This is a genomic window from Pedococcus sp. P2_F6 (genome assembly GCF_056403675.1).
In genome coordinates, this window is the sequence record NZ_JBFUEZ010000004.1 from 285,343 (window position 1) to 342,691 (window position 57,349).

Genomic DNA, 57,349 nt, shown 5'->3' on the forward strand with positions numbered 1-57,349 from the left:
GCACCTGCTCCGTGTGCCCGTCCCTGCAGTCGAGCAACAGGGCGTGACCGGCCCGGGCGAGCAGCGCGGCGGACTGGTCCATGCCGCCGGTCGGTGCCAGTGCGATGGTGTTCTCGGCCTCGACGCAGGCCGCTGCCAGCGCAGTCCGGCCGCCGTCCCCGGAGAGCAGACCCAGCTCGAACAGGTCGGAGGCCGCAGCCCCCACCGCGCACTCCAGGGCCGCCGAGCTGGACAGCCCCGCCCCCAGCGGCACGCGGCCGTCCACGGCCACGTCGAGGCCGGACACGGCATACCCCGCCTTGCGCAGGGCCCACGGCACCCCGGCGACGTATGCCGCCCACCCGCCCGGCACGCCGGGTGCCACGTCGGCCAGGGTCACCTCCACCAGGTCGTCGGCCTGCGCCGACACGATGCGCACCAGGTCGTCGTCGCGTCGGCGGACAGCCGCGAACGTGCGGTGCGGCAGTGCGATCGGCAGGCAGAGCCCGCCGTTGTAGTCGGTGTGCTCGCCGATCAGGTTGACCCGGCCGGGGGCGGACCACACGCCCGACGGGGGGGAGCCGAAGGTGGAGCGGAACAGCTCTGCTGCGGTATCGGCCCTCACAGGCCGACCTCGCGTGGCGCCACGTCGCGGAGCCGCGCCGCGATCTGCTCGGGAGGCACGTCGTTCACCCAGCCGCCGACGCCTGACTCCGAGCCGGCGAGGTACTTGAGCTTCTTGGGGGAGCGAAGCACCGACATCACCTGGAGGTGAAGGCGGGAGACGTCGCGCCCCTTACGGGTGGGGGCCTGGTGCCAACCAGCGATGTAGGGCAACCGGATCGGGCTGCCGTCCTTGGCGACGTAGTAGCGGTCCAGGCGCTGCAGGAGGTCGAGGTAGACCTGGGCGAGGTCGTCGCGTTCGACATCGGTGAGGGAGGGCAGGTCGGGCACGTCCCGGCGGGGGGCGAGGTGCACCTCCACCGGCCACCGCGCGGCGAAGGGCACGTAGGCCGTCCAGTGCTCGGTGTCGATCACCACTCGCTCCTTGGCGTCCAGCTCGGCCGCCAGGATGTCGGCTCCGAGGAGGCGGCCAGTGCGTGCGTGGTGCGCGGTCGCCTGTGTCAGGATGGCGGCCGATCTTTGTGGCACATAGGGATACGCGTAGATCTGGCCGTGGGGGTGGTTCAGCGTGACGCCGATCTGCTGGCCGCGGTTCTCGAAGCAGAAGACCTGCTCGATCTCGGCGACCGCACCCAGCTCCGCCGTGCGGTCCGCCCACGCGTCGATGACCGTGCGGGCGCGCTCAGGGGTGAGGTCGGCGAACGTCGACTCGTGGTCGCTGGTGAAGCAGACCACCTCGCAGCGGCCGAGCGCGGGCCGGCTCCGGAGGAGCTCGCCATCGCCATCGCCATCGCCGTGGCCAGCTGGCCCCCGCCCGTCACCGGACAGCACCGAGATGGGTGAGTACGAGGGAAACCGGTTCTCGAAGACCACCACGTCGTAGGCCGACTCGGGCACCTCGGAGGGGACGCTGCCCGCCCCGCTGGGGCACAGGGGGCACTCGTCCTTGGGCGGCAGGAAGGTGCGGTTGCTGCGGTGCCCGGCCACGGCGACCCAGTCGCCGACGAGGGCGTCGTGACGGATCTCGCCCGACGCGGCCCGCTCCCCGAGCGGCCGGCTGTCCTCGGCGGTGCGCTCGGGAGCCTCGGGGGAGTCGTCGAAGTAGATGATCTCGCGTCCGTCGGCGAGCTGACGGCTGGTGCGCCGCGCTCTCATGCGTGCCTCCTCTGCGAACGCGGCGTCCTCGTCGTGGCAGGGGTGGCCAGGACCATCTCCACCCCGGCGTCGCCGACGGCCTTGCGGGCCCGCGGGGTGAGTCCCGGGTCGGTGACCAACAGGTCCACCGCGGAGAGCGGGATGATGGTGCTGAGACCGACGGTGCCCCACTTCGTGTGGTCGGCGAGGACGCAGATCCGGCGAGCCGCGTCGACGAGAGCCTGGTTGGTCTCGGCCTCTACGAGGTTGGGGGTGGTGAGGCCCGCAGAGGCGTCCATGCCGTGCACGCCGAGGAACAGCCGGTCGACGTGCAGCATGCGCAGCGCGGCGACCGCGACGGGGCCGACGAGCGCGTCCGACGGCGTGCGCACCCCGCCGGTGAGCACCACCGTCTGGCCGGGCGCGCCCGACTCGTGCAGGAGCTGCGCCACGGGGATGGAGTTCGTCACGACCGTGAGGTCGGGGATGTTGCGGACGGCGCGCGCGAATTCATAGGTCGTCGTCCCGGCGGAGATGCCGATCGCGGCGCCGGGTTCGACGAGCTGGGCCGCGGTCTGGGCGATGGCGTGCTTCTGCGCCTGCATGAGCGCGGACTTCGCGGTGAACCCGGGCTCCTCGCTGCTGCGCCGGCCCATGGCCAGGGCCCCACCGTGGACACGTTCGACCAGGCCTTCGGCCGCCAGCTGCTCGATGTCGCGGCGCACGGTCATGTCCGAGACGCCGAGCTGGTCGACGAGCTCGGACACCCGCACGGCGCCGCTGTCCTCGACGAGGCCCAGGATCGTGGCGCGGCGCTGGCTGGCGAGCACTAGTCCTCCCTGATGACGGCGACCGCACCAGCGGCCAGAGCGGTGTCCGGTCCGAACGGACGGTCGGCGACCAGGTCGTGACCGGTCACGGCGACGCGCTGTGCCCTGTCGGTGTCGTTGACGAGGAACAGCCACGAGCCATCATCGCTGGTGCGTCGGACCGCCTCGACACCGACCGGCACGTCAGCAGCAGGGACTACGCCGGCCGCGCCGACCACCGAGTCCAGCAGTGACCCGAGCCCGGAGTCGTCGAGCAGGGTGCTGAGGTACCACGCCGCTCCCGACCCGACGGCTCGGCGCGTGACCGCGGGACGACCCTCGAGCGGTCCGTCCGTGTATCTGTCGAGCACCTCGGCGTCGACGGCAGCCACGTCCTCGCTCCACCGGCGGCCGGTGCCCCCGCCGACGGACACCTCGTCGCCGTCCATGAGGGGGAAGAACTCCTCGACACGCACCCCGAGCAGGTCGCGGAACGCACCGGGGTAGCCACCGAGCCGCACGTGGTCGTTGTCGTCGCTGATGCCGGAGAAGAAGGTCACCAGCACCTGGGCGCCCGCAGCCGCCGCGGCCGCGACGGCGGCCGCGTGCTCGTCACTGACGAGGTAGAGCGTGGGGACGACGACGACCTGGTAGGCCGTGAGGTCGGCGCTGGGGTGCACGACGTCGGTGGTGACGCCGCGCTCCCGCAGCAGCCGGTGGATCGCGTGCGCGGTCGTCCCGTAGCCGAGCTCGCTCGACGGCATCGCTGGACCCGAGGCGGCCCACTGGGCCTGGTAGTCCCAGAGGATGGCGACGTCGGACTCGACCCGGGACCCGAGCACCTCGCCGAGCCGCTGGGCGACCTGGCCGAGCTCGACGACCTCGCGGAACCGGGCGCTGTCACGACCTGCGTGCGGCACGAGTGCCGAGTGGAACTTCTCGGAACCCGAGCGCGACTGACGCCACTGGAAGAAGCCGAGGGTGTCGGCACCACGGGCCACGTGGGCCAGGCTGTCGCGCAGGGTCTGCCCGGGCGCCTTCGCGGGGTTGACCGGCTGCCAGTTGACCGCGCTGGTCGAGTGCTCCATGAGCATCCACGGCGCTCCGCCTGCGAGGCCGCGGGTGAGGTCGCCGCTGAAGGCCAGCTCCGCGCGGGGGTGCTCCAGCGTGTTCACGATGTAGTGGTCCGTGCTGACGACGTCCTGCTCAGCTGCCCACTGGTGGTAGTCGAGGTGGTCGAAGTGGGCGAGCGTCATGAAGTTGGTCGTGACGGGGACGCCCGGGGACAGGTCCGCGAGGATCGCCTTCTCACTGCGGTGGAAGTCGAGCAGGGTGTCGGACTGGAACCGCTTGTAGTCCAGCACGTGCGTGGGGTTGCCGAACGTCGTGGTCAGCCGAGGCGGCAGGACCTGCTGCCAGTCCGTGTAGCGCTGGCTCCAGAACGCCGTTCCCCAGGCGTCGTTCAGCTTCTCGAGGGTCTCGTGGCGGCGCTGCAGCCACAGCCGGAAGCCGGCCGCGCAGGTGTCGCAGTAGCAGGGGATGTTGTGGCAGGCGTACTCGTTCGAGACGTGCCACATCGCCAGGGCTGGGTGGTCGTGGTAGCGCTGAGCCAGCTGCGTGGTCAGGGCCAGGGCGTACTCGCGGTACACGCGCGAGCTCGGGCACCACGCCTGGCGGCTGCCCGGCCACAGCGTGTGGCCCTCGTGGTCGACGGGGAGGATCTCCGGGTGCGCGGCCGACAGCCACGGCGGAGGGGTGGCCGTCGCGGTGGCCAGGTCGACGGCGATGTCGTTGGAGTGGAGCAGGCCCATGATGTCGTCGAGCCAGGCGAAGTCGTACTCGCCCTTGGCAGGCTCGAGCCACGACCAGGAGAAGACTCCAAGGGTGACGAAGGAGACCCCCGACTCGCGCATGAGCTCCATGTCCTCGGACCAGACCTCACGCGGCCACTGCTCGGGGTTGTAGTCGCCACCCAGGGCGATCCGACGGCTCGGCCATGAACGCATGGGCGCCAGTCTGGCGCTGCGCACGAAGCCATGTCAACAAAAATCAACATGTTGGTCCCATGGGTGTCGTGGCTTCCAGTTTCCCGCTCCAAGGGAGCGTATGCCGCGTGGTTGAGCCGATCTCGCGCCGTGTCCGTCAGATGAACCGAGTGGGCCGAAAGTCTTGACACGGGTGGACGTGGCCACCATCCTCGGGTGTTGTTGGTGGTTTTTGATCGAAACTGTGAGTTGACCGATTCGGTCACCCGCCGATGCAACCCGTGTCAAGCCCGTGTCAAAGGAGACCCGAAATGACCCGCCCGACATCAGAGGCCGAGTACCTCGCCAGCCTCGTTCCCGCCTCTGTCCGCGGCGTCAGCCGTCGGACTCTCCTGCGCGGCGCGCTCGGCGCCGGCACCCTCCTGGCGGCACCGTCGCTGCTCGCGGCCTGCGGTGGCGACGGAGGCGCCAAGAGTGGCGGCGCCGCGACCGGCACCGTGACCGTGGGCTCCAACCAGTCCGACGCCGTGCCGAAGGCAGCGATCCAGGCCGTGATGGACGCCTTCCAGAAGGCGAACGCAGGCCTGACCGCCAAGGTCAACACGATCGACCACAACTCCTTCCAGGAGAACATCAACAACTACCTCCAGGGCTCGCCCGACGACGTCTGGATGTGGTTCGCGGGCTACCGCATGCGGTTCTTCGCCTCGAAGGGGCTGGCCGGTGACGTCACCGACGTCTGGAAGGACCTGTCCGGGGCCGGGATGTCCGACGCGCTCAAGAAGTCCTCGACGGGTGACGACGGCAAGCAGTACTTCGTCCCCTCGACGTACTACCCGTGGGCGATGTTCTACCGCAAGAGCGTGTTCCAGCAGCACGGCTACCAGGAGCCCAAGACGCTCGACGAGTTCAAGGCCCTCGGTGCACAGATGAAGAAGGACGGCCTCGTCCCGATCGCCTTCGGCGACAAGGACGGCTGGCCGGCCATGGGCACCTTCGACCAGCTGAACCTGCGGGTAAACGGCTACCAGTTCCACGTCGACCTGATGGCCGGCAAGGAGGCCTGGAACAGCCCCAAGGTCAAGGCCGTCTTCGACACCTGGGCAGGCCTGCTCGACCTGCACCAGCCCGACTCGCTCGGCCGCACCTGGCAGGAGGCCGCCCAGGCCCTCCAGCAGAAGAAGGCCGGCACCTACCTGCTCGGCTCCTTCGTCGCGCAACAGTTCGGCAAGGGGGCGGAGCAGGAGGACCTCACCTTCTTCAACTTCCCCGAGATCGACTCCACCATCGGCGCGGACGCCATCGAGGCGCCCATCGACGGCTACATGATGGCCAAGCGTCCGAAGAACGAGGCCGGCGCCAAGAAGCTCCTCGGCTACGTGGGCTCCGCCGCGGCGCAGAACATCGTCGTCAAGGCCGACCCGAGCGTGATCGCGACGAACGACCAGGCGGACAAGACGGCATACACCTCGCTGCAGAAGAAGTCGGTCGAGTTCGTCTCGCAGGCCAAGTCGATCGCCCAGTTCATGGACCGCGACACCCGCCCCGACTTCGCCTCCACGGTGATGATCCCCGCCATCCAGTCCTTCCTCAAGAACCCCAAGGACATCGACGGCCTGGTCAACAACATCGAGAAGCAGAAGCAGAGCATCTTCGCGAGCTGACGCGAAGACGCCGACGCAACCGAGGAGCACCCGTGGCCAGACGTTCGAAATACAAGGGAATCGACCACCTCAGCCCGGTCGACCGGGTCGTCGTGTCCCTGATGATCGGGGTGCCGACGCTGTTGGTGCTCTGGCTCGTCGTGGTGCCGGCGATCGGGTCGGTCCTGCTCTCCTTCACCAACTGGGACGGGATCGGCCCGATCACCTCGGCCAAGTCCGTGGGGCTGAGGAACTACAAGGACGTGCTCACCATCTACCCGCCGTTCGTCCCGGCGTTGCAGCACAACCTGATCTGGCTCGCCGTGATGTTCCTCATCGCCACGCCCATCGGGATGTTCCTGGCCGTGCTGCTGGATCGTGAGGTGCGGGGGTCGCGGGTCTACCAGACCGCGATCTACCTGCCGGTGGTGCTGTCCCTCGCGCTGGTCGGCTTCATCTGGCAGCTGATCTACAGCCGGGACCAGGGCTTCATCAACCAGATCACCGGTGGCAGCATCGACTGGTACGGCGACCAGCGGTACAACCTCTGGGCGGCCCTGATCGCCTCCAGCTGGCGACATGTCGGCTACATCATGCTGCTCTACCTGGCGGGACTGAAGGGCGTCGACCCGACGCTGCGCGAGGCGGCCAAGGTGGACGGCGCGACCGAGCGCACCACGTTCTTCAAGGTGGTCTTCCCGGTGATGTTCCCGATCAACATCATCGTGCTCGTCGTCACCGTGATCGAGTCCCTGCGCGCGTTCGACCTCGTGTGGGTCATCAACAAGGGGCGCAACGGCCTCGAGCTGATCTCGACGCTCGTCACGTCCAACATCGTCGGTGAGGCCAGCCGCATCGGCTTCGGCTCGGCGCTGGCAACCTTCATGCTCATCATCTCCTCGATCTTCATCGTCCTGTACCTACGCATCGTCATGAGGGAGCAGCGATGAGCGACGTCGTCGATGTCACCGTGCCGAGAAGCGCCAACCCGCTCTCCAGCAAGCGTCCGCAGGGTGTCGGCACGAAGAAGGGCAACCGGGTCATCCAGGTGTTCCTGGCCGTCGTGGCGCTGGTCTGGATCTTCCCCGTCGGCTACGCGGTGCTGAACAGCTTCCGGGACTACGCCTACACCGCGAAGCACGGCTACCTGTCCTTCGGCGGATTCACGCTCGCCAACTACAAGAACGCCTGGGAGCAGGCGAACTTCTCCCACACGATGCTCAACTCCGCCTACATCACCGTGCCGGCCGTGCTGCTGACCTTGTTCCTCTCCTGCTGTGTGGCCTTCGTCGTCGCGAGGTTCTCGTTCAAGTTCAACCTCGCACTGCTCGGACTGTTCACCGCGGCGAACCTGCTGCCGCCGCAGGCCCTGCTCATCCCCGTCTACCGGATGTTCCGCGCCATCGAGGTGCCGTTCTGGTTCAGCGAGTCGGGCACCCTGCTCAACTCCTACTGGGGGCTGATCCTCGTCAACGTGGCCTTCCAGACCGGCTTCTGCACGTTCGTCCTGTCCAACTACATGAAGACCCTTCCCCGCGAGCTCTACGAGTCCGCGGTGGTCGACGGTGCCGGCGTGCTGCGCCAGTTCTTCCAGCTCACGCTGCCGCTGTGCCGGCCCCCTCTCGCCGCCCTCGCGACCCTCGAGGTCACCTGGATCTACAACGAGTTCTTCTGGGCGACCGTGCTCCTGCAGTCCGGTGACAAGTTCCCGGTGACGAGCTCGATCAACAACCTCCGCGGTCAGTTCTTCACCGACAACAACCTCGTCGCCGCCGGCTCGGTCGTCATAGCCTTGCCGACCCTGATCATCTTCTTCCTGCTCCAGAAGCAGTTCGTCGCAGGCCTGACGCTGGGAGCCACCAAGGGATGACCTCGCAGACCGCAGTCCTCCGGTCCGCCGGCACGTGCCTGGTCTACGAGATCCCCGACGAGGGTCTGCCCAGCGTGATCCACTGGGGCGCCGACCTGCCCGACGGTGTCGCCGCCGAGCTCGCCGGGATCGTGCGCGGGCCCGTGCCACACAACGCCCTCGACGAGCCGTGGCCACTGACCGTCCTACCCACCTCAGGCGACGGCTGGCTGGGCACCCCCGGGTATGCCGCGCACCGCGCCGGCGGGGCTGCCGCTCCCCGCTGGGTGGTGACCACGGAGCAGGACGACGACCTTTCCCTCGTCATGACGGCTCGCGACGGCGCCACCGAGGTGCGGCTGCGGCACACCCTCGACGCCCACGGCGTCCTGCGCGTCTCGCAGTCGGTCACCAACCGTCCTGATGGGGACGCCGCCGAGCTGTCCCTGGACGTGGGTGCCCTCCGTGCCCTGCTGCCTCTGCCTTCGAGGGCCACAGAGGTCCTCGACCTCACCGGCCGCTGGTGCCGCGAGCGGGCTCCGCAGCGGTCCAGGCTGCAGGACGGCACCCACCTGAGGGCCTCGCGGCGTGGGCGCACCCGCCCCCCCCCCACCCGAGCGGCAACCACGAGCACCTCACCGAGCGCCTGCCCGAGGGCGCCGGAGTGCACGCCTCCGTCCTCGGCGGCGGCGAGCTGCTCGAGCCCGGTGAGGTGCGGCTCGCGCCGGGGGAGACGTACACGGCTCCGGAGGTCGTGTTCGTCCACGCCCTCGACGGTCTCGACGGCTTGTCGCGGCGGCTGCACCGCAGCCAGCGGGAGACGGCGACCCACAGCAACGAGCCACGCCCCCTCGTCCTGAACACCTGGGAGGCCGTCTACTTCGACCACGACCTCGAGCGCCTCACGGGACTGGCGGACACCGCGGCGCAGATCGGGGTGGAGCGGTTCGTCCTGGACGACGGGTGGTTCGGTAGCAGGCGGGACGACCACAGCGGGCTGGGGGACTGGGTGGTCTCCGAGCAGATGTGGCCACAGGGGCTGCAGCCCCTCGTCGAGCACGTCAAGGGACTCGGCATGGAGTTCGGGCTGTGGTTCGAGCCCGAGATGGTCAACCTCGACTCCGACCTGGTGCGCGGCCACCCCGACTGGGTGCTCGGCCCCCGGGCGGGCCATCCACGGCCGTCACGCGACCAGTACGTGCTCGACCTCGCGAACCCGCAGGCTGCCGCCCACGTCGAGGGCCAGATCAGCGCGTTGGTGACCGAGCTCGGCATCGACTTCATCAAGTGGGACCACAACCGCGACCTGCACGAGGCCGTGCGGAGCGACGCCAGCGGCGTCGACCGCCCCGCCGTCCACGCGCAGACGCGGGCGTTCTACGACCTGCTCGACCGGCTGCGCGCCGCCCACCCGGACCTCGAGATCGAGTCCTGCTCCAGCGGTGGTGCCCGCGTCGACCTCGGGGTCCTGGCCCGCACCGACCGGGTGTGGACCAGTGACTGCAACGACGCGCTGGAGCGCACGGCGATCCAGCGATGGACGTCGCTGCTCGTCCCCGCCGAGCTCATGGGGACGCACGTGGGGCCGGCGACCGCACACACGACCCACCGCACGCTGGACCTGTCCTTCCGGATGCTGGTCGCACTCCAGGGCCATGCCGGACTCGAGTGGGACATCACCACGTGCACTCCCGAGGAGCTCGACGCCCTGTCCGCCTGGTCCGGGCTCTACCGCGAGCTGCGACCCCTGTTGCACACGGGGGACCTCGTTCGGGCAGACCTGCCCGAGGAGTCGGGACTGCTCGTGACCGGCACCGTCGCCGCAGGAGGTGAGGCGGCGGCATACATGGTCCTGCGGACCCACAGCGGGCCGTCGGTGGCACCCGGGCTGGTCGCCCTGCCCGGGCTCGACCCGACCCGCACCTACACCGTGCGGGTGCGGCAGGAGGCGGGCCTGCCCGCCGTGACGCAGGCCGGGGGCCCCCAGTGGTGGGAGGCAGGGCTTTCCGACGGCGTCCGCGTCAGCGGCGCGGCGCTGGGCGACGTCGGCCTCGCCCTGCCGGTGCTGTCCCCCGCCCAAGGTTTCCTCCTGCACCTGACCTGACAGAATGGCGCGCATGCCTGAAACGTCCGCGCCCGCCGTGCTGCCCCGGATCCTGTCCGGGATGCAGCCGACCAGCGACTCCCTGCACCTCGGCAACTACCTCGGGGCACTGGTCAACTGGGTCACGCTGCAGGACGACTTCGACGCCTTCTACTTCGTGGCCGACCTGCACGCGCTGACCGTGCCCACCGACCCCGAGGTGCTGCGCCAGCGCACGCGGGCGACGGCTGCGCAGTTCATCGCCGGTGGCGTCGACCCCAAGCGGTCGGCCGTGTTCTGCCAGAGCCACATCACCGAGCACGCCGAGCTCGGCTGGGTGATGAACTGCCTCACCGCGGACGGCGAGGCGCGCCGGATGACCCAGTTCAAGGACAAGGTCGCCAAGGGCCAGAACGCCAACGTCGGGCTGCTCACGTACCCGATGCTGATGGCCGCCGACATCCTCATGTACGACGCGGCCTACGTGCCTGTCGGGGAGGACCAGCGCCAGCACCTCGAGATCACCCGCGACCTCGCGGAGCGCTTCAACACCCGCTTCGGCGAGACCCTCGTGGTGCCTGACCCCTACATCGTCAAGGGCGCCGCCAAGATCATGGACCTGCAGGAGCCCACGGCCAAGATGAGCAAGACGGGGTCCTCGCCCAAGGGCCTCATCGACCTCATGCAGGACCCGGGCAAGATCGCCAAGAACATCCGTTCGGCCGTCACCGACACCGATGGCGAGGTGCGCTACGACCCGGACGCCAAACCCGGTGTGTCCAACCTGCTCGTCATCCACTCAGTGCTCTCGGGCACCTCGATCGAGGACCTCACGGCCTCGTTCGCGGGGCGCGGCTACGGCGACCTCAAGAAGGAGGTCGCCGACGTGGTGGTCGACCGCCTGACGCCCTTCCAGACGCGGATGGCCGAGCTGCTGGCCGACCCGGCCGAGCTGGACCGCATCCTGGCCGACGGAGCCGATCGGGCCCGCGAGGTGGCCCAGGCCACGATGGCTCGGGTGCGCGCGGCCGTGGGGCTGCTGCCCAGTGCTCGCTGAGAGCGTTCGGTAGGGTCGCCGTCGTGCCCACCATCGGTGTGTCCATCGCCATCCCCTCCCCGCATGCGGAGATGCTCCAGGGCAAGCGGGCCTCCTTCGGGGACCCCCTCGCCGAGTCCATCCCCACGCACGTGACGCTCCTGCCACCCACCGAGGTGGAGGGCGAGGACCTGTCGACGGTGGTGGAGCACCTGGAAGCCGTTGCCACCCAGGGGCGTTCGTTCCACATGGTGTTGCGTGGCACCGGCACCTTCCGGCCGATCTCACCGGTCGTCTTCGTCCAGGTCTCCGGAGGGCTCGCCGACTGCGAGCTGCTGGAGAAGGAAGTGCGGCGCGGCCCGCTCAAGCGCAAGCTCGACTTCTACTACCACCCCCACGTGACGGTCGCCCACCACGTCTCCGAGGACAACCTCGACCGGGCGTTCGCCGAGCTGGCGGACTTCGAGTGCACCTTCGACGTCGACGAGTTCCACCTCTACGAGCACGGCGCCGACGGCGTCTGGCGACCTGTGCGGTCGTTCGCCCTGAACGGACGCTGACGTGCGCACGCTCAAGGCCTGGTGGGCCCGGTTCCAGACAACCCACGTCTGGCGTGCCTGGAAGCGGTACGGCGACCACCGCGGCAACCTGCTCGCGGGTGGCGTGGGGTACTTCGCCTTCTTCTCGATCTTCCCCGCGGTGCTGCTGGCCTTCACCGTCTTCGGCATCGTGCTGCGGAGCCAGCCGCAGCTGCTCGACGACACCAAGAACGCCATCAACGACCTGCTCCCCGGCTTCGTCAAGACCGACGCGCAGCCCGACGGCATCATCGACGTCAATGTGCCCACCGGCGCGACCCTGTCCATCCAGGGCATCGTCTCGGTGGTCGGCCTCGTCCTGGCAGGGACCGGATGGCTCAGCGCGCTGCGCGACGGGATCCGGGCGATCTTCGGGGTGGAGGGAGGCTCAGGCAACCCCGTCCTCGCCAAGCTGCGCGACATCGGGGTCCTGGTCCTGCTCGGCGTCGGCATCCTGCTCTCCGCCGGGGTCGGGGCGATCGCCGGTGCTGCCGCGACCTGGGTTGCAGACCTCGTCGGGCTGGGGGGTCAGGGCTGGGTGCTCACCGTGGTCGCGTTCGTCGTGGGGATCGCGCTCGACGGGGGCCTCGTGGCGATCATGCTGCGCCTCCTGTCGGGCATCCGACTCCCGTGGCGGGCCCTGCGCGACGGCGCCGTCTTCGGCGGGATCGGCCTGACCGTGCTCAAGAAGTTCGGGACCGTGCTGCTCGCGAGCACGACCAGCAACAAGCTCTATCTCGGGTTCGCCCTCGTGGCGGGCCTGCTCGTGTGGCTGAACCTCATGTCGCGGGTCATCCTCATCTCCGCGGCCTGGGCAGCCAACGACCTCGACACCGTCGGGGGCGACGGCCTCAGCCGGGGTCAGGCGGCCAAGCTCGCCGAAGGGCCCGCTCCGGAGCCGGTGGACAGCATCCGCGAGCGCACCGACGCCGGGCTGCCGACCTTCGGCCAGCGTGCCGCGGACCGGACCAGTGTGGCGGCGGGTGCCGTGCTGGGTGCGGTCGGTGCGGTGGCGCTGGGGACTCTGGGGCGCGGCATACGGAGCCTGGTTCGCCGGAGGTGAACCCTCAGCGGTAACGCCCGCGGCGTGCCCTCACCGAGCGCCGCCGGGCGCGCAGGCGGAGCAGCACGACGAGCATCGCCAGGAGCAGGAGCGTCGCCGTGGACGGTCCCACCCATCCGCCCGGGAACGCGGAGGCCCGCTCCGTGCCGGGCAGCGCGGCCGCCGGTGTCACAGCCTGCGTGTGCGGGCCCGCCGGGCCGGGGCCGGTCAGGGCGGGCGAGGTCGTGCTCGGCACCAGGGTGGGCGACGCCGTGACCGTGCCGGGCGCGACGAGCTCGCCCACCGCCTTGGCCTTGTCGCCGTAGGCGAACGCCCAGTCGTACATCGCCGCCTGGGGACGCCACGACGAGTCGAGCCCGTACATCTCGGTGAGCAGGTAGGTCTTGCCACCTCGGGTGACAGCCGAGATGAAGGTGCGGTTGGCAGCCTCGGTGTAGCCGTTCTTCACGCCGATGGTGCCGTCGTAGTTGTAGAGCAGCTTGTTGTGGTTGTTGACCTTGTAGGTGGCGCGCTTCTTCGTCTTGGGGTCCACGCCACCGGGGAAGTCGACCTGCTTGGTCGTGACGTAAGTGCGGAAGTCCTTGAGCTGCAACGCCGCCCGGCCGATCAGCGCCAGGTCGTAGGCGCTCGACGTCTGCCCGGGTCGGTCCAGGCCGGACGGGTCCTTGGCGATCGTGTCATGCGCCCCGAGGTATGCCGCGTCCTCGTTCATCGCGGCCAGCGTCGCCTCCCTGCCGCCGCCGGCTTCGCTGAGGGAGTATGCCGCGTCGTTGCCCGACGCCATGAGCAGCGCCTGGAACAGCTGCCCCGCCGTGTAGGGCAGGCCGGGCACCAGCCCGACCCGGGTGCCGTCCGCACTGGCATCCGCCTGGGACACGACGATCTTGCGTCCAGCAGGCACCCGCGGGATGAGGGTCAGCGCGGTGAGGGCCTTGAGCGTGCTCGCCGGGAGCAACCGCGCGTGCGCAGCCTTCGCCGCGACCACCTTCCCCGAGTCGAGGTCAGCCAGCACCCACGACACGTCCCGCAGCGTGGGCGGGGCCGGAACCCCCGCCGGCAGGTCCGTGACGACCCCCATCGAAGCCAACCGCGGCCCCCCGACCGACACCAGCGGATCGACGGTGCTCGCAGGAGTGGGCAGCGCCTTCGTCGTCGCCGACGGCGTCGGCTTCACCAGCGAGTGGGCGGCAGGCGAGAGCGCGACCGCCGAGCCCGGGACTGCGACCCCCACCGAGATCGCGACTCCCGAGACGATGACTCCGAGGAGCGCGCGCCGCACCTTCGCGGAGTGGGTGCCGAGATGGGCGCGCAGCACCGTAAAACGAGCTTGCGAGAGGTGCAAGCGCCCAGCTCGGTGACCGCGACGCCCCACGGCGCGGCTACGCGACGACGCTGTCACGTGGGCCAAGGTTCAGAAGCGCGAAGTCAGGAGCGCGCGCTTCACTTCCTGGATCGCCTGCGTCACCTGGATGCCACGCGGGCACGCGTCGGTGCAGTTGAAGGTCGTGCGGCAGCGCCACACGCCCTCCTTGTCGTTCAGGATCTCGAGGCGCTGCGCGCCACCGTCGTCGCGGGTGTCGAAGATGAACCGGTGGGCGTTGACGATGGCGGCCGGGCCGAAGTACTGGCCGTCGTTCCAGAACACCGGGCAGCTCGTGGTGCAGGCGGCGCACAGGATGCACTTGGTCGTGTCGTCGAACCGGTCGCGGTCGGCCTGGCTCTGGATGCGCTCGCGCGTGGGCTCGTTGCCTTCGGTGATCAGGAACGGCATCACCTCGCGGTAGGCGTCGAAGAACGGCTCCATGTCGACGATGAGGTCCTTCTCGACGGGAAGGCCCTTGATCGGCTCGACGGTGATCGGCTTGTCGGGGTTGACGTCCTTGATCAGCGTCTTGCAGGCGAGCCGGTTCTTGCCGTTGATCCGCATGGCGTCGGAGCCGCAGACACCGTGGGCGCAGGACCTGCGGAACGACAGCGAGCCGTCCTGGTCCCACTTGATCTGGTGCAGCGCGTCGAGGATGCGGTCGGTGGCGTGCGAGGTGACCTGGTAGGTCTCCCAGTGCGGCTCGCTGTCGGTCTCGGGGTTGTAGCGCGAGATCTTCAGGGTGACCGTGAAGGATGGGACGGCGCCGGACTTGGGGGCGTCCTTGCCGGTCGTGCCTGCGGAGGTCGTCTCGGTCGTGGTGGCGGTCATCAGTACTTGCGCTCCATCGGCTGGTAGCGGGTGACGGTCACGGGCTTGTAGTCGAGGCGGACCTCGTCCGCGAACTTCGGGCCCTGCTCGTCGTCGGCGACGGGCGCGCGGTAGGCCATGGTGTGCCGCATGAAGTTCACGTCGTCGCGGGCTTCGTAGTCCTCGCGGAAGTGACCGCCGCGGGACTCCTTGCGGGCCAGCGCCCCGAGGGTGATGACCTCGGCCAGCTCGATGAGGAAGCCGAGCTCGACGGCCTCGAGGAGGTCGGTGTTGTAGCGCTTGCCCTTGTCCTGGACGACGACGTGGGCGTAGCGCTCCTTGAGCTCGTCGATGACGCCGAGAGCCTCCTTCATGGATGCCTCGGTGCGGAACACCTGGACGTTGCGGTCCATGGTCTCCTGCAGGGCCCGGCGCAGGTCGGCCACGCGCTCTCCGCTGTCGCGGGTGCGGATGCCCTCGACCATCGCCTCGACGAAGGTCGAGGGGTTGGCCGGCAGGTCGACGTACGGCGCGTTCGCGGCATACTCCGCGGCGGCGATGCCGGCCCGGCGCCCGAAGACGTTGATGTCGAGCAGGCTGTTGGTGCCGAGGCGGTTGGAGCCGTGCACGGAGACGCAGGCGACCTCGCCGGCGGCGAAGAGGCCGGGGACGACGTCGGTGTTGTTGCGCAGCACCTCGGTCTCGACGTTGGTCGGGACGCCACCCATGGCGTAGTGCGCGGTCGGATAGACCGGGACCGGCTCGGTGTAGGGCTCGACGCCGAGATAGGTGCGGGCGAACTCGGTGATGTCGGGGAGCTTGGCGTCGATGTGGGCCGGCTCGAGGTGGGTCAGGTCGAGCAGGACGTAGTCCTTGTTGGGACCTGCGCCGCGCCCTTCGCGGACCTCGTTGGCCATGGAACGGGCGACGATGTCGCGGGGCGCGAGGTCCTTGATGGTGGGGGCGTATCGCTCCATGAACCGCTCGCCGTCGGCGTTGCGGAGGATGCCGCCCTCACCACGCGCCGCCTCGGACAGCAGGATGCCCAGGCCGGCCAGGCCTGTCGGGTGGAACTGGAAGAACTCCATGTCCTCCAACGGGATGCCGCGCCGGAAGGCGACACCCATGCCGTCACCGGTCAGGGTGTGCGCGTTGGAGGTGGTCTTGAAGACCTTGCCGGTGCCGCCGGTGGCGAAGACGACCGACTTGGCCTGGAAGACGTGCAGCTCGCCGGTGGCGAGCTCGTAGGCCACGACCCCGGCGGTGTGCTGCACGCCGTCCGCTCCGGTGTTCATGAGCAGGTCCAGGACGTAGAACTCGTTGTAGAACTCGACGCCCTGCTTGACGCAGTTCTGGTAGAGCGTCTGGAGGATCATGTGGCCCGTGCGGTCCGCCGCGAAGCAGGACCGGCGGACGGCGGCCTCACCGTGGTTGCGCGTGTGCCCACCGAACCGGCGCTGGTCGATCTTGCCCTCGGGCGTGCGGTTGAACGGCAGCCCCATCTTCTCGAGGTCGATGACCGCGTCGATGGCCTCGCGGCACATGATCTCGGCCGCGTCCTGGTCGACGAGGTAGTCACCGCCCTTGACGGTGTCGAAGGTGTGCCACTCCCAGTTGTCCTCCTCGACGTTGGCGAGGGCGGCGCACATGCCACCCTGCGCCGCGCCGGTGTGGGACCGGGTCGGGTAGAGCTTGGTCAGCACCGCGGTGCGGGTGCGGGTGCTCGACTCGAGCGCGGCACGCATGCCCGCGCCGCCGGCCCCGACGATGACGACGTCGTACTTGTGCGTCTGCATCAGTGCTGTTTCCTTCGCGTTCCTGGGTCGACCGTGGTCATCGTGCGCACACGGAGAGGGTGGAGGAGGGGTCGAGGCACGGGTCGAAGGTGAAGATGACCAGCGTGCCGAGCACCATGACGAGCAGTGCGCTCGCCACCAGCAGACCCTTGAGGATCCACCTGGTGCGGTCCTTCTCGGTGTAGTCGTTGATGATCGTCCGGACCCCGTTGAACCCGTGCAGCTCCGCAAGCCACAACATCAACAGGTCCCACGTCTGCCAGAACGGGCTGCTCCACTTGCCGGCGACGAACGCGAAGTCGATGCCGTGGATGCCCTCGCCCAGCATGAGGTTGACGAACAGGTGACCGAACACGAGGACGAGCAGCAGGATCCCGCTGCCCCGCATGAAGACCCACGACCAGAGCTCGAAGTTGCCGCGGCCCTTGGAGACCCGGCGGTAGCGGGACTTCTTGGCAGAGACGGCGTCGGGGCCGGCGTGGTAGTTGGTCTCGGTGGTGGCGCTCATGAGTTCCGCCCGCCTCTCAGTGCGTGAACACGACGGTCAGGTGCCGGATCGCGAAGGGCGCGAACAACACGACGAAACCAATGGCAACGGCCCAGAAGAGCTGTCGCTGGTACTTCGGGCCCTTGGCCCAGAAGTCGACGGCGATGATGCGCAGGCCGTTGAGCGCGTGGAAGATCACGGCGGCGACCAGCCCGGCCTCCGCCAGCCCGACGACGGGGTTCTTGTAAGCACCCATCACCTCGTTGTAGGCCTCGGGGGAGACTCTCACCAGCGCCGTGTCGAGCACGTGCGCGAACAGGAAGAGGAAGATCAGTACGCCGCTGATGCGGTGGGCCACCCACGACCACATGCCTTCACGGCCGCGGTAGAGGGTCCCGTTGGCTGCCTGCGCCACTGCGCGTCCCTTTCGAAGCAGATGTCACGGCAGTCGTCGGCGAGCGTCGAGGGCCGTAGTTCGCCCGTCAGGTTATCGGCCCGGCCGCCGGGACCGTGAACGGCCTGCCTGTGAGAAACCAGACAGGCCCGGTTACCCGCTGGTATGCCGCGTGGTCGCGGCGCGACTCAGCCGGCGAGGGACCGGGCGCGCTGGGCCGAGGTGTAGTGGGTGAGCAGCTGGTCGGTCAGCGACGCCCAGCTCCGGGGGGTCACCCGCAGCCGACCGGCCTCACCCATCGCCACCCGCTTGGCCCGGTCGCCAGCCAGGTGCGCGACCGCGTCGCGCAGTGCGTCGGGGTGGTCCGGGTCGAAGAGGAGCCCGGTCCGCGAGTGGTCCACGAGGTCGAGGGGGCCGCCCCGAGCCGGGGCGATGACGGGCAGCCCCGTCGCCGCGGCCTCCTGCAGGGTCTGCCCGAAGGTCTCCCGGGTGCCGGTGTGCACGAAGAGGTCGAACGCGGCATACGCCCTCGCGAGGTCGTCGCCCTCGCGTCGGCCGAGGAAGACCGCGTCGACGCCGGCAGCGGTGAGGGCCGCGGCGTCGTCGTGGCGGGTGGGCCCCTCGCCCACGATCACCACGCGCAGCCCCGGGAGGCCCGCGAGGGCCGCCAGTCGGGTGAGCTCCTTCTCGGGGGCCAGCCGTCCGACGTAGCCCACGAGCACCTGCCCCTCCGGGGCGAGGGAGCGGCGCAGTGCGCGGGTGCCCGCGTCCGCGCGCCACCCGGGATGGAACAGGGCGGCGTCCACTCCCCGGGCCCACAGAGCCGTGCGGGGTATGCCGTGCGCCTGCAGCTCGGCGAGGGTCGCCGACGAGGGGGCCAGAGTCAGGTCGGCCATCTCGTGCATCCTGCGGATCCAGCGCCAGGCCGCCCGGGCGGCGCCGCGTCCCACCGCCCCCGGGCCGTGCTGGCGGATGTAGCTGGGCATGTCGGTCTGGTAGACCGCCACGGTCGGCAGCCCGAGCCGTGCCGCGGCCGACAGCGCACTCGCGCCCAGCACGAACGGCGAGGCCACGTGGACGACGTCCGGCGCGAAGTCGGCCAGCGCCGCCTCGACCTCGCCGCCCATCGGCAGCCCGACAGGGAACTGACGAACGGGCACGGACGCGAGGCCGTGGACGGCATACCCGGCGTAGTGGGTCGGGGCCGGACGGGGGGCGAGGATGAGCGCCTCGTGGCCACGGTCGCGCAGGCACTCGGCAACGCGGCAGATGCTGGTCGTGACCCCGTTTAGGTAGGGCAGGAACGACTCGGTGACGATGGCTACGCGCACACGACCAGCGTCGGCAACCCCGGTGAGGTGACGGCCACGGCTGGGGGTGTGTCGGGTGAGCGGCAGGTGACGGGCTGGTGCGTGGGCTAGCGTTCCGGCCATGTCATCGGCGGCGACGAGTCAGGCTGCACCAGTGAACGACCGCTTCTGGGCGGTGATCCCCGCCGGGGGCGCCGGGACGAGGCTGTGGCCCCTGTCGCGCGCCGGGTCGCCCAAGTTCCTGCACGACCTCACCGGCTCGGGACGCTCCCTGCTGCAGGCGACCTGGGACCGGCTCACCCCGCTGACAGGCTCGCGGGTGCTGGTCGTCACCGGTGCCTCGCACCGGGCGGCCGTGGCGGAGCAGCTGCCCGACCTGCCCCCGGACCAGCTGTTGGCCGAACCAGCGCCGCGGGACTCCATGGCCGCGATCGGGTGGGCGGCGGCAGTGCTCGAGGCGCGTGACCCCGAGGCGGTGCTGGGTTCGTTCGCGGCGGACCACGTGATCGCGGACGAGGAGGACTTCCGGGCCTGTGTCGCCGAAGCCGTTCGCGTGGCGGAGCAGGGTTTCGTCGTCACGATCGGCATCGAACCCACCCATCCCGCAACGGGATTCGGCTACATCGAGATGGGCTCCCTGCTCGGCGAGGGACCGGCCACGGCGGTCAGCCAGTTCGTCGAGAAGCCCGACCGGGCGCGGGCCGAGGAGTACCTCGCTACGGGTCGGTTCCGGTGGAACGCCGGGATGTTCGTCGTGAAGGCGACCGTGCTGCTGGACCTGCTGGCGCAGTGGCACCCCGAGCTCGCGGCGGGAGCCCGGGCGCTCGCGGCCGACCCGGGTCGGCTGGACGAGCTGTGGCCGGGGCTCGAGAAGATCGCGATCGACCACGCCGTCGCCGAACCCGCTGCTGCCGAGGGCAGGGTCGCGATGGTGCCGGGCGGGTTCGGCTGGGACGACGTGGGCGACTTCAGCTCCCTGGGCTCCTTGCTGACCGACGCCGCCGGTATGCCGGGGACGCGCGTCCTCGGCGATGCGTCCGACGTGCGCGTGGTCGACTCGACCGGCATCGTCGTGCCCGGAACCGGCCGGGTCGTGGCGCTGGTGGGCCTCGAGGACGTCGTGGTGGTCGATACCCCGGACGCGCTGCTCGTGATGTCCCGTGAACGCGCCCAGGACGTCAAGGCGGTCGTCGACGCCCTGCGGTCCGAGGGGCGCACCGACCTCCTCTGACCCTGGGTTCAGGTTGCGAGGTCGCGGCGGCGGAACTGCGTGAAGCCGATGGTTGCGACCACGAGCGCCACCACGACCAGGGCGACCAGACCAGCGGCGTTGACGTCGCCGCCCGGCAGGCTGCCGAGGTGGTCGAACGGCGAGATCGCCAGCATCCAGCTCGGCAGGCGCAGCAGCGCCCCGAGCTCGCCCAGCAGCACGAACACCGCGAGCACTCCCCAGGCGAAGGTCGACCACCGGGGCAGCAGTCCGAACAGCAGGACAGTCAGGGCCACGCAGACCAGCACCGCGGGTGCCGTCGCGAGGGCAGCCGGCAGCAGCTGCCCCACTCCGGTGCTGCTGACGGCACCGGCAGTGAGCCCAGCGGCCGTTCCGACCACGGCGAGCAGCCACACCGAGCCCAACGCGGCGATGAGGGTGTGGCTGCCGACCCACTGCCACCTGCTCACCGGGGTGGCGAGCAGGACCTCGGCGCGCCCCGCGCTCTCCTCGGACCGCAGGCGCAGGGCCGTCGCGATGCCGTAGCCGGCTACCCCGATCGCGAGGAACCGCAGCTCGGTCCCGAAGAACACGTCGACCAGGGAGCCCTGCCCTCCGCTCATCTTCCGCAGCATCTCCTCGATGCCCGGGCTGCTCGCGATCTGGTCCACGGACCTGGCGATGTTGCCCACGGCCAGGCCCACGACGACATACCCGATGCTCCATCCGAGCAGTGCGCCACGCTGGAGCCGCCACGCGAGGCCGAGCGGGGTGCTCAGCGCCGCGGAGGCACGAGTCGGCCCCGGTCGCGCGGCCCACAGGCCCGAGCCGAGGTCGCGGCGGTGCAGGAGGACGTCGGCGACGACGAGGAGGGCGGCCGTCGCGACGACGGCCGGCAGGAGCAGCCACCAGCGGTTCGCGCCGAACGGGCTGACCTTCTCGGCCCAGCCCAGGAACGACAGCCAGACGAGGTGCTGGCCCCCGCCCTGGGTGGTGTCCGCCAGCGCACGGACGAGGAAGGCCAGGCCCAGCGCCCCGACCGCGATGCCACCGGCGCCGCGGGTGGTCGAGGTGAGCTGGACTGCGATGGCGGTGATGCCGGTCATCACGAGTCCGGCGACGACCTCGACGACGCCGAGCGCCAGCGCGCCGGTCAGGTCGACACCGGTCGCGACCAGGCTCAGTGCGGAGAGCAGCCCGGTCGCGAGCACGGTCATCGTCGCGAGGCCGACGGCGGCGGCGAGCGGGGCCCGGCGGCCCACGACGCCGGCAGCGACGAGCTCGAACCGGCCGTCCTCCTCCTCGCTGCGGGTGTGCCGTCGCACGATCGCGAACGCGAGGAACGCCGTGAAGAGGCTGCCCATCATCACCGTCTTGAGCACGCCGATCCCGGCGGCGGTCGCGGAGGGCAGCGGCCCGTAGAGCGCGGTCAGCGACGGGTTGTCGACCATCACCGCAGCGCCCGAGGCGGCCTCGGCGTCGGTGGGATAGAGGTCGAGGGTGGCCGCCATCGACCCGTACGCCGTCGCCACCAGGGCGAGGACGCTGGCCACCACGATCCAGCGGTCACGACGCCACGCCAGCCGCAGGAGTGGTCCGGTGCCGACGAGGGACGTCATGCCGACACCTCCTCCTCCCGAGCGGCCTGGGCGGCGCGGCCGTTCGGGACATCGTGGTCGTGCCGACCGTCGCCGACCGTGTCGCGGTACTGCGAGAGGAAGAGCTCCTCGAGGGTCGGCGGCTGGCAGGTCAGCGCCTGGATGCCGTGGGGTGCCAGTCGCTGGAGCACGTCGCCGACGGCGCTGGTCTCGACCGACAACAGCAGGCGGTCACGGTCCTGTCGGGCGGCGTCGACACCGGGCCAGCGCGAGGCCTCGGTCTGGGCGACGGGCCTGGCGAGCGTCGCCGTCATGCTCGTGCGCGTGAGGTGTCGCAGGTCGGCGAGGGTGCCGGAGTCGACGATCCGCCCGGCCCGGACGATGCTGACCCGGTCGGCTGCCGTCTCGACCTCGGACAGGATGTGGCTGGAGAGCAGGACCGTGCGGCCCTCCGCTCGCACCTGGGTGAGGTGGTCCTGGAAGACCTTCTCCATCAACGGGTCGAGCCCCGAGGTGGGTTCGTCGAGGACCAGCAGGGGGACGTCGGAGGCCAGCGCGGCCACGAGCGCGACCTTCTGCCTGTTGCCCTTGGAGTAGGAGCGACCCTTCTTGGTGGGGTCGAGCTCGAACGCCTCGAGCAGCTTGTCGCGTTTGCCCTCGTCGATCCCGCCGCGCAGCCGACCGAGCAGGTCGATGACCTCGCCGCCGGTCAGGTTGGGCCACAGGACGACGTCGCCGGGCACGTAGGCCAGCTGTCGGTGCAGCTCGGTGGCGTGCTTCCACGGGTCTTGTCCCAGCAGGGTCACGGTGCCGCCGTCGGACCGGAGCAGGCCGAGCAGGACCCGGATGGTGGTGGACTTCCCGGCTCCGTTGGGGCCGAGGAAGCCGTGGACCTCGCCCTCGTGGACCGTCAGGTCGAGGCCGTCGAGGGCGGTCGTGGCGCCGAACTTCTTGATGAGGCCGGTTGCCTCGATGACATGTGCCATGGCTCCGACGATACACGGTTTTCAGAAAACTCTGAATGATCTAAACTCTCTTCATGGCTTCCACTCCCGCCGCCGACCCGTCGCGCTTCGTCGAGCGCTTCGGCTCTGCCCTGACCGCGGCGGGGATGCAGCGACTGCCGTCACGGGTCTTCGCCGCCCTGCTGGCCGACGACGACGGCCGGATGACGGCCGCCGAGCTCGGGGAGGTGCTCGCGGTCAGCCCCGCGTCGGTGTCGGGTGCGGTGCGCTCGCTCCAGCAGATGCGGATGATCCACCGGGAGCGCGAGCAGGGCAGTCGTCGTGACGTCTACGTCGTCGCCGACGACGCCTGGCACGACGTGATGATGAACTCGGCCAACATCTACGCCCCGCTGACCCAGTCCCTCCGCGAGGGCGTCGACCAGGTGGGTGGGCGGGGGACGACCGCGGGGGACCGCCTGGCGCTCAGCGTGGCGTTCCTCGAGTTCGTGACCGAGGAGATGCACCAGCTCTCCCAGAGATGGGACAAGCGCCGCGCCGAGCTCGGCTACTGACCCAGTCCCAGCTTTATCGGGTCTAGGGACTTAGGGCGGCTTCGCCCGGGAACCGTTTCGGGGTGAAGCCGACGTTTCTCCCTAGACCCGATAAAGGGGAGACAGGGTGACCGAGCCCACGGTGAGGTGGGCCACGAGTGGTGACCACACGGCATACCGGCTCACTATCGTGGGCGGCATGGCCGCCGATGTCCCCGAGGACCGCTTGCAGACCCGCTCCGAGTCCGACCTGCCGATCAAGGCCGTGTATGCCGCGGACGACCTCGAGGGCTTCGACCCGGAGACCCAGCTCGGTGAGCCGGGGCAGTTCCCCTACACCCGCGGCGTCTACCCGAACATGTACACGGGGCGGCCGTGGACGATGCGGCAGTACGCCGGGTTCGGGACCGCCAAGGAGTCCAACGAGCGCTACCACGAGCTGGTGGCCAACGGCACGGGCGGGCTGTCCGTCGCGTTCGACCTGCCGACGCAGATGGGTTACGACTCCGACGAGGCGATCGCGCACGGCGAGGTCGGCAAGGTCGGTGTCGCGATCGACTCGATCGACGACATGCGGACGCTGTTCGGTGGGCTGCCGCTGGGTGACCTGTCGACGTCGATGACGATCAACGCCCCGGCCGCCACGCTCCTGCTCATGTACCAGCTGGTCGCCGAGGAGAACGGCGCCGACGCGGCCCGGCTGGCCGGGACGATCCAGAACGACGTGCTCAAGGAGTACATCGCGCGCGGCACGTACATCTACCCGCCGAAGGAGTCGCTGCGACTGATCAGCGACATCTTCGCCTACTGCCACAAGGAACTTCCGCGCTGGAACACCATCTCCATCAGCGGTTACCACATGGCCGAGGCGGGGGCGACGCCAGCGCAGGAGATCGCCTTCACCCTGGCCAACGCCAAGGAGTACGTCCGCGCCGCGCAGGCTGCCGGGCTCGACGTCGACGACTTCGCTCCACGGCTGTCGTTCTTCTTCGTGGCGCGGACCACCCTGCTCGAGGAGGTCGCCAAGTTCCGGGCGGCCCGCCGGATCTGGGCGCGGATCATGCGTGACGAGTTCGGCGCCCAGAACCCGAAGAGCCAGATGCTGCGGTTCCACACCCAGACCGCCGGGGTGCAGCTGACCGCGCAGCAGCCCGAGGTCAACCTCGTCCGCGTCGCCCTCCAGGGCCTCGGCGCGGTGTTCGGTGGCACCCAGTCGCTGCATACCAACTCGTTCGACGAGGCGATCGCCCTCCCGACCCAGAAGGCCGCCCGCCTCGCCCTGCGCACCCAGCAGGTCATCGCCTACGAGACCGACGTGACCAAGACCGTCGACCCGTTCGCCGGCTCCTACGTGGTCGAGTCGATGACCGACGACGTCGAGGCTGCCGCCCTCGACCTCATCCAGGCCGTCGAGGACAAGGGGGGAGCCGTCGCCGCGATCGAGCAGGGCTTCCAGAAGTCCGAGATCGAGCGGTCGGCCTACCGCATCGCGCTCGAGATCGACAGCAAGGAACGCACCGTCGTCGGCCTCAACCGGTTCGCCCTCGACGAGGAGGAGCCGTACGAGCCGCTCCGTGTCGACCCCCAGATCGAGCACGACCAGCGCGAGCGCCTCGCCGCCCTCCGGGCCGAGCGCGACAACGACGCCGTCGAGGCCGCCCTCGAGGCAGTCCGCGAGGCGGCCCGCGGCACCGACAACCTGCTCTACCCGATGCGCGAGGCCCTGCGGCTGCGCGCGACCGGCGGCGAGGTCAGCCACGCCCTGCGCGACGTGTGGGGCCTCTACGTCCCTCGCGAGACCTTCTGAGGGCCAGGGACGCCTCGTTCACCGATCGTGGCACGCGGCCGGGGTAGGGCCGGTCCGCGGGTAGAGTCACCGCTGACATGAGCGACAACCAGCTGCTGGCCGACCTGTGCACCACCATCGACGCCCTCGCCCCCGATCTCCTCGCCCTGCAGCACGACCTGCACGCGCACCCGGAGCTGTCCCGCGGCGAGACGCGCACGACCGCCAAGGTCGCCGAACGCCTCGAGGCCGCAGGGGTCGCTGTGCGCCGCCTGCCCGTCAGCGGGCTGATCGCCGATCTCGGAGCCGAACAGCCGGCATACCGCGTGGCGCTGCGCGCCGACCTCGACGCTCTGCCTGTGGGGGAGCGCACGGGCCTGCCGTGGGCCTCGACCACCGAGGGCATCTGCCACGCCTGCGGTCACGACGTCCACGTCGCCGGGATGCTCGGTGCCGGGCTGGCGCTCAAGGCCCACGAGGAAGCCCTGCGCGAGCGGGGCATCGGGGTCCGCCTGCTCTTCCAGCCCGCCGAGGAGGTCATCCCCGGCGGTGCCGTCGACCTGCTGGCCGAGGGTGCCCTCGACGACGTCGACGCGATCTTCGCCGTCCACTGTGACCCCAGCCTGGACGTCGGTACGGTGGGCCTGCGTGACGGTGCGATCACCGCAGCAGCTGACCGCGTGACCGTGCACCTCGCGGGGCGGGGTGGCCACACGTCGCGGCCCCACCTCACCGAGGACCTCACCTTCGCGCTGGCCAAGGTGGTTACCGAGCTGCCGGCCGTCCTGTCCCGCCGGCTCGACCCGCGGACGGCGTTCGCGCTGGTGTGGGGCGAGGTGCATGCCGGCCAGGCCGCCAACGTGATCCCGTCCAGCGGCACGATCGCCGGCACCCTGCGGATGCTCGACGCCGACGCGTGGACCACCATCGGCCCCCTCCTCGCCGAGGCGGTGGAGCACATCGTCGCCCCGTATGCCGTGACGGCAGTACTCGAGCACGTCCAGGGAGTGCCTCCGGTGGTCAACGACGCGGAGGCCATCGAGGTCTTCCGGGCCGCGGCCGAGGGTGCGGGCCTGACGGCCCTGGGAACGCAGCAGTCGCTCGGTGGCGAGGACTTCGCGTGGTACCTGCGGAAGGTTCCAGGTGCCATGGCGCGGTTGGGAACGCGCACGCCGGGCGGGCACACCTACGACCTCCACCAGGGCGACCTCGTGGTCGACGACGACTCGGTCGTCCAGGGCGCCCGGGTGCTCGCCGGCGTGGTGGTGGCCGGCGTTGTCAAGACGCCGGTCGGAGCGCCGCAGCCCGGTTGAGGGACAGTCGCGGATCGGTAACGGTTTGTGTCCCAAGTGCCTCAAGGCCGAGTTACCCAGCAGTTCGTCGGGCTATCCTCACGCCCTAGTGGCGCAGCACAGCGCCTCGTGCAATCAAAGAACAGGAGACAGCCTTGCGTCACACGATGAAGGTTGCCGCGGTGATGTCGGTGGCAGCACTGACCCTCGCCGCATGTGGTGACTCGGGCGACAACGCCGGGGGCAGCGGTTCCAGCTCCAGCTCGAGCTCGAGCAAGAAGAGCGACGTCAAGGTCGGCATGGCCTACGACGTCGGCGGTCGCGGTGACCAGTCGTTCAACGACGCCGCTGCGGCAGGCCTGGACAAGGCCAAGACCGAGCTCGGGGTGGACACCAAGGAAGCCGCCGCGGTCAACGGTGAGAACGAAGCCGCCCGTGAGGAGCGCCTCCAGCAGCTGGCTGACGCCGGCTACACCCACATCGTCGCGGTGGGCTTCGCCTACGCCAAGTCGGTCGGCAAGGCTGCCAAGGCCAACCCGGACGTGCACTTCGCGATCGTCGACGACGCGTCGGACGACTCGAAGGGCCCGAACGTCGACCAGATCACGTTCGCCGAGAACGAGGGCTCGTTCCTCGTCGGTGCGGCGGCCGCTCTGAAGTCCAAGACGGGCCACATCGGCTTCGTCGGTGGCGTCAACGTCGGGCTGATCAAGAAGTTCGAGGCTGGCTACATCGCCGGGGCGAAGGCCGTCAACCCGGCCATCAAGATCGACTCCCAGTACCTCACCCAGCCGCCGGACTTCGGCGGCTTCAATGACCCGGCCAAGGGCAAGACTGCTGCTGACGGCATGTTCCAGAAGGGCGCCGACGTGGTCTACCACGCCGCTGGCGGCTCCGGTGGTGGCGTCTTCACGGCCGCCAAGGCTGCCGGCAAGCTGGCCATCGGTGTCGACTCCGACCAGGCCCTGACCGCTCCGGCGGACGTGCGCTCGGTCATCATGACGTCGATGATCAAGAAGGTCGACGTCGCGGTCTACGACTTCATCAAGTCGGCGGCCGACGGCAAGGAGAAGACCGGCAACAACATCTACGACCTCAAGGCTGGCGGTGTGGACTACTCCACGACCGGCGGTCAGGTCGACGACATCAAGACCAAGCTGGACGACTACAAGCAGCAGATCATCGACAAGAAGATCACGGTTCCCGAAAAGCCCTGATCGACACCTCTTTTGTCGAGCATGTGGGCAACACACGGCCCGGGCGGCGCGGTAGCGTCTGACCCGGGCCGTGTGCTTGCCTGAACGACCCAGCACGCGGCGCCTCGACCCTTGCCGCAGGTGCCGAATCGCGCCACCCGCCCGCGACGCCGCGGGCCCGGACCACGGAGTGTGAACCATCACTGCCTCCCCACCGCTGACGCAGACCACGACCGAGGGTGGTGTCCCAGCCGTCGAGCTCGAGGGGATCACCAAGCGCTTCCCGGGTGTGGTCGCCAACAAGGACATCGCCTTCTCGGTGCGACGCGGGACGGTCCATGCGATCGTCGGGGAGAACGGCGCCGGCAAGTCCACCTTGATGAAGATCCTGTATGGCGTGCAGCGCCCCGACGAGGGCACCATCAAGATCGACGGGCAACTGGTCAACCTCCACTCCCCGTCCGACGCCATCGCGGCCGGCATCGGCATGGTCTTCCAGCACTTCATGCTCGCCGACAACCTGACTGTCCTCGAGAACGTCGTCCTGGGTGCGGAGAAGCTGCACGGGATCGGCGACGGCGCGCGACGCGAGATCACGCGGATCTCGGGCGCCTACAAGCTGGACGTCGACCCCGATGCGCTGGTCGCCGACCTAGGAGTGGGCGCACGCCAGCGGATCGAGATCCTCAAGGTGCTGTTCCGCGGCGCCAAGACCCTGATCCTCGACGAGCCCACCGCCGTCCTCGTGCCGCAGGAGGTCGACGAGCTGTTCGACCAGCTCGCCGAGCTCAAGGACGAGGGACTCACGGTGCTGTTCATCTCGCACAAGCTCGACGAGGTGCTCAAGGTCGCCGACTCGATCACCGTCATCCGGCGCGGCACCACCATCGACACGGTCGACCCCAAGTCCGTGAACGCACGCCAGCTCGCCGAGCTGATGGTCGGCTCGGAGCTGCCCTCCCCGACGACCGAGGAGTCCACGGTCACCGACCGCGTGCTGCTCAAGGTCGACGACCTCGTCCTGGGCGACGGCACCGGCCGACCGCTCCTCGACGGCATCTCGCTGACCATCCACGCCGGCGAGGTGCTCGGCATCGCCGGGGTGGAGGGCAACGGCCAGGCCGAGCTCGTTGAGGTCATCATGGGTATGCGTGAGCCCACCTCGGGCCAGGTCTTCCTCGGCGACGTCGACATCTCCGACTGGCACACCCGTGAGATCAGGGAGGCCGGTGTCGGCTACATCCCGGAGGACCGGCACCGCCACGGCCTCCTGCTCGAGGCGCCGTTGTGGGAGAACCGCATCCTCGGGCACCAGACCGAGGCCCCCAACGTGAAGGGTCAGCTCATCGATGCCGCTGCGGCCAAGGCCGACACCGAGCGCATCGTCAAGGCCTACGACGTCCGCACTCCCTCGATCTTCGTCACCGCGGGCTCGCTCTCCGGTGGCAACCAGCAGAAGCTCATCATCGGCCGCGAGATGAGCCACAAGCCCAAAGTCCTGATCGCCGCCCACCCGACCCGTGGCGTCGACGTCGGCGCCCAGTCGAGCATCTGGGACCTCATCCGTGACGCGCGACGCGAGGGCCTCGCGGTGCTCCTCATCTCGGCCGACCTCGAGGAGCTGATCGGCTTGTCCGACACCATCCGCGTCATCCTGCGGGGCAAGCTGTCCGGCGACTTCGACCCCGACCACGTGACGGCCGAGGACCTCGGTGCGGCGATGACCGGTGCCGGCGAGAAGGAGGAGTCGCGGTGAAGTCCCTCAACGTGCGCCGGATCCTGATGAGCCTGGCGGCGCCGGTCCTCGCGCTCGTCGTCGCGTTCGTCGTCACCTCGCTGGTGCTGGTGGCCGTCGGCGACCCGGTGTGGGAGGTCTGGAAGACCATCCTCGCCGTGCCGAAGCCGCGCCAGAGCGTCAACATCATCAACGCGGCGTCCGTGTTCTACCTCTCGGCCATCGCGGTCGCGGTCGGCTTCCGGATGAACCTGTTCAACATCGGCGTCGACGGCCAGTACCGCGTCGCGGTCTTCGCGGCCGCCGTCTTCGCAGGCCAGGATTGGCTTCCCGGGTGGCTCAACATCATCGTGTCCATCGCCGTCGCGATGGTGGCCGGTGGGCTGTGGGCCAGCATCGCGGCATACCTCAAGGTGAAGCGCGGCGTCTCCGAGGTGATCTCCACGATCATGCTCAACGCCATCGCCACCGGTGTGGTGAGCTGGCTCCTGGTGAAGATCGCCAACCCCCGGCCGGGCTCGAACAGCATCGAGACCAAGACCATCCCGGAGTCGGCGCAGCTCGAGGGCTTCAAGCTCATCCCCGGCGCCACGAACCGCGTCTACACGCTGCTGATCCTGGCCCTGCTGGTCGGGTTCCTCTACTGGTTCGTGCTGAGCAGGACGCGGTTCGGCTTCGACCTGCGGGCGACCGGTCGCTCCGAGAGCGCGGCGGTCGCCAGCGGCGTGAAGGTGCCGCGGATGGTGGCGACCGCGATGATCGCCTCGGGTGCCCTGGCCGGACTCGTCGGCATGCCATTGCTGTTCGGGCAGGACCACAACTACGGCACGACGTTCCAGTCCGGACTCGGCTTCGCCGGAATTTTCGTCGCGCTGCTGGGACGCAACAACGCGGTCGGCATCGGCTTCGCCTCGCTCCTCTGGGCGTTCCTGGACGTGCAGTCCAACGCCCTGCAGATCCAGGCCGATGTCGCCCAGGAGCTGGTCAACATCATCCAGGGCGTGATCCTCTTCGCCGTCGTGATCGCGTACGAGCTGATTCGCCGGGCCGACAAGCGGATCGAGCAGTCCCGCGTCGCCCGTGAGCTTGCCGCCCAGCGACAAGCCGCCCCCGCCCCGGAAGGAGCCCCGGCATGAGCGCCCTCGGACTCGAGGTCGGCACCAAGGCCGTGCCGGACCGTCCCAAGCGGCGACGGTTCGGCATCCGCGAGTGGTCCATCGTGGCGATCGGTGCGATCGCCGTGATCTCGGTCCTGCGAGTGGTCACCGGTGCCGACGACATCGCGTCGTCCGGTGCCCTGGCCGCGGCCATCGGCCTGGCCGTCCCGATCGGCCTGGCCGGCCTCGGTGGCCTCTGGTCGGAGCGCGCGGGCGTGGTCAACATCGGCCTCGAGGGCATGATGATCCTCGGCACGTGGGGGGCCGGGTTCTTCGGCTACCACATGGGTCCGTGGGCCGGCGTCCTCGGCGCGATCGCCATGGGCATGCTCGGTGGCCTGATCCACGCGACCGCCACCGTGACGTTCGGGGTCGACCACATCGTCTCCGGTGTCGCCATCAACATCATCGGCCTCGGCGTCGCGAAGTACCTTGCCGCCCGTTTCTTCAACGGACTGCCCGGCGGTGGCCCCACCCAGTCGCCGCAGGTCGGGCACCTGCCGGACTTCACCCTTCCCGGTGTGTCCAGCGGGCTCGGCACAGTGGAGAAGAAGGACTGGTTCTTCGTCAGTGACGTCGCCGCAGTGCTGCGCGCACTGTGCACCAACGTGTCGATCCTGACCATCCTCGCGGTGCTGCTGTTCGTCGGGACCTGGTGGGTTCTGTGGCGTTCGGCGTTCGGCCTGCGGCTGCGATCAGTGGGTGAGTCGCCTGTCGCGGCGGAGTCGCTCGGCGTCAACGTGATGCGCTACAAGTTCCTCGCCGTCGTCATCTCCGGCGGGCTCGCCGGCCTGGGCGGTGGCTTCCTGGCGCTGGTTGCCGCGAGCATCTACCGCGACGGTCAGACCGGTGGTCGTGGCTACATCGGCCTCGCCGCGATGATCTTCGGCAACTGGCGACCTGGTGGCCTGCTCGCCGGTGCGGCGCTGTTCGGCTACACCGACGCCTTGCAGCTGCGCGGTGGGGCGGCAGTTCACGCGTTCCTGCTCCTGTTCGCGGTGCTCCTCGTGGCCGTCGGGGTGTGGCAGATCGTGCGCAACCAGCGCATCGTCCAGGGCGCCCTGGCCATCGTCGTCGGCGTCCTCGTCGGCTGGTGGTACTTCGCCGCGGACGCCGTCCCGGCCGAGCTCACCGGCACCACCCCCTACGTCACCACGCTGCTCGTGCTGGCCTTCGCGTCGCAACGGTTGCGGATGCCCGCCGCCGACGGGCAGATCTATCGCAAGGGCGAGGGCCACTAGGTGTGCCCTGACGCCGGGACGCAACCGCAGGGGTATGCCGCGGAGCCGGCTGCGCGGCATACGGCACCTCCTGCTCCGGAGGACGTGGACTGGGAAGCCTTGCGCGCCAAGGCGATCGAGATCATGGGCAGGGCCTACGCGCCGTACTCGAACTTCCCGGTCGGCGTCGCGGGGATCGTCGACGACGGTCGGCTGGTGGCCGGGTGCAACGTCGAGAACGCGGCCTACGGCGTGGGGCTGTGCGCCGAGTGCGGCATGGTCTCGGAGTTGCACGCGACCGGTGGCGGGCGGCTCGTGGCGGTGTCCTGTGTCGGTGGCAATGGCGAACCGCTCATGCCGTGTGGGCGCTGTCGCCAGCTCCTCTGGGAGAACGGCGGGCCTGACTGCCTGCTGTTGACCCCCGAAGGGGTGCTGCCGATGCGCGAGGTGCTGCCCCAAGCCTTCGGCCCCGACACGCTGAACGCAGCCCGCCACCCCGCCTGACCCCTGCCCGTGCAGCTCGGCCACCCGCGCCCCCAGGTCGATCTGTGGACCCGAGGGCGCAGATCCACCCGCCTGGGCCGGATCGAGGTCGATCTGTGGCCTCCGCGGCGCAGATCCGCACCTGTGGATGAGCGGCTGGACGAGTCGCGGGATGCGCCACCGTGGTCTCGTGACTTCTCTCGACCGGCAGAGCCCTTTCACCCGCGCTGACGCCGTGGCCGCGGGCATCAGCGACCGGCGCCTGGGTGGTCCGGGTTTCCGGAGGCTGTTCACCAGCGTGTATGTCGCGTCCGACGTGCCGGTCGACACACGCCTTCGCGCCCGCGCTGCGCTACGGCTCGCGCCGGCGGGTGCGTTGGTCGCCGGCCCGACGGCCGCCGAGCTCCTGGGCGGGGTGGTGCCCTCGGACTCCCGTATCCACCTCCGCCTGCCGACCGGGCGTATGCGGGTGCCCGGAATCGAGTCCCGCCGGCTGACCTCGGCGGCGAGGGCGAAGATCTCCGGCCTGCCGGTGACGACGGCGGAGGACACCTTCAGCGACCTGGCCGCCCACCTCGACCTCGTCGACATCGTGGTGCTGGGCGACTCCCTCGTCCGCCGGCGACGCGCTACCCCGACGTCCCTGGTCGAGGCGGCGGGGGCCGTGCGTGGTCGTGGCCGAGCGCTGAGTGGTCGCGCCGCAGCACTGGTGCGGAGCGGGGTCGACTCGCCCATGGAGACCCGGCTGCGCCTGCTCCTCGTCCTGGCCGGGTTGCCGGAGCCTGTCGTCAACCACATCGAGTTCGACGCGACGGGGCGCTGGGTCCGGCGGTACGACCTCTCGTATCCCGAGTACCGGCTCGCGATCGAGTACGACGGACGCCAGCACGCCGAGTCCCAGCGGCAGTGGGAGCGCGACGTGGAGCGGCGCGAGGACCTCGACCGGGACGGTTGGCGGATCGTGGTCGTCCTGTCCAAGGGGATCTACCGCGAACCCGAGCGCACCCTGAAGCGCGTCGTCGACGCCATGGTGAGCTGCGGCATACCAGCAGCGGTGACCTCGGACGAGTGGCGGCTGCACTTTCGAGGGTGAGCTGCCGCGGCAACCGGCGACCCGGAAGCCACGGATCGACGTGAAATGCCGCATCCGGGGTGCAACGGTGCCACCCCGGGCACGGATGGTCGGGGCTACGACAGGTCTGACACGATGGCCCCATGAGTGAAGCCTTCGATGCCGTCGACGTCATCATCAGCAAGCGGGGCAAGGGCGAGCTGTCCGACGGGCAGATCGACTGGGTGATCGACGCCTACACGCGCGGGGCCGTCGCGGACGAGCAGATGTCCAGCCTGGCCATGGCGATCCTGCTCAACGGGATGAACCGTCGCGAGATCTCCCGCTGGACCGGCGCGATGATCAACAGTGGCGAGCGGATGGACTTCTCCGGCCTGTCGCGTCCGACGGCCGACAAGCACTCGACCGGTGGGGTGGGCGACAAGATCACCCTGCCGCTGGCACCTCTCGTCGCGGCGTGCGGCGTGGCCGTGCCCCAGCTGTCCGGCCGCGGGCTCGGGCACACCGGGGGCACCCTCGACAAGCTCGAGTCGATCCCCGGCTGGCGGGCGGCCATGAGCAACGAGCAGATGATGCAGCAGCTCGAGGACGTCGGTGCGGTCATCTGCGCCGCCGGCGACGGGCTGGCCCCCGCCGACAAGAAGCTCTATGCCCTGCGCGACGTCACCGGCACCGTCGAGGCCATCCCGCTCATCGCCTCCTCGATCATGAGCAAGAAGATCGCCGAGGGTACGGGCGCGCTGGTGCTCGACGTGAAGGTGGGGAGCGGTGCGTTCATGAAGAACGTCGAGGACGCCCGCGAGCTCGCGCGCACCATGGTCGATCTCGGCACCGATGCCGGGGTCAAGACCGTCGCGATGCTGACCAACATGCAGGTCCCGCTCGGCCTCACGGCGGGCAACGCCATCGAGGTGCGCGAGTCGGTGGAGGTGCTGGCGGGTGGCGGCCCCGAGGACGTCGTCGAGCTGACCCTCGCCCTGGCCCGCGAGATGCTCGCGGCTGCCGGGCGCGAGGACGTCGATCCCGCCGACGCGCTCAAGGACGGCCGCGCGATGGATGCCTGGAAGGCCATGATCCGGGCCCAGGGTGGCGACCCCGACGCGACCCTGCCCGTGGCGAAGGAGAGCCACGACGTGCTGGTCCCGGCGGACGGCGTGCTCACCGAGCTCGACGCCCTCAACATCGGGGTGGCGGCGTGGCGACTCGGTGCCGGTCGGGCGCGCAAGGAGGACCCGGTGCAGGCCGGCGCCGGCGTGGTGATGCACTACAAGCCGGGCGCCACCGTCCGGGGAGGCGACCGCCTGCTCACGCTGCACACCGACACCCCCGAGCGGTTCGAGCGGGCACTCGAGTCGCTCGAGGGCGCGTTCACCATCGCTCCCGAAGGATCGCGACCGGACCTGCTGCCGCTGGTCATCGAGAAGATCTCCTGACCCGCGCGGCGGCCTCCGCCGCGAAGGACGTCACCCGCTCGACGACGTTGGGGTTCCACAGCACCCGGCGGTGACCGAGTCCCTCGGTGACGACGAGGCGGGCGTCGTGCCACGCCTTGGTGACGGCCACGCCACCGGCGAGGGGTGCTTCCTGGTCGCCCCGATCGTGCACGACCAGCAGGTGCGGCAGCGACGGGTGTGCCGCGGCCATCGTGAAGAGGTCGAGCTCGGCCACCGGCGTTCCGACCCGGCGCTCAGCGCGGCGCACCATCACCTGCTGGGACCGGGAACCGACCCCGAGGGCCGACGCGAAGGCCGGCAGCATCGACTCGACGCCATCCGGCGGGGCGATGAGCACGAGTGAGTCGGGCTGCACCCCCAGTCCGAGGGCGTGGACTGCCGCGAGCCCGCCGGCGGAGTGGGCCACCACGACCGTGGGCCGGCCGAACTCGTCCACCACCGCCGCCAGCGCCTCCGCCATCTCCACGAACGTCGTCGACCGACTCCCGTGGACACCGGGCCCGGAGTCGCCGTGGCTCGGGGCGTCGAACGCCACCACACACAGGCCGCGGGCCACCAGCGGCTCGACGTGGGCGCCGAGCTGCTGCCACCAGCCGCCCCAGCCGTGCACGAGGTATGCCGTGGGGTTGCCCCAGTCGCCGTAGACCCGGCCGCGAATGGTGCCGTGGGCCCACTGCACCTCGAAGGCCTCCCCGCCGCTGGGGGTCCGAGTGGCGCGTACCGCTGCCGCCGGGCTGGCCGGCAGCCGGAACCACAGCCGCTCGGCGAGCAGTCCGCCGAGGGCGGGGGACCGGCTTTCCAGCAACGCGAACAGCCGTCTCAGCGCGGGCGAGACCGGGAGACCTGTCGCCGCGGTGGCAGCGCCCTCTGCCGGAGCAGCGACGCCCTGTGCCGGAGCGGCGATGTCCGCGGGCGGAGCGGCGATGCCCGCGGGCGGAGCGCCTGCTGCCACGGTGGTCCGGGAGGCCGGGACGGCACCCACACGGGCGGGACGCGGACGAACGACAATACGATCGATCGTGCTTTTTTCGAGCGACATGAGTGGTACCTCCTGGGTGGGATGGGGATCAGGCGCGGATGTGGTCGATAAGCCGGTCGAAGGCGTCCTGGGCCCGCGTGGCGGCCGCCGGGTCGTGGAGCAGGCGTGCCGAGAAGTTGTAGCCGAGGACGATGGCGAGCAGGTCGTGCGCGAAGGCGGCCGGGTCGGTCGACTCGCGGAACTGGCCCTCGGTCATGCCGCCGCGGACGATGGTCTCGATCGTGTCGAGCAGGTCCCTCTCGGTCTGGACGACCTTGCTGCGGACCGGGCCGTCGGGTGCGTCGTCGAACTCGCTCGCCACCGAGATGAAGATGCATCCGCCTGGCAGTGCGTAGTCCGCATACCCGCCCCACCCGAGCCAGCGGTCGAAGAGGGTGCGCAGGCGCGGCTCACCGCGAGACTCCTTGAGGGCCGGGCGGATGACGAGCTGGGTGAACGCCTCGGCCGCGTAGTCCATCACGGCGGACTGAAGCCCCTCCTTGGACCCGAAGTGCGCGAACAGCCCGCTCTTGGACATGTCCATCGCGTCGGCGAGACCGCCGATCGTGATGCCCCGCAGCCCGACCTGGCTCGACTGGGCCAGCGCCACACGAAGCACCGAGTCGCGTGTCTCGTCTCCCTTGCTCACGCGATCAATAAAAGCACGACCGTTCGCACTTCGCAAGGCCCTACGGGCAATCCCGTCCGGGCGCCAGGCCGCCCGGCCGGGTCGGACGCTCAGGGCTAGGGTGGCCCTGTGCCTGAGCTCATCGCGACCCCCACGACCATTCCCGTGCCCGGCGGCAAGATCATCGACGAACACGTCGGCCGGGTGAACACCGGCAGCGAGGCAGTTTCGGTGGCCCACATGAAGGCGCCGGCCGACTGGACGGAGCCCTTCCAGGCCCCGGCCTTCGACGAGATCACCCTCGTCATCGCCGGTGCCGTGCTCGTGGACCACGACGGTGGCCAGCTGCGCGTGGAGGCAGGCCAGAGCGTCGTCACCCGCGCCGGCGAGCGGATCCGCTACTCGACCGGGTCCGAGGGTGCCGAGTACGTCGCCGTCTGCCTGCCGGCGTTCAGTCCCGAGACGGTCAACCGGGACGAGGAGGAAGGCGCGTGATCTTCGGTCGCAAGGGGTCCTCCGGAGGCACCGACACCGTCGCGGACCCCGCTGACGACCAGGTCAGGCGGGCGCCCAAGGCGCTGCTGCACGACCACCTCGACGGCGGCCTGCGTCCGCAGACCATCGTCGAGATTGCCGACCAGATCGGGTATGCCGGGTTGCCGGCCACCGACGCCGACAGCCTCGGCGCGTGGTTCCGGGAGAGCGCGGACTCGGGGTCCCTGGTGCGCTACCTCGAGACCTTCGACCACACGCTAGCCGTCATGCAGACCGCCGAGGGGCTGCGTCGAGTGGCTCGCGAGAGCGTCCTCGACCTGGCCGCCGACGGCGTCGTCTACGCCGAGAGCCGCTACGCGCCGGAGCAGCACCTCTCCGAGGGACTTGCGCTCGAGGACGTCGTCGAAGCCGTCAACGCCGGGTTCCGCGAAGGCGAGGGGCAGGCTGCAAAGGCCGGCACGCCCATCCGGGTCACCGCTCTCCTGACCGCGATGCGCCACGCGGCCAAGAGCACCGAGATCGCCGAGCTCGCGGTCCGCTACCGCGACCAGGGTGTCGCCGGGTTCGACATCGCAGGCGCCGAGGCGGGCTTCCCTCCCACCAGGCACCTCGACGCCTTCGAGTACCTCCGTCGCGAGAACGCCCACTTCACGATCCACGCGGGCGAGGCGTTCGGCCTGCCGAGCATCTGGGAGGCGATCCAGTGGTGCGGGGCCGACCGGCTCGGGCACGGCGTCCGGATCGTCGACGACATCACCGTCGGCGACAAGGCCTTCGGCGACGACGTCGCGGCGGCGGTCGCCGCTGACACGGACGACGTGCACCTCGGCCGCCTTGCGGCATACGTCAGGGACACCCGCATCCCGCTGGAGATGTGCCCCAGCAGCAACGTCCAGACCGGTGCGGCGGAATCCGTTGCGCTGCACCCGATCTCACTGCTCAAGCGGCTGCGGTTCCGGGTGACGGTCAACACCGACAACCGCCTGATGAGCGGCACCTCGATGTCGCGTGAGATGGGACTGCTCGTGCAGGACGCAGGCTGGACGATGGACGACCTGCGATGGGTCACCATCAACGCGATGAAGTCCGCGTTCATCCCCTTCGAGGAGCGGCTGGCCATCATCGAGGGAGTCGTCAAGCCCGGCTACGCCGCACTCGAGGAGCAGGTCCGGGCCACGTCGGCGCGCTAGCGGTCGAGCGGGTCCGCGGGCAGCAGCTGCTCGCGGCGGTGGTCCTCACGGGCCAGGCGTTCGGCGTCACGGCGACGACGGTCGGCGATCACGGCGGCGAGGACGTACTCGGCGTGGATGCCCGGTGGGGGCGGTGGCGACACGTGCGGCAGCACCGAGCGCAACAGGCTCTGGCCCAGCTCCTCCCGTGAGGCCGGAGTGAGCCCGGCGGCCCGCCCGAGGAACTGACGGACGGCGATGGCCAGTCCCGGGGGCAGCGCAGCCAGATCGGCCTGGGATGCCCACTGCGCCAGCGGGGGCGGCATGACCGGAGGGGGCAACAACCGCATCGTGGCGCGCTGCGACACGACGTAGGTGCCTGCCGCCATGTCGCCGAGGCGCTTCGCGCGCGGGCTGACCAGGGAGGCCACCATCGCGCCCGCACCCGCGAGCAGGTAGATCTCGGGCCACCCGACGAGGGCCCGGGTGAGCGCGTGCCGGGCCGTGATGGGACCACCGTCGTCGCGCACCACCCGCAGCCCCAGCGCCAGCTTGCCCAGGGTTCGGCCCCGGGTGACCGTCTCCACCACGGTCGGGATGCCGACGGTGACCCCCACGACCAACAGGATCACGACCGTCCGGCCCACCGCGTCGGACGTGCCGGAGAACACCGCGCCCGCCGCGATCGAGCCCGCCACGAGCAGGACCGCAGCGACCAACAGGTCGATGATGCCGGAGGCGGCTCGGGAGGGAACGCCGGCGATGGGCAGCTCGACGGCCACCCCTTCGCCGGTGACCATGTCGTCGCTCGCGTAGCTGCGGTAACCGGCCCCCGTGCTCATGGCCGAAGCATAGAGTGACGCCGTGGACCTGGATGCGTATGTCGCCGCACGCAGCCGGTACTGGGGGCGACTCGAGGAGCTGGCCGGACGACGCCGTCTGTCCGGTGCCGAGGGTGACGAGCTGCTCGACCTGTACCAGCGCGTCTCCACCGACCTGTCCGTCGTCCGGTCGGCCTCGCCCGACCCGTCGGTCGTGGCCTACCTGTCCATGCTGCTCACCCGCGCGCGGGTGGCGATGGTCGGCACCCGGACGAACACGTGGGTCGACCTCCTGCGCTTCTTCACCCGGACCTTTCCCGCCGCGCTGTACCGCACCCGGTGGTGGTGGGCGACAACCGCGCTGGGCAGCCTCCTGGTCATCGCCCTCGTCGCCGCGTGGACGCTGCGGCACCCCGAGGTCTACGCCAGCCAGCTCACCCCGGCCGAGATCCAGGCCTACGTCGGCACCGATTTCGAGCACTACTACAGCGAGTTCCCGCACCACGAGTTCGCCACCCTCGTCTGGGTGAACAACGCCTGGGTCGCGGCCCAGTGCATCGCCTTCGGGGTCCTGGGACTGCCCGTCGTCTACGTGCTCGTCACCAACGTGCAGGGCGTGGGCGTCGTGGCTGCCCTGATGATGGCCCACGACCGCACCGGTCTGTTCTTCGGCCTGATCCTGCCGCACGGCCTGCTCGAGCTCACTGCCGTCTTCGTCGCTGCGGCGGTCGGCCTACGGCTGTTCTGGTCCTGGGTGGAGCCGGGTCCGCGCACGCGACTTCAGGCCTTGGCGGCCGAGGCGCGCACGTCGGTCGCGATCGCCACGGGGCTGGTGTTCGTGCTCCTCGTGAGTGGAGCGATCGAAGGCTTCGTGACGCCGTCGGGACTGCCGACGTGGGCGCGGATCGGCATCGGTGTCCTGGCGGAGTCGGCCTTCCTCGCCTACGTCTTCGTGGTCGGACGGAGCGCCCACCGCAACGGAGTGACCGGAGACATCGACGCGCGTGACATCGGCGACCAGCCGCTGGTGGCCGCCTGATCGTCGGAGGAAGCCGGATTCGGGTGTTCCCAGGTCAGAGCAGACCCTGTCGCTTGAGCATGAGGTAGTGGTCGGCCAGCCGAACAGGCAGCTGCTCCGGCGGCTCGTCCAGCACGTCCACTCCGAGCCTGACGAGCGCGGCCGCAGTGCGTCGCCGCAGCGACGTCGTGCGCTCTGCGGCGGCCGCCTCATAGACCTCGGCCACGGTGTCGCGGGTCGTGCGCATCCGCGCGACCGCGGGATCGGCCACCGAGGCGACCACCACCCGGTGGTGGGCGCTGAGGGCCGGCAACACGGGCAGCAACCCCTGTTCGACGGCGGCGGACTCGAGCGGCGTGAGCAGGACCACCAGGGCGCGTTGCGTGCCGAGCCGGCTGATCTCGGTGGCGAGCAGCCCCCAGTCGGCCTCGACCAGCCGGGACTCGATGGGCGCGAGCGCGCTGATCGTGTCGTGCAGCAGCGTGGCGCGGTCGGCGCCGGAGGCCCTGGCCAGCACGACGCGGTCACCGGCGATCACCTGCACGCGGTCACGTGCGTGCCCGGCCAGGGCGGTGAGCAGGAGAGCGGCGTCCATGGCTGCGTCCAGGCGGGGAGCGTCGTCCACCCGGCCCGCGGAGGTTCGCGACGTGTCGACCACGATGACGATGCGGCGGTGCTGCTCGGGCTGCCAGGTGCGCACCACCAGGTGCTGGCGGCGTGCGGTGGCGCGCCAGTCGATGCTCCGCACGTCGTCGCCGTCGACGTAGTCGCGCAGGCTGTCGAACTCCGTGCCCTGCCCCCGGATGCGCACGGCGGCCCGGCCGTCCAGCTGCCGCAGGACCGCCAAGCGGCTGGGCAGGTGCTTGCGGGCCGGGAACGGATGGAGGGTCCGCAGCCGCCCCGGGACCTCGAACGACCGTTGCCGCGCCGCGAGGCGCAGCGGTCCGGTGGAGCGCACTGTCACCCGGTGCGCGGTGCGGTCTCCGCGGCGGGTGGGGGTCAGGGTTGTCGTCACCCGGGTGCGTTCCCCGGCAGCGATGGCCACGGTATGCCGCGTGGTTGCGGCCCCCGCGGAAGGCGGCCAGGCGTCGCGGACGGCGCCGCGCAGTGGGCGCCTCCCCGCGTTGGTCACCAGGACCGACGTCGAGGTCTGCTCGCCGAGACGCACCTGGGCCGGCCCCTCCCGGACGAAGGTCAGCGAGCGAGGAGAGCTGGCCAGCAGGAGATCGACCCCTATGAGGACCAGCATCGCGACCCACCACCACCGCACCGTGTCGCCCCGCGGCCACAGGGCAACCGGCACCAGCCCGAGCAGGGCCAGCGTGACGGCGCGGTAGGTCAGGCTCATCAGCGGGGGACCGGCACAGCTCCGAGCGCGCTGTCGAGGACGGCCGTGACGCTGACGCCCTCGAGCTCGGCCTCCGGGCGCAGGGACAACCGGTGAGCCAGGGTCGCGTGGGCGAGGGCCTTGACGTCGTCGGGGGTGACGAAGCCGCGCCCGTTGATCCAGGCCCACGCCCGCGACGTCGCCATCAGCGCCGTGGCGCCGCGCGGGCTGACACCCAGCGCCAGCGACGGCGAGTTCCGGGTCGCCCGGGCGATGTCGACGATGTAGGCCGTGACCTCGTCCGAGATCTCGACACTGCGAACCGCCTCGGCACCTGCCGCGAGGTCCGCCGCCGACGCGACCGGCCGCAGCCCGGCCGCCTGAAGGTCGCGAGGGTCGAACCCAGAGGCGTGACGGCGCAGGACCGCGATCTCGTCGTCCCGTGGTGGGACGGGGAGGGTCACCTTGAGCAGGAACCTGTCGAGCTGTGCCTCCGGCAGGGGGTAGGTGCCTTCGTACTCGACGGGGTTCTGGGTCGCGGCGACCATGAACGGCTGGGGCAGCGGGTGGGCCCGGCCGTCCACGCTGACCTGGCGTTCCTCCATGGCTTCGAGCAGGGCCGACTGGGTCTTGGGTGGTGTGCGGTTGATCTCGTCCGCGAGCAGGAGGTTGGTGAAGACCGGCCCCCGGCGGAAGGTGAAGTCGCTGGACGACGCGTCGTAGACCAGTGATCCGGTGAGGTCGCCGGGCATCAGGTCGGGGGTGAACTGCACGCGCTTGGTCTCGACGTCGAGGGCGGCGGCGAGGCTGCGCACGAGCAGGGTCTTGGCGACGCCCGGGACTCCTTCGAGCAGGATGTGCCCGCGGGAGAGAAGGGCCACGAGCAGCCCGGCGACGGCGGCGTCCTGCCCGACGACGGCCTTGGCGACCTCTGAGCGGACGGCCAGGAGGGCTGCCCGGGCATCGGGTGCGGCGATCGCCGGGCGGTCCGGTGCGACGGGCTGGACCAGGCCCGGTGCGGCGGGCTGGGCCTGACCCGGCCCTGGGGGCTGGGCCTGGTCGGCCAGGGCTGGGGTGGGGTGGGGCTGGTCGTTCATGAGCGGCGGACCCTCTCCTCGAGATCGGTCAGTGCGTTGGCCAGGTGGTGCAGGTCGACGTCGGTGGTGGGGGGCGGGCCGGCGAGCAGCGTCGCGACCTGGGCGGGCGGCATACCTGTCGCTGCTGCGGCAGCCGCCTGGACCAGCTGCGCCGCATGGGGCGGCACTGCGAGCCGTCGGGCGAGCCGTTCGATGGTGCCCTGCCGCAGGATGGCGGCGGCCCTGGACCGGTCGCGGGCGCGGCGATAGATCCGGCCGCGACTCTCCGTGGTCTCGACGGCGCGCACCACCACGGGGAGGGGCTCGGTGACGAGCGCACCCATCCGACGCCCGCGGACGAACGCGAGGAGGACCACCGCGGTCGCGAGCACGGCGGAGGCGGGCGCCAGCCACACCGGCCAGCCGCCGTCCGTCGGCTCACCGGTGAAGCTCGCGAGGTCGCCGAGGCCCGGTTGGTACGAGACGAGGCGCGGCGAGTGGCCGAGCGCACGGATGGCAAGGCCGGCGTGCGACTCGTCGTCGACCCAGCGGTTGGTGAACGCGGCCGAGATGCCCAGTGCCACGACCTCGGGGTGGTCGGCGGCGGCGGGCACCGTTGCCATCGCCGCCCCGAACCCGAACCCCGCAGCCGTTGCCGGGTCGTCCTTTGCCTGGTCGCCCTTTGTCCGGTCGCCCGTTGCCCGATCGCCGCCGCGGGGATCGGGCAGGGCGAAGCACAGCGTGGCCGGCCTGCCGCTCCCGCGCTTCACCGGGATGAACCGCGTGTCGACCAGCAAGGCCGTGTCGTCGGCGCGCGCCACCGCGGAGGTGCACCCTGCCGTCAACGACAGCTGGGCCTCGAGGGCCCCCGAGGTCAGTGGCAGGTCGAGGGCGGCGAGCTGGGCCGCCGTCGGGTCGAGCAGCACCAGCCGGTCGGCCCCTGCGGACACGTGAGCCATCGTGGTCGCGCTGTCGCGGCCGACATACGCGGAGTTGGCCATCACGACGGTGCTGCCCGAGCCCGGCTGGGCGTCGGCGAGCGCGCCGATCGACCGGACGACCTCCACCTCGACGCCGTGCTTGCGCAGCACCTCCACGATGGCCCTGCCACCGGCAGGCCCGGTTTCGTCGGGGTCGAGCAGCTGGTCCGGGGCCGTCGTGGCCAGTGCCATGACCACGAGGGCTCCCACGCCGAGCGTCACGGCCAGCGCCCCCACGGCCCTTCGGCGGATCCGCGTCGCACGACCGCCGCGGGTTTGCAGGCCGGTGCCCGACCGAGGGGCGCCCGACCCAGCGGCGCCCGAACCAGCGGTGCCCGAACCGCCGGTGCCCGATCCAGCAGTCACGGGGCGACCAGTCGTCCGAGCTGCGGCCTGGTCCGCAGCAGCACGGCGTCGAGCTCGGTCGTGGTGACGGCCTGGGTCCGGGTGGTCCGTCGGTGGCCGTAGCGGACGTCGTCGAAGGACGACGCGGCGCTTGCGAGGGCCTCCGCCTGGTCGGGGAAGACCGGGGTCAGGGCCAGCGCCACCTCGTGGGCCGTGCGGCCCGGGAGCTCGGTCAGCAGGGTGCGCTCCACGGCCGAGGCGGCCAGCGCCCGGTAGCCGTCCAGCAGGACGGAGTCCCAGTCTCCGCGGTCCGCCGCCTCTCGAGCCCTAACGCGGTAGTCCGCCGCGCTGAGCCCCTCGTCGTCCACGGGGGCAGCCGTGCCGCCACGTCGTCTGGTCACTGCTTCGGGACGAATCAGCCGCAGGACCACCAGGACCAGGACGGCCAGGATGACCACGACCACGAGGACCACGCCCCAGGAGGGGAGCAGGCCCGGCCCGGACCGACCGGCGAACAGGGTGCCCAGCCACTCCATGAACCGCTGCCAGAGGGAGGGTTCGGTGACGTACTGGCCGTTGGCGAGCTCGTCACGCAGCCACTGCTGGGCCTCCGGCGAGCTGGGGTCGAGGGGTGGGCCGTCGAAGGGGGCGGTCAGGCTCGTCATCTCCCGGCGGCTGCTCCCGGCCACTGCCGCGTCACGTCGTCCTGGGCCGCGGCGATCAGCTGGACGTCGAAGCCCTCGCGGCGGATGCGTTGGTCGACGTAGAGGAGCGCGTCCACGCCGGCGGTGAAGGGCGTGGTCAGGGCTCCCGTGATGAGTCCGGAGACGCCCGAGATGACCGCCTGCCAGACGTAGAGGTTCGCGGGATCTCCCGTGGCGACGATGCCGAGACCGCCGACCATCGCGAGTGGGAACGCGAGGATCTGGGCTGCGATCCCGACGATGATGCCAGTGAGGATCCTGATGCCGAGGACGCGCCAGAACTGGCTGCCGGACGTCAGTCTCCAGGACCTCGCGATGCCCTCACCGACGCTGGCCTTCTCGAGGACGACAGCCACGCCCACGAAGGCCAGTCGGGTCGAGAGGAACAGCACGAGGACGATGGCGACCAGGCCGGCGAGGATGGCAAGGAGTACGGCGCCGACCACTCCCGAGTCGTTGGCGGAGGAGACGGCGCCGACGACGCCGATGACGGGCAGCACGAGGACGGCGGCAAGGGCCAGCACGATGACCAGACCGGTCACGATGGTGGCGCCGACCAGGGGCAGGAGTCTGCCGCGCGTGCCCTCCCACGTCTGGCCGGCAGTCACGCGGCGGCCCATGACGGCCTGGCTGATCACGAACGCCACGAACCCCGTCAGCAGGATCGTCGACCCCGAGGTCCCCAGCGACGGGATCAGCGAACCCAGCGTGCCTGCCGCCGGGAAGATGTCCTGGTTCGACCCGATGTCCAGCGACTCCTGCGAGGCCACCCACGCGCCGAGCGCAGTGGTCGGCACGAGGAAGACGAGCGTGGTGACGAAGGCCAGGCCCATGGTCGCGGCGACGTTTCCACGGATCGCCTTGATCACCGCGCCGTACAGGTCGCCGAGGGCGAGCGGCCGCAGCGGGATGACCCCTGGCCGGAACTCCATCGCCGGGTGCGCGGGCCACGGAGCACCCGCCGGGAAGCCGTACCCGGCGGGCTGTCCGGCTTGCCCAGGATGCCCGGGCTGCATTCCGGCTGGCTGCCCCGCCGGCGCACCTGGAGGCACTGGCGGGTATGCCGCGTGCCCACCCGTGGTGGCCACCGGTTCTGCTGGCCCACTGGTCCCAGGAGCCACCCACTGCGGGTCGGTCATGTGCGCACATCCCCCTCGCTGACGTGGTGGAACCCTAACCGAACGGGGTGTCATGCGGGCAGCGAGCCGCGAGATTCGCCCGCTCGTTCAGCGGGCGAGGGCCGACAGCAGCGGCTCGAGGTCCTTGGCGCGGGCGGAGGTCGCGCCGAGGGACTCCTGGCGCGCGACGACCCGGGGTTCGTCGCGCATGAGGGCCAGGCCACGGCGGACCAGCGTCCACGGCGGCTTGCGGTGCTCCGTCAGGTCGCGCAGCAGCCGCCACACGAAGGTCACCACGCGGTGGTGGTGCACGCAGTAGGCGCCGGCGAGCAGGCCCCGGTCGCGCAGGTTGTCGATGATCTCGGCTGCGAAGATGCCCTCCGCGAGGATCAGGTCGTGCGGTGCGGCCCGGACGGTCGTCGTGTCCACGGCCCGGCTGCGCGCGATGTCGTAGACGGGGGTCCTGACCTCACCGGTTGTCACGAGCGTGGCGAGGGCGTCGACGGCGGCGGCACCGTCCCACGAGTCGGGGTGGTCCCAGTCGACGATGCCCAGTTCCTCGCTGCGGGGCATCGCCGGGTCGTCCTCGTCGCGGTAGAAGTCGTCGAGCCGGACGATCGGCCAGCCGTGGGCACCCTGGAGTCGCGCGGCCAGCCGTGACTTCCCGGCGCCGCTGGGACCGGCAAGGACCACCACCCGGGCGGTGGTGTCCACGTCCGGTGCGGGTGGGGTCAAGGGTCAGCGGCCCTTGGGGTGCCAGACGGTCTTGGTCTCCAGGAATGCCGTGATGCGCGACAGGTCGGGCGTGCGCGACCAGTCGGGCTCGACCGCGTCGGAGCCCTCGCCGGCAGGTCGCACCACGCGCTTCAGGTTCTCGGCGGCAGCCAGCTCGAGGTCGCCCCAGCTGACTCCCTCGGCGTCGGCCGCACCGCTCAGGTCGATGGCGTTGACGTCGCGGTGCGAGGCGAGCCAGGGCGCGACCTCGGCCGTGCGTCCGGTGATGAGGTTGATGACCCCGCCGGGGACGTCGGACGTGGCCAGCGCCTCGGAGAGGGTGATCGCGGGCAACGGGCGGAGCTCACTGGTCAGCACGACCGCGGTGTTGCCGGAGCAGATCACCGGGGCGAGGACGGAGACCAGACCCAGCAGCGAGCTGCGCTGCGGCGCGAGGACGGCCACGACACCGGTCGGCTCGGGTGCCGAGATGTCGAAGTACGGCCCTGCCACGGGGTTGAGGCCGCCGAGGATCTGGGCGAGCTTGTCGGTCCACCCGGCATACCAGACCCAGCGGTCGATGGCCTGGGAGACGACGGTCTCCGCACGACGCTCGGCGAGGCCCTCGCTGGCGCGCACCTCGGCCACGAACTGGTCGCGGCGCCCCTCCATCACCTCGGCGACTCGATAGAGCACCTGACCACGGTTGTATGCCGTGGCGCCGGCCCAGCCGCCGAAGGCGCCACGAGCGGCGACGACCGCGTCCCGGGCGTCCTTGCGGGAGCCCTGGGCGGCGTTCGCGAGGAACTTGCCGCGCCCGTCGACGACCTCGTAGGAGCGGCCCGACTCGGAGCGCGGGAACTTGCCGCCGATGTAGAGCTTGTAGGTCTTCCTGACGTCGACGCGAGCGTCGGTGCCTGTCGACCGCGTGGCGGTGGGGCTCACTTGCTGTCTCCCGTCGTGACGTAGGCGGCGAGGCCGTGGCGGCCACCCTCCCGGCCGTAGCCCGACTCCTTGTAGCCACCGAACGGGCTGGTCGGGTCGAACTTGTTGAACGTGTTGGCCCAGACGACGCCGGCGCGGAGCTGGTCGGCCATCCAGAGGATGCGCGAGCCCTTCTCGGTCCAGATGCCCGCGGACAGGCCGTAGGGGGTGTTGTTGGCCTTGGCGACGGCTTCCTGCGGTGTGCGGAAGGTCAGCACCGACAGGACGGGTCCGAAGATCTCCTCCTGGGCGATGCGGTGGCCCTGGCTGACGCCGGTGAAGACCGTCGGCCGGAACCAGAAGCCCTTGCTGGGCAGCTCGCACCCGTTGTCCCAGCGCTCGGCGCCCTCTGCCTCGCCGGCTGCGGTCAGCTCGACGATCCGCTGCAGCTGCGCCTTGGAGTTGATCGCGCCGACGTCGGTGTTCTTGTCGAGCGGGTCACCCACGCGCAGGGTCTCGAGGCGGCGCTTGAGCCGCTTCTCGACGTCATCCGCGATGCTCTCCTGCACGAGCAGGCGTGACCCGGCGCAGCAGACGTGACCCTGGTTGAAGAAGATGCCGTTGACGATGCCCTCGACGGCCTGGTCGAGCGGGGCGTCGTCGAAGACGATGTTGGCAGCCTTGCCGCCGAGCTCGAGGGTGGCCTTCTTGCGGGTGCCGGCGATCGACCGGGCGATCATCTTGCCGACCCCCGTCGAACCCGTGAACGCCAGCTTGTCGATGTCGGGGTGGTCGACGATGGCCTGACCGGTCGCGCCGGCGCCGGTGATGATGTTGACCACGCCCGGCGGCAGGTCGGCCTGCTGGACCACCTCGGCGAACAGCAGAGCCGTCAGCGGGGTGGTCTCGGCCGGCTTGATGACCACGGTGTTGCCGGTGGCCAGCGCCGGCGCGATCTTCCACGCGAGCATGAGGATCGGGAAGTTCCACGGGATGACCTGGCCCACGACGCCATGGGGGCGGGGGTTGGTGCCCAGGCCCGCGTAGTCGAGCTTGTCGGCCCAGCCTGCGTGGTAGAAGAAGTGCGCCGCGGCCAGGGGCACGTCGACGTCGCGGCTCTCCTTGATCGGCTTGCCGTTGTCGATGCTCTCGAGCACGGCGAACTCGCGCGCACGCTCCTGCAGGATGCGGGCGATGCGGAAGAGGTACTTGCCGCGGTCGGCCCCGGACATCCGGCCCCAGGCGCCGTTGTAGGCACGACGGGCTGCGGCGACCGCGCGGTCGACGTCGGCGTCGCTCGCCGACGTGATCTCCGCCAAGACCTCCTCCGTGGAGGGGTTGATGGACTTGAACGCCGAGCCGCCCTGGGAGTCGGTGAACTCGCCGTTGATGAACAGCCCGTAGGAGGGCTTGATGTCGACGACCGCGCGGGACTCCGGCGCCGGTGCGTACTCGAACTTGGCCATGGCTTGAGGTTCCTCAGGATCTGTGGGGTGCAGGGGGCTGCTGGGTGGCTCGCAGGTCAGTACAGGCTTGGCGAGTCGTCGGTGACGTAGTCGGCGCCGGAGTAGGCGCCGATCGCCATCCGCTGGCGTTGCAGGATGAGGTCGTTGAGCAGGCTCGAGGCCCCGAACCGGAACCAGTGCGGGTCGAGCCAGTCCTCGCCGGCGATCTCGCTCACGGTCACGAGGAACTTGAGGGCGTCCTTGCTCGTGCGGATGCCGCCGGCCGGCTTGACGCCGACCATCTCGCCGGTGAGGTCGCGCCAGTCGCGGACCGCCTCGAGCATGATCAGCGTGACCGGCAGGGTCGCGGCGGGGGAGACCTTGCCGGTGGAGGTCTTGATGAAGTCGCCGCCGGCCAGCATCGACAGCCACGACGCCCGCCGGACGTTGTCGTAGGTGACCAGCTCACCGGTTTCCATGATGACCTTGAGCCGGGCGCGGGACCCGTCCTTGCGGATACAGGCCTCGGACACCTCGGCGATCTCGCGGAACACCGTGAGGTAGTCGCCCGACAGGAACGCCCCGCGGTCGATCACCATGTCGATCTCGTCGGCACCGGCATTCACGGCGTCGCGGGTGTCGGCCAGCTTGATGGGCATCAGGGCTCGACCGCTCGGGAAGGCCGTGGCAACCGCAGCCACCTTGACGCCGCTCTGGCCGAGGGCATCCTTGGCGGTGCTGACCATGTCGCCGTAGACGCAGACAGCCGCGGGGCGGGGCGTGTCGGGGTAGCCGGGGTCGGGGTTGATCGCCTTGGCGCACAGGCCACGGACCTTGCCCGGCGTGTCAGCGCCCTCGAGGGTCGTCAGGTCGATCATGGAGATGGCCAGGTCGATGCCCCAGGCCTTGGAGGTGGTCTTGATGGACCGGGTGCCGAGGCCCGCGGCCCTGGCCTCGCAGCCCACCTGGTCGACCCCGGGCAGACCGTGCAGCCAGCTCGTGAGGGCTGCGTTCGTGAGCCGGGAGACGCCGAGGAGATCGCGCGCCCTGGTCGTGGCGTCGACAGAGGGGGCCGCAGCTGTGGGGGTGCTCACCGAGCAATCCTAGCCGTGTCTCACCCTTCGGTCAGTTCGCGAGGGTCCTCAGTCGGCGGGACCGGACCCCAGGGTGAGGGTCGCGGTGTGGCTGGTGCCCGAGGCGTCGGTCCAGGTGCCGTGATGTCCGCCTTCGCGGCCGACCGTTGACCAAGCCGTCCACGCAGGAGGCTGGAGGCGAGCCGGTCTGGCCTGTGGACAACTGGTGCCGTAAGGGCGCCGTATCCGGTGCCGTATCTGGTTGCGTTGCAACGGGTTTCGTGATCGGTGGAGTGTCAGACCTGGTTGTTAGGTTGGGTTCATGGTTGGGGGGATGTCGTTCGAGGAGCGGCGCGCGGCGGTGGAGCTGGCGTGCCGTGCCCTGACCGGGGTCGAGGGTGAGCTGTGGTCGGCGGGCGGGGCCGAGCTGGGTGGGTTCGCGTCGCTGCTCGACCAGCTGGCGGTGCGGGCCGACGCGGCCCGGGTGGAGGTGCTGGCCGAGGCGGTCGACCGCGGTGAGGCCGGCTCGGGCCGGACCGGGGCGCACGCCTGGCTCCTCGAGCGGTCGCCGTCCCTGCGGGCGGGTGGGTCGGCGCGGGTGGTGCGGGTGCCGAGGCCGCGCACGACGACCGGTATGCCGCGCTGGTGCACGCGGTGCGTGAGGCCCGGGTGCCGCTGGTGACGGCGGTGGTGGTGGTGGAGGAGTTCGAGCGGCTCGCGCCGCGGCTGGCGGTCGGGGCGGACGGGCCGGTCCTGGCCGGGCTGGTCGAGGTGGCGTCGTGGGGGCGTCCCAAGGGACGTGCGCGGGCTGCGCGAGCGCCTGGTGGCGGAGTACGGGGCCGAGGGTGAGTTCCAGGGTGAGCAGGACCGGGCGCATGAGCAGCGTTCGTTGTCCCAGCCGTCCGCGCACGGCACCGGGGTGTTCGAGTACGCGATGGTGGTCGACGCCGAGGCGAAGGCGGTCATCGAGGCCGCCGTGCAGGGACTGTCGGCGCCCCGGCCGGGCCAGGGTGAGCCGGACCGGCGGCCGTCGGGGCAGCGGCGGATGGACGCCCTGCTGGAGGTGCTGCGCCGCGGGGTCGCCTCGGCCGGTGGGGTGGCCACCACCCCGAAGGCGGAGCTGTTCGTCACCGTGTCGCTGGAGGACCTGGTGGCCCGGTCGAACGCCGCGACCGTGTTCGGGTCGGGGGAGGCGGGCACCCTCATCGGGCCGGAGACGGTCCGGCGGATCGCGTGTGACGCGGGGGTCGTGCCGGTGGTGCTGGGCACCGACGGGCAGATCCTGGACCTGGGCCGCCGGTTCCGGCTGTTCACCTCCGCCCAGCTGCGGGCGTTGTGGTTGCGTGACGGCGGGTGCACCTTCCCCGACTGCACCGTGCCCGCGTCCTGGTGCGACGGACACCACCTGCGGCACTGGGCCGACGGCGGAGCCACCGACCTGACCAACGCCGCCCTGTTGTGCGGGCGGCACCACACGATCGTGCACCGCAACGGCTACCACGCCGAGCTCACCGACGGCCGGGTCCACTGGGACCTGACCCCCGGCGCCTACGACCACTGGCTCGCAGACAGGTCAACTGCCTCCCCACCCTGGCGACCATGACCCCGCCCCACAGCCCGCCGCACCCCGGCGGGCCCGCTGGCATGCCCGCCGGGCAAGGCCTCAGCCGGCTGGCGCACGCGGACACCCAGTCAGACGGCGGTGAGGGCCTCCATGGCCTTCTTGATCTCGCCGAGCCGGGTGGCGGCGACGGCCCGTGAGTCCCGCAACGACTCCGCACTCGCGACGGGCTCGATGACCTCGAGGTAGACCTTGAGCTTGGGCTCGGTGCCCGAGGGGCGCACGATGATCCGCGAGTTGTCCTCGAGGTAGTAGCGCAATCCGTCGGTCGGCGGGAGGGCCTCGCTGCCCACCGCGAGGTCGTCGGCCCGCGAGACGGGGATGCCTGCGACCTCCTCGGGTGGGTTGTCGCGGAGCCGGGTCATGACGGTGCCGATCAGGGACAGGTCCGCCACTCGCACAGCCAGCGCGTCCGTGGCGTGCACCCCGTGCTCGACCGCCAGGTCGTCGAGCAGGTCGGTCAGCGACCGCCCTTCCGACTTGAGGGTCGCGGTCATCTCGGCCACGACCAGGGCGGCGCTGACGCCGTCCTTGTCGCGCACGTGGGGCGGGTCGACGCAGTAGCCCAGCGCCTCCTCGTAGCCGTAGCGCAGCCCCTCCACACGGGAGATCCACTTGAAACCGGTCAGCGTCTCCTCGTGCCGCACCCCGGCCGCCTTGGCCATCGCCGCGAGGAGCCGCGACGACACGATCGAGTTCGCGAAGACGGCATCGTCGTCGACGCCGCGGGCGAGGATGTGCGCCCCCAGCAGAACCCCGACCTCGTCGCCGCGCAGCATCCGCCATCCGCCGGGAGCGGGCACCGCCACGGCGCACCGGTCGGCGTCGGGGTCGTTCGCGATCACGACGTCCGGGCCCGTCTGCTCGGCCAGCTCGAGCGCGGCGTCCATCGCACCGGGCTCCTCCGGGTTGGGGAAGTGCACCGTCGGGAACATCGGGTCCGGCTCCGCCTGGCTGGCGACCGGGATCGGCGCGGCATACCCCGCCTGCACGAAGGCCTTGGCCACCGTCTCGGACCCGACACCGTGCAGTGCTGTGTGCACGACGGTGACGTCGCGCGGGGTGTCGGCGGCCACCACGGTGACGACATCCTCGAGGTAGGCGGCGAGCACGCCGTCTCCGAGGGTCTCCCACCCGTCCTTGGCCAGGGGGACGTCCGCGACCGCGGTGACGCGCGCGATCTGGGCGGCGATGCCGGCGTCGGACGGCGGCACGATCTGCGAACCGTCCCCGAGGTAGACCTTGTAGCCGTTGTCCTCGGGCGGGTTGTGGCTGGCGGTCACCATCACGCCGGCGTCGGCCCCGAGAAAGCGGATCGCGTAGGCGAGCACCGGGGTCGGCAGCGGCGAGGGAAGGATCGCGGCGCGACCCCCCGCCCCGACCACGACGGCAGCGGTGTCGCGGGCGAAGACGTCGGAGTTCTTGCGGGCGTCGTAACCCACGACCACGAACGGTTCGGGCTTCAGGGCCTGGACGTATGCCGTGAGGCCGGCGGCCGCACGAATCACCACGGAGCGGTTCATCCGGTTGGGACCGGCGCCGAGGGCGCCACGAAGCCCGGCGGTGCCGAACTCGAGCATCCCCGAGAACCGGTCGGCGAGGTCGTCGACGGCGACCTGGTCGCCCTTCTTGGCCTTGGCGAGGACGTCGCCCAGCTCAACTCGGGTCTCGTGGTCGGGGTCGTCGTCGACCCAGGCCTGCGCGGCGTCTATCAGCTCCTGTGCGTGCGCCTCGGAAGCGGACGGGGAGGTGGCTCCGCGGCCGTGTCGCGCGGCATACGTCATGGTGGACGTCCTCTCTCAGATGGTGGCGACGACGGCGGCGAGCAGCTTGCCGCAGCGTTCGGCTGCGGCCTGGCCGGCTTCGATGACCTCCTCGTGGGACAGCGGCTGGTCACTGATCCCGGCGGCCAGGTTGGTGACCAGCGAGATGCCGAGGACCTCGAGCCCCGCCTGGCGGGCGGCGATCGCCTCGAGGGTGGTGGACATGCCGACGAGGTCGCCGCCCAGCACCTTGGCCATCTGCACCTCGGCAGGCGTCTCGTAGTGGGGCCCGCGGAACTGGACGTAGACGCCCTCGTCGAGGTCAGGATCGACGGCCCGGGCGAGGTCACGCAGCCGCGGCGAGTAGAGGTCGGTGAGGTCGACGAAGTTGGCGCCCTCGATCGGAGACGTCGCCGTCAGGTTCAGGTGGTCGCGGATGAGCACCGGGGTGCCGGGAGCCCAGGCGGGGTTGAGTCCACCACAGCCGTTGGTCAGGACGATGGTCTTGCAGCCGGCTGCCGCCGCGGTGCGGACGGCGTGAACCACGGCCCGCACGCCCTTGCCCTCGTAGAAGTGGGTGCGGGTGCCGTAGACCAGCGCGCGGCGACCGGTGTCGGCGATCGCGACCGAGCGCATCGTGCCGCTGTGCCCGGCGACGGCGGCCTTGGCGAAGCCCGGGACGTCGGCGTTGTCGATCGTGGCGAGCGTCTCGCCGATGAGGTCGCCGGTCTGTCCCCAGCCCGAGCCGAGGACGAGCGCCACGTCGTGCCGAGCCGCGCCGCTGCGTTCGGCGATGGCCGCTGCGGCGGCCCGGGCCACCTCGAACGGGTCCGTCGAGGGGTCTGCCAGGTCTGGATGGCCCGCGGACGGGCTGCGCTGCTCAGTCACGCTCGAAGACTACCGACGCTGCGAGGGGACGGCTCTTCGGATGGTTGGATAGGGCTCGTGAACGCGCCCAAAGCCTCCGTAGTGATCCTCGGCGGTGGCCCCGGTGGCTACGAGGCCGCGCTGGTGGCCGCCCACCTGGGCGCCACCGTGACGGTCGTCGAGCGAGACGGGGTCGGCGGCGCCGCGGTGCTGACCGACTGCGTGCCGTCCAAGACCCTCATCTCGACGGCCGACTTCATGAGCCAGTTCGAGACGGCGTCCGACCTCGGCGTGCACCTCGAGGACCACGAGGGCGACGAGGTCTCCGACTCGGTCGCCGAGCTGACGGCGGTGAACCGCCGGATCCTGGCCCTGGCCGCAGCGCAGTCCCGCGACATCGGCGCGCGGCTCGCGGGTGACGGCGTCACGGTGTTGTCCGGCACCGGTCGCCTGCTCGCTGCCGGCGAGGTGGTGGCAACCCTCGCCGACGGGACCACGGAGACCCTGACCGCAGACGTGGTGCTCATCTCCACCGGCGCGACTCCCCGCGTGGTCCCGACGGCCCAGCCCGACGGCGAACGCATCCTCACCTGGCAACAGATCTACACCCTGGCCGAGCTTCCCGAGCACCTGGTGGTCGTCGGGTCAGGTGTCACCGGTGCCGAGCTGGCCCAGGCCTACCTCGGGCTCGGGTCGCGCGTCACCCTCGTGTCGTCGCGTGACCGGGTCCTCCCGGGCGAGGACGCCGACGCGGCCGCCGTCATCGAGGACGTGTTCCGCAAGAGGGGCATGGACGTGCTCGGGCGCTCGCGGATGGCTTCGGTGTCCCGGACCGCGTCCGGCGTGGTGGTCCGGCTCGAGGACGGCCGAGAGGTCGAGGGCAGCCACGCGCTGCTCGCGGTCGGTTCGGTCCCGCAGACCTCCGGCATCGGCCTCGAGGACGTCGGCGTGGCCGTGAGCGAGTCGGGACACGTGGTCGTCGACAAGGTCTCCCGCACCTCCGTGCGAGGGGTGTATGCCGCGGGCGACTGCACCGGGGTGCTGCCCCTCGCGTCGGTGGCCGCCATGCAGGGTCGGATCGCCATGGCGCACGCCCTGGGTGACGCGGTGGCCCCGCTCAACCTGCGGGCCGTGTCGGCCAACATCTTCACCGACCCCGAGATCGCCACCGTCGGGTTCTCCCAGAAGGACCTCGACGAGGGCACCGTCGACGCGACTTCGGTGATGCTCCCACTGGCCACCAACCCGCGCGCCAAGATGCAGGGCATCACCGACGGCTTCGTCAAGCTGTTCGCCCGCAAGGGCGGCGGCACGGTCGTGGGCGGCGTCGTGGTCGCTCCTCGCGCGTCGGAGCTCATCTACCCGGTGACCCTGGCTGTGCAGCACGGGCTGACGGTCGACCAGCTGGCGGGCACCTTCACCGTCTACCCCTCGTTGTCCGGATCCGTGGCCGAGGCGGCTCGCCAGCTGCACCAACGCGACTGACCTCCGACTGACCTCACGCGTCGCGCCTCGTCCGGCAGTTCCCCCACGTTCGTGGGTAGTGTCCGGGGCGAGGGTGTTGCGATGCGCCGACCACGACGCGTCGACACTGAAGTTCCCGAGAGAGGGGCGTGGGCATGGCAGGCGGTTGGCTGGACAAGATCAAGGACCTCGCCAAGGGCAATCCGCAGCAGGCGGACTCTGCCATCGACAAGGTCGAAGACCTCATCGACAAGCAGACCGGAGGCAAGTACGCCGACCAGGTCGACAAGGGTGGTGACGCCCTGCGTGACCAGCTGGGCCTGCCGGAGCAGACCCCGGAGCCCGCGCCCGAGCCGGATCCCGAGCCGGCGCCCGAGCCGGCGCCCGCCCCCACCCCGGAGCCGGAGCCCGCGCCTGTGCCAGAGCCGGCACCCGAGCCCTCGCCCGAGCCGGCGCCCGAGACTGTGCCCGAGACTGTGCCCGAGCCGACGCCGGCTCCCAACCCGGCGCCGTCCACCGGCGACCCTCAGGAGCCGGCTTCCGGAGACGGCCCCCTGACGCCGGGGGAGCCGCAGCAGCCTGGGCAGCCCGGTGGCCCGCTCGATCCCTCGCAGGTTCCCGACAGCGGACCGGTGCAGGTCCCCAGCGACGAGCCCGGCACCGGCAACATCCCCGAACCCGGCCCCGACGTCGAGACCGACACGGGCGACGGCGGCACCAAGGAGCTCCCGCCGTTCGGGCGGAGCTGAGCGAACCGGCATACGACAGCGGCGCCGCCTCCCGGCTGGGAGGTGGCGCCGCTCCCGGTTTCTCTCCAGTGCTGGGTGTGCCGGGTGGTCAGTCCTTGATCTCGGCGATGACGGCGCCGTTGGTCACGGTCTGGCCGACCTCGGCGACGAGGCCGGTGATGGTGCCGGCCTTGTGGGCGTTGATCGGCTGCTCCATCTTCATCGCCTCGAGGACGACGACGAGCTCGCCGGCGGCGACCTCCTGGCCTTCCTCGACGGCGATCTTGACGATGGTGCCCTGCATGGGGGCAGTGAGGGAGTCACCGGACGCAGCGGCACCGGTCTTGGACCCGCCGGAGCGGCGCGGGGCCTTCTTCTTCGCCGCGCTGGAGCCGCCACCGAGCGACAGCCCGCCGGGCAGGACGACCTCGAGCCGCTTGCCGCCGACCTCGACGACGACGCTCTGACGCTCGCCGTCCTCCTCGGGGGCCTGCGCCACGGTGCCGGAGTAGGCCTCGATCTGGTTGTCGAACTCGGTCTCGATCCACCGGGTGTGCACCGAGAACGGGTTGTCGCCCTCGGGGGCGAAGGCGGGGTCGGACACGATGACGCGGTGGAACGGCAGGACCGTCGGCATGCCGTCGACGGTGAACTCGGCCAGCGCGCGGCGGGACCGCTCCAGGGCCTGGTGCCGGTCGTGACCGGTCACGATGAGCTTGGCCAGCATCGAGTCGAACGCGCCGCCGATGACGTCGCCGGCGACGACGCCGGAGTCGAGCCGCACGCCGGGGCCCGACGGCGGCTCGAAGACCGTCACGACACCGGGGGCCGGCAGGAAGCCTCGACCGGCGTCCTCGCCGTTGATGCGGAACTCGAACGAGTGACCGGTCGGTGCGGGGTCGTCGTAGCCCAGCTCCTCGCCGTTGGCGATGCGGAACTGCTCGCGGACCAGGTCGATGCCGGTGACCTCCTCGGTGACCGGGTGCTCGACCTGGAGGCGGGTGTTGACCTCGAGGAAGGAAATGGTGCCGTCCTGGCCGACGAGGAACTCGCACGTCCCGGCGCCGGTGTAGCCGGCCTCGGTGAGGATGGCCTTGGAGGCGCGAACCAGCTCGGCGTTCTGCTCATCGGACAGGAACGGCGCGGGGGCCTCCTCGACGAGCTTCTGGTGACGGCGCTGCAGCGAGCAGTCGCGGGTCGAGACGACGACGACGTTGCCGTGGGTGTCGGCCAGGCACTGGGTCTCGACGTGGCGCGGCTTGTCGAGGTAGCGCTCGACGAAGCACTCGCCCCGACCGAACGCAGCGACCGCCTCACGGGTGGCCGAGTCGAACAGCTCGGGGATCTCCTCGATGGTGCGCGCGACCTTCAGTCCGCGACCGCCACCACCGAAGGCCGCCTTGATGG

General features: G+C 70.7%; 53 protein-coding genes (2 of these 53 running past the window's edge). 26 read left to right on the top strand and 27 right to left on the bottom strand.

What is annotated here, in order from left to right; all coding sequences use genetic code 11:
• The 4 genes in view from galK to AC1DWP_RS12870 are tightly spaced (each overlapping or abutting the next) and all read right to left on the bottom strand, a layout consistent with a single transcriptional unit that may run on beyond the window.
• Nucleotides 1-604 carry the 5' portion of a galactokinase gene (gene galK / locus AC1DWP_RS12855; RefSeq protein ID WP_477614865.1) on the bottom strand. Its footprint begins 560 nt before the window's first position, so only the first 604 of its 1,164 coding nucleotides appear in the window; the start codon lies at nt 602-604; its stop codon lies beyond the left edge, outside the window.
• A complete protein-coding gene (gene galT / locus AC1DWP_RS12860) occupies nt 601-1,758 on the bottom strand; it encodes a galactose-1-phosphate uridylyltransferase (RefSeq protein WP_477614866.1) in 1,158 nt (385 codons plus the stop codon). The genes galK and galT overlap by 4 nt, the downstream gene beginning before the upstream one ends.
• Complete coding sequence (locus AC1DWP_RS12865) at nt 1,755-2,567, bottom strand: DeoR/GlpR family DNA-binding transcription regulator (protein ID WP_477614867.1); 813 nt, start codon at nt 2,565-2,567, stop codon at nt 1,755-1,757. The genes galT and AC1DWP_RS12865 overlap by 4 nt, the downstream gene beginning before the upstream one ends.
• Nucleotides 2,567-4,552 (bottom strand): beta-galactosidase, encoded by a 1,986-nt coding sequence (locus tag AC1DWP_RS12870; RefSeq protein WP_477614868.1) that lies wholly within the window; start codon nt 4,550-4,552, stop codon nt 2,567-2,569. The genes AC1DWP_RS12865 and AC1DWP_RS12870 overlap by 1 nt, the downstream gene beginning before the upstream one ends.
• A 290-nt stretch (nt 4,553-4,842) precedes the next feature.
• On the opposite strand from AC1DWP_RS12870, the gene AC1DWP_RS12875 reads away from it, so the two are divergent.
• Genes AC1DWP_RS12875 through AC1DWP_RS12910 form a run of 8 tightly spaced genes read left to right on the top strand, consistent with a single transcriptional unit; the run spans nt 4,843 to nt 12,783 of the window.
• On the top strand, nt 4,843-6,195 hold the full coding sequence (locus AC1DWP_RS12875) for an ABC transporter substrate-binding protein (RefSeq protein WP_477614869.1): 1,353 nt from the start codon (nt 4,843-4,845) through the stop codon (nt 6,193-6,195).
• A gap of 32 nt (nt 6,196-6,227) precedes the next feature.
• Entirely contained in the window at nt 6,228-7,124 is an 897-nt protein-coding gene (locus tag AC1DWP_RS12880; protein ID WP_477614870.1) for a carbohydrate ABC transporter permease, read from the top strand.
• The gene (locus AC1DWP_RS12885) at nt 7,121-8,044 is read left to right on the top strand and encodes a carbohydrate ABC transporter permease (RefSeq protein WP_477614871.1); all 924 of its coding nucleotides are present in this window, start codon (nt 7,121-7,123) and stop codon (nt 8,042-8,044) included. Before AC1DWP_RS12880 ends, AC1DWP_RS12885 begins: the two co-directional genes overlap by 4 nt.
• Entirely contained in the window at nt 8,041-8,883 is an 843-nt protein-coding gene (locus AC1DWP_RS12890; RefSeq protein WP_477614872.1) for a glycoside hydrolase family 36 N-terminal domain-containing protein, read from the top strand. Before AC1DWP_RS12885 ends, AC1DWP_RS12890 begins: the two co-directional genes overlap by 4 nt.
• Nucleotides 8,778-10,127, top strand: a complete 1,350-nt coding sequence (locus tag AC1DWP_RS12895; RefSeq protein WP_477615303.1) for an alpha-galactosidase — start codon at nt 8,778-8,780, stop codon at nt 10,125-10,127. Before AC1DWP_RS12890 ends, AC1DWP_RS12895 begins: the two co-directional genes overlap by 106 nt.
• 13 nt (nt 10,128-10,140) lie before the next feature.
• On the top strand, nt 10,141-11,163 hold the full coding sequence (gene trpS, locus AC1DWP_RS12900; RefSeq protein WP_477614873.1) for a tryptophan--tRNA ligase: 1,023 nt from the start codon (nt 10,141-10,143) through the stop codon (nt 11,161-11,163).
• Nucleotides 11,164-11,186: 23 nt separating this feature from the next.
• Complete coding sequence (locus tag AC1DWP_RS12905) at nt 11,187-11,702, top strand: 2'-5' RNA ligase family protein (protein WP_477614874.1); 516 nt, start codon at nt 11,187-11,189, stop codon at nt 11,700-11,702.
• 1 nt (nt 11,703) lies between these two features.
• Nucleotides 11,704-12,783 carry a YihY/virulence factor BrkB family protein gene (locus AC1DWP_RS12910; RefSeq protein ID WP_477614875.1) on the top strand — a complete coding sequence of 360 codons (1,080 nt, stop codon included), beginning with the start codon at nt 11,704-11,706 and terminating at the stop codon, nt 12,781-12,783.
• A gap of 4 nt (nt 12,784-12,787) precedes the next feature.
• Here the strand turns inward: AC1DWP_RS12910 and AC1DWP_RS12915 are convergent, their stop codons facing one another.
• The 6 genes from AC1DWP_RS12915 to AC1DWP_RS12940 all read right to left on the bottom strand — a co-directional run bounded on the left by AC1DWP_RS12915 (nt 12,788) and on the right by AC1DWP_RS12940 (nt 18,964).
• Nucleotides 12,788-14,098, bottom strand: a complete 1,311-nt coding sequence (locus AC1DWP_RS12915; RefSeq protein ID WP_477614876.1) for a D-alanyl-D-alanine carboxypeptidase family protein — start codon at nt 14,096-14,098, stop codon at nt 12,788-12,790.
• A 96-nt stretch (nt 14,099-14,194) separates the two neighbouring features.
• The gene (locus tag AC1DWP_RS12920; protein WP_477614877.1) at nt 14,195-14,977 is read right to left on the bottom strand and encodes a succinate dehydrogenase iron-sulfur subunit; all 783 of its coding nucleotides are present in this window, start codon (nt 14,975-14,977) and stop codon (nt 14,195-14,197) included.
• Nucleotides 14,977-16,752, bottom strand: coding sequence for a succinate dehydrogenase flavoprotein subunit (gene sdhA / locus AC1DWP_RS12925; RefSeq protein ID WP_477614878.1), 1,776 nt, complete (start codon nt 16,750-16,752; stop codon nt 14,977-14,979). Before sdhA ends, AC1DWP_RS12920 begins: the two co-directional genes overlap by 1 nt.
• A 37-nt stretch (nt 16,753-16,789) precedes the next feature.
• Nucleotides 16,790-17,260: a succinate dehydrogenase hydrophobic membrane anchor subunit gene (locus tag AC1DWP_RS12930; RefSeq protein WP_477614879.1), complete on the bottom strand. Its 471-nt coding sequence runs from the start codon at nt 17,258-17,260 to the stop codon at nt 16,790-16,792.
• A gap of 16 nt (nt 17,261-17,276) precedes the next feature.
• Nucleotides 17,277-17,654, bottom strand: a complete 378-nt coding sequence (gene sdhC / locus AC1DWP_RS12935) for a succinate dehydrogenase, cytochrome b556 subunit (RefSeq protein ID WP_477614880.1) — start codon at nt 17,652-17,654, stop codon at nt 17,277-17,279.
• A gap of 167 nt (nt 17,655-17,821) precedes the next feature.
• Nucleotides 17,822-18,964 (bottom strand): glycosyltransferase family 4 protein, encoded by a 1,143-nt coding sequence (locus AC1DWP_RS12940; protein ID WP_477614881.1) that lies wholly within the window; start codon nt 18,962-18,964, stop codon nt 17,822-17,824.
• A 100-nt stretch (nt 18,965-19,064) separates the two neighbouring features.
• Between AC1DWP_RS12940 and AC1DWP_RS12945 the strand changes: the two genes are divergently transcribed.
• Nucleotides 19,065-20,174 carry a mannose-1-phosphate guanylyltransferase gene (locus AC1DWP_RS12945; protein WP_477614882.1) on the top strand — a complete coding sequence of 370 codons (1,110 nt, stop codon included), beginning with the start codon at nt 19,065-19,067 and terminating at the stop codon, nt 20,172-20,174.
• An 8-nt stretch (nt 20,175-20,182) separates the two neighbouring features.
• Here AC1DWP_RS12945 and AC1DWP_RS12950 read toward each other — a convergent pair whose 3' ends face one another.
• Entirely contained in the window at nt 20,183-21,772 is a 1,590-nt protein-coding gene (locus AC1DWP_RS12950) for an ABC transporter permease (protein WP_477614883.1), read from the bottom strand.
• Complete coding sequence (locus tag AC1DWP_RS12955; RefSeq protein WP_477614884.1) at nt 21,769-22,737, bottom strand: ABC transporter ATP-binding protein; 969 nt, start codon at nt 22,735-22,737, stop codon at nt 21,769-21,771. The genes AC1DWP_RS12950 and AC1DWP_RS12955 overlap by 4 nt, the downstream gene beginning before the upstream one ends.
• 53 nt (nt 22,738-22,790) lie before the next feature.
• Here AC1DWP_RS12955 and AC1DWP_RS12960 point away from each other — a divergent pair, with 53 nt between their 5' ends.
• The 10 genes from AC1DWP_RS12960 to AC1DWP_RS13005 all read left to right on the top strand — a co-directional run bounded on the left by AC1DWP_RS12960 (nt 22,791) and on the right by AC1DWP_RS13005 (nt 34,623).
• Nucleotides 22,791-23,270: a GbsR/MarR family transcriptional regulator gene (locus tag AC1DWP_RS12960; protein ID WP_477614885.1), complete on the top strand. Its 480-nt coding sequence runs from the start codon at nt 22,791-22,793 to the stop codon at nt 23,268-23,270.
• Nucleotides 23,271-23,376: 106 nt separating this feature from the next.
• Nucleotides 23,377-25,056, top strand: a complete 1,680-nt coding sequence (locus AC1DWP_RS12965; protein ID WP_477614886.1) for an acyl-CoA mutase large subunit family protein — start codon at nt 23,377-23,379, stop codon at nt 25,054-25,056.
• 77 nt (nt 25,057-25,133) lie between these two features.
• Nucleotides 25,134-26,348 (top strand): amidohydrolase, encoded by a 1,215-nt coding sequence (locus tag AC1DWP_RS12970; RefSeq protein WP_477614887.1) that lies wholly within the window; start codon nt 25,134-25,136, stop codon nt 26,346-26,348.
• 146 nt (nt 26,349-26,494) lie between these two features.
• Complete coding sequence (locus AC1DWP_RS12975) at nt 26,495-27,544, top strand: BMP family lipoprotein (RefSeq protein ID WP_477614888.1); 1,050 nt, start codon at nt 26,495-26,497, stop codon at nt 27,542-27,544.
• A 268-nt stretch (nt 27,545-27,812) separates the two neighbouring features.
• The gene (locus AC1DWP_RS12980) at nt 27,813-29,279 is read left to right on the top strand and encodes an ABC transporter ATP-binding protein (RefSeq protein ID WP_477614889.1); all 1,467 of its coding nucleotides are present in this window, start codon (nt 27,813-27,815) and stop codon (nt 29,277-29,279) included.
• The gene (locus tag AC1DWP_RS12985; protein WP_477614890.1) at nt 29,276-30,394 is read left to right on the top strand and encodes an ABC transporter permease; all 1,119 of its coding nucleotides are present in this window, start codon (nt 29,276-29,278) and stop codon (nt 30,392-30,394) included. Before AC1DWP_RS12980 ends, AC1DWP_RS12985 begins: the two co-directional genes overlap by 4 nt.
• The gene (locus tag AC1DWP_RS12990; RefSeq protein ID WP_477614891.1) at nt 30,391-31,656 is read left to right on the top strand and encodes an ABC transporter permease; all 1,266 of its coding nucleotides are present in this window, start codon (nt 30,391-30,393) and stop codon (nt 31,654-31,656) included. Before AC1DWP_RS12985 ends, AC1DWP_RS12990 begins: the two co-directional genes overlap by 4 nt.
• 84 nt (nt 31,657-31,740) lie before the next feature.
• A complete protein-coding gene (locus AC1DWP_RS12995) occupies nt 31,741-32,139 on the top strand; it encodes a cytidine deaminase (protein ID WP_477615304.1) in 399 nt (132 codons plus the stop codon).
• A gap of 169 nt (nt 32,140-32,308) precedes the next feature.
• Nucleotides 32,309-33,211: a DUF559 domain-containing protein gene (locus tag AC1DWP_RS13000; protein WP_477614892.1), complete on the top strand. Its 903-nt coding sequence runs from the start codon at nt 32,309-32,311 to the stop codon at nt 33,209-33,211.
• 122 nt (nt 33,212-33,333) lie between these two features.
• A complete protein-coding gene (locus AC1DWP_RS13005; protein ID WP_477614893.1) occupies nt 33,334-34,623 on the top strand; it encodes a thymidine phosphorylase in 1,290 nt (429 codons plus the stop codon).
• On the opposite strand, the gene AC1DWP_RS13010 is transcribed toward AC1DWP_RS13005, so the two are convergent.
• A complete protein-coding gene (locus AC1DWP_RS13010) occupies nt 34,604-35,596 on the bottom strand; it encodes an alpha/beta hydrolase (protein WP_477614894.1) in 993 nt (330 codons plus the stop codon). The genes AC1DWP_RS13005 and AC1DWP_RS13010 overlap by 20 nt on opposite strands.
• Nucleotides 35,597-35,711: 115 nt before the next feature.
• Nucleotides 35,712-36,311, bottom strand: coding sequence for a TetR/AcrR family transcriptional regulator (locus AC1DWP_RS13015; protein ID WP_477614895.1), 600 nt, complete (start codon nt 36,309-36,311; stop codon nt 35,712-35,714).
• Nucleotides 36,312-36,419: 108 nt separating this feature from the next.
• Between AC1DWP_RS13015 and AC1DWP_RS13020 the strand changes: the two genes are divergently transcribed.
• Together AC1DWP_RS13020 and AC1DWP_RS13025 are read left to right on the top strand one after the other, a co-directional pair.
• Nucleotides 36,420-36,785 (top strand): cupin domain-containing protein, encoded by a 366-nt coding sequence (locus AC1DWP_RS13020; protein ID WP_477614896.1) that lies wholly within the window; start codon nt 36,420-36,422, stop codon nt 36,783-36,785.
• 83 nt (nt 36,786-36,868) lie between these two features.
• Nucleotides 36,869-37,975, top strand: a complete 1,107-nt coding sequence (locus AC1DWP_RS13025; RefSeq protein WP_477615305.1) for an adenosine deaminase — start codon at nt 36,869-36,871, stop codon at nt 37,973-37,975.
• Here the strand turns inward: AC1DWP_RS13025 and AC1DWP_RS13030 are convergent.
• The gene (locus AC1DWP_RS13030) at nt 37,972-38,796 is read right to left on the bottom strand and encodes an RDD family protein (protein WP_477614897.1); all 825 of its coding nucleotides are present in this window, start codon (nt 38,794-38,796) and stop codon (nt 37,972-37,974) included. The genes AC1DWP_RS13025 and AC1DWP_RS13030 overlap by 4 nt on opposite strands.
• A gap of 22 nt (nt 38,797-38,818) precedes the next feature.
• Here AC1DWP_RS13030 and AC1DWP_RS13035 point away from each other — a divergent pair, with 22 nt between their 5' ends.
• On the top strand, nt 38,819-39,814 hold the full coding sequence (locus AC1DWP_RS13035; protein WP_477614898.1) for a stage II sporulation protein M: 996 nt from the start codon (nt 38,819-38,821) through the stop codon (nt 39,812-39,814).
• 34 nt (nt 39,815-39,848) lie between these two features.
• Here the strand turns inward: AC1DWP_RS13035 and AC1DWP_RS13040 are convergent, their stop codons facing one another.
• From AC1DWP_RS13040 to deoC, 9 genes are all read right to left on the bottom strand, one after another.
• Nucleotides 39,849-41,141: a DUF58 domain-containing protein gene (locus AC1DWP_RS13040; RefSeq protein ID WP_477614899.1), complete on the bottom strand. Its 1,293-nt coding sequence runs from the start codon at nt 41,139-41,141 to the stop codon at nt 39,849-39,851.
• The gene (locus tag AC1DWP_RS13045; RefSeq protein WP_477614900.1) at nt 41,141-42,217 is read right to left on the bottom strand and encodes an AAA family ATPase; all 1,077 of its coding nucleotides are present in this window, start codon (nt 42,215-42,217) and stop codon (nt 41,141-41,143) included. Before AC1DWP_RS13045 ends, AC1DWP_RS13040 begins: the two co-directional genes overlap by 1 nt.
• Complete coding sequence (locus AC1DWP_RS13050) at nt 42,214-43,542, bottom strand: DUF4350 domain-containing protein (protein WP_477614901.1); 1,329 nt, start codon at nt 43,540-43,542, stop codon at nt 42,214-42,216. The genes AC1DWP_RS13045 and AC1DWP_RS13050 overlap by 4 nt, the downstream gene beginning before the upstream one ends.
• Nucleotides 43,539-44,186: a DUF4129 domain-containing protein gene (locus AC1DWP_RS13055; protein ID WP_477614902.1), complete on the bottom strand. Its 648-nt coding sequence runs from the start codon at nt 44,184-44,186 to the stop codon at nt 43,539-43,541. Before AC1DWP_RS13055 ends, AC1DWP_RS13050 begins: the two co-directional genes overlap by 4 nt.
• Nucleotides 44,183-45,364, bottom strand: coding sequence for a DUF7847 domain-containing protein (locus AC1DWP_RS13060; RefSeq protein WP_477614903.1), 1,182 nt, complete (start codon nt 45,362-45,364; stop codon nt 44,183-44,185). Before AC1DWP_RS13060 ends, AC1DWP_RS13055 begins: the two co-directional genes overlap by 4 nt.
• An 87-nt stretch (nt 45,365-45,451) precedes the next feature.
• Entirely contained in the window at nt 45,452-46,057 is a 606-nt protein-coding gene (locus AC1DWP_RS13065) for a uridine kinase family protein (protein ID WP_477614904.1), read from the bottom strand.
• A gap of 24 nt (nt 46,058-46,081) precedes the next feature.
• The gene (locus AC1DWP_RS13070; protein WP_477614905.1) at nt 46,082-47,002 is read right to left on the bottom strand and encodes an aldehyde dehydrogenase family protein; all 921 of its coding nucleotides are present in this window, start codon (nt 47,000-47,002) and stop codon (nt 46,082-46,084) included.
• Complete coding sequence (locus AC1DWP_RS13075) at nt 46,999-48,447, bottom strand: aldehyde dehydrogenase family protein (RefSeq protein ID WP_477614906.1); 1,449 nt, start codon at nt 48,445-48,447, stop codon at nt 46,999-47,001. Before AC1DWP_RS13075 ends, AC1DWP_RS13070 begins: the two co-directional genes overlap by 4 nt.
• A 56-nt stretch (nt 48,448-48,503) precedes the next feature.
• Nucleotides 48,504-49,520 carry a deoxyribose-phosphate aldolase gene (gene deoC, locus AC1DWP_RS13080; RefSeq protein ID WP_477614907.1) on the bottom strand — a complete coding sequence of 339 codons (1,017 nt, stop codon included), beginning with the start codon at nt 49,518-49,520 and terminating at the stop codon, nt 48,504-48,506.
• Between the two features lie 301 nt (nt 49,521-49,821).
• Here deoC and AC1DWP_RS13085 point away from each other — a divergent pair, with 301 nt between their 5' ends.
• Both AC1DWP_RS13085 and AC1DWP_RS13090 read left to right on the top strand, forming a co-directional pair.
• A complete protein-coding gene (locus tag AC1DWP_RS13085; RefSeq protein ID WP_477614908.1) occupies nt 49,822-50,181 on the top strand; it encodes a hypothetical protein in 360 nt (119 codons plus the stop codon).
• Between the two features lie 117 nt (nt 50,182-50,298).
• Nucleotides 50,299-51,102: an HNH endonuclease signature motif containing protein gene (locus tag AC1DWP_RS13090; RefSeq protein ID WP_477614909.1), complete on the top strand. Its 804-nt coding sequence runs from the start codon at nt 50,299-50,301 to the stop codon at nt 51,100-51,102.
• A gap of 89 nt (nt 51,103-51,191) precedes the next feature.
• On the opposite strand, the gene AC1DWP_RS13095 is transcribed toward AC1DWP_RS13090, so the two are convergent.
• Nucleotides 51,192-52,904 carry a phospho-sugar mutase gene (locus AC1DWP_RS13095; RefSeq protein WP_477614910.1) on the bottom strand — a complete coding sequence of 571 codons (1,713 nt, stop codon included), beginning with the start codon at nt 52,902-52,904 and terminating at the stop codon, nt 51,192-51,194.
• A 15-nt stretch (nt 52,905-52,919) separates the two neighbouring features.
• Nucleotides 52,920-53,771, bottom strand: coding sequence for a purine-nucleoside phosphorylase (locus tag AC1DWP_RS13100; protein ID WP_477614911.1), 852 nt, complete (start codon nt 53,769-53,771; stop codon nt 52,920-52,922).
• Between the two features lie 57 nt (nt 53,772-53,828).
• On the opposite strand from AC1DWP_RS13100, the gene AC1DWP_RS13105 reads away from it, so the two are divergent.
• A complete protein-coding gene (locus AC1DWP_RS13105) occupies nt 53,829-55,235 on the top strand; it encodes an NAD(P)H-quinone dehydrogenase (protein ID WP_477614912.1) in 1,407 nt (468 codons plus the stop codon).
• A 134-nt stretch (nt 55,236-55,369) separates the two neighbouring features.
• Nucleotides 55,370-55,963, top strand: coding sequence for an antitoxin (locus AC1DWP_RS13110; protein WP_477614913.1), 594 nt, complete (start codon nt 55,370-55,372; stop codon nt 55,961-55,963).
• 88 nt (nt 55,964-56,051) lie between these two features.
• On the opposite strand, the gene AC1DWP_RS13115 is transcribed toward AC1DWP_RS13110, so the two are convergent.
• Nucleotides 56,052-57,349: the 3' portion of an acetyl/propionyl/methylcrotonyl-CoA carboxylase subunit alpha gene (locus AC1DWP_RS13115; protein WP_477614914.1), read on the bottom strand. Its footprint extends 496 nt past the window's final position; only the last 1,298 of its 1,794 coding nucleotides appear in the window; its start codon lies off the right edge, out of view — the gene reads right to left on this strand; the stop codon is at nt 56,052-56,054.

Excerpts from the sequence above, each read along its gene's own strand:
- AC1DWP_RS13055 (WP_477614902.1), bottom strand. The coding sequence starts at position 44,186 with ATGACGAGCCTGACCGCCCCCTTCGACGGCCCACCCCTCGACCCCAGC.
- AC1DWP_RS12990 (WP_477614891.1), top strand. The coding sequence starts at position 30,391 with ATGAGCGCCCTCGGACTCGAGGTCGGCACCAAGGCCGTGCCGGACCGT.
- AC1DWP_RS12975 (WP_477614888.1), top strand. The coding sequence starts at position 26,495 with ATGAAGGTTGCCGCGGTGATGTCGGTGGCAGCACTGACCCTCGCCGCA.
- AC1DWP_RS12885 (WP_477614871.1), top strand. The coding sequence starts at position 7,121 with ATGAGCGACGTCGTCGATGTCACCGTGCCGAGAAGCGCCAACCCGCTC.
- AC1DWP_RS12960 (WP_477614885.1), top strand. The coding sequence starts at position 22,791 with ATGGCTTCCACTCCCGCCGCCGACCCGTCGCGCTTCGTCGAGCGCTTC.
- AC1DWP_RS13085 (WP_477614908.1), top strand. The coding sequence starts at position 49,822 with ATGGTTGGGGGGATGTCGTTCGAGGAGCGGCGCGCGGCGGTGGAGCTG.
- AC1DWP_RS12890 (WP_477614872.1), top strand. The coding sequence starts at position 8,041 with ATGACCTCGCAGACCGCAGTCCTCCGGTCCGCCGGCACGTGCCTGGTC.
- AC1DWP_RS12875 (WP_477614869.1), top strand. The coding sequence starts at position 4,843 with ATGACCCGCCCGACATCAGAGGCCGAGTACCTCGCCAGCCTCGTTCCC.
- AC1DWP_RS12930 (WP_477614879.1), bottom strand. The coding sequence starts at position 17,260 with ATGAGCGCCACCACCGAGACCAACTACCACGCCGGCCCCGACGCCGTC.
- AC1DWP_RS12945 (WP_477614882.1), top strand. The coding sequence starts at position 19,065 with ATGTCATCGGCGGCGACGAGTCAGGCTGCACCAGTGAACGACCGCTTC.
- AC1DWP_RS13075 (WP_477614906.1), bottom strand. The coding sequence starts at position 48,447 with ATGGCCAAGTTCGAGTACGCACCGGCGCCGGAGTCCCGCGCGGTCGTC.
- AC1DWP_RS13005 (WP_477614893.1), top strand. The coding sequence starts at position 33,334 with ATGAGTGAAGCCTTCGATGCCGTCGACGTCATCATCAGCAAGCGGGGC.
- AC1DWP_RS12870 (WP_477614868.1), bottom strand. The coding sequence starts at position 4,552 with ATGCGTTCATGGCCGAGCCGTCGGATCGCCCTGGGTGGCGACTACAAC.
- AC1DWP_RS12955 (WP_477614884.1), bottom strand. The coding sequence starts at position 22,737 with ATGGCACATGTCATCGAGGCAACCGGCCTCATCAAGAAGTTCGGCGCC.
- AC1DWP_RS12950 (WP_477614883.1), bottom strand. The coding sequence starts at position 21,772 with ATGACGTCCCTCGTCGGCACCGGACCACTCCTGCGGCTGGCGTGGCGT.
- galT (WP_477614866.1), bottom strand. The coding sequence starts at position 1,758 with ATGAGAGCGCGGCGCACCAGCCGTCAGCTCGCCGACGGACGCGAGATC.
- sdhA (WP_477614878.1), bottom strand. The coding sequence starts at position 16,752 with ATGCAGACGCACAAGTACGACGTCGTCATCGTCGGGGCCGGCGGCGCG.
- AC1DWP_RS13095 (WP_477614910.1), bottom strand. The coding sequence starts at position 52,904 with ATGACGTATGCCGCGCGACACGGCCGCGGAGCCACCTCCCCGTCCGCT.
- AC1DWP_RS13060 (WP_477614903.1), bottom strand. The coding sequence starts at position 45,364 with ATGACCGACCCGCAGTGGGTGGCTCCTGGGACCAGTGGGCCAGCAGAA.
- AC1DWP_RS13030 (WP_477614897.1), bottom strand. The coding sequence starts at position 38,796 with ATGAGCACGGGGGCCGGTTACCGCAGCTACGCGAGCGACGACATGGTC.
- AC1DWP_RS13110 (WP_477614913.1), top strand. The coding sequence starts at position 55,370 with ATGGCAGGCGGTTGGCTGGACAAGATCAAGGACCTCGCCAAGGGCAAT.
- AC1DWP_RS13045 (WP_477614900.1), bottom strand. The coding sequence starts at position 42,217 with ATGAACGACCAGCCCCACCCCACCCCAGCCCTGGCCGACCAGGCCCAG.
- AC1DWP_RS13040 (WP_477614899.1), bottom strand. The coding sequence starts at position 41,141 with ATGAGCCTGACCTACCGCGCCGTCACGCTGGCCCTGCTCGGGCTGGTG.
- AC1DWP_RS12970 (WP_477614887.1), top strand. The coding sequence starts at position 25,134 with ATGAGCGACAACCAGCTGCTGGCCGACCTGTGCACCACCATCGACGCC.
- trpS (WP_477614873.1), top strand. The coding sequence starts at position 10,141 with ATGCCTGAAACGTCCGCGCCCGCCGTGCTGCCCCGGATCCTGTCCGGG.
- AC1DWP_RS12920 (WP_477614877.1), bottom strand. The coding sequence starts at position 14,977 with ATGACCGCCACCACGACCGAGACGACCTCCGCAGGCACGACCGGCAAG.